At 69.1% G+C, this 57150-nt stretch carries 46 protein-coding genes and 1 tRNA gene (2 of these 47 cut by a window edge); 31 read left to right on the top strand and 16 right to left on the bottom strand.

Annotated features, from left to right (window positions below):
- Positions 1–1195, top strand: partial view of a hemolysin family protein gene (locus PKE75_RS12030; protein WP_271168966.1) — the 3' portion only. Its footprint begins 137 nt before the window's first position; 1195 of the gene's 1332 nt are visible here — the last part of the coding sequence; the start codon falls outside the window, past its left edge; the stop codon is at positions 1193–1195.
- Positions 1196–1206: 11 nt separating this feature from the next.
- Positions 1207–2622 (top strand): pyridoxal phosphate-dependent decarboxylase family protein, encoded by a 1416-nt coding sequence (locus tag PKE75_RS12025; protein ID WP_271168965.1) that lies wholly within the window; start codon positions 1207–1209, stop codon positions 2620–2622.
- Between the two features lie 13 nt (positions 2623–2635).
- Here the strand turns inward: PKE75_RS12025 and pbpC are convergent, their stop codons facing one another.
- Positions 2636–4702 (bottom strand): penicillin-binding protein 1C, encoded by a 2067-nt coding sequence (gene pbpC / locus PKE75_RS12020; protein WP_271168964.1) that lies wholly within the window; start codon positions 4700–4702, stop codon positions 2636–2638.
- A 16-nt stretch (positions 4703–4718) separates the two neighbouring features.
- Positions 4719–9926, bottom strand: coding sequence for an alpha-2-macroglobulin family protein (locus tag PKE75_RS12015; protein ID WP_271168963.1), 5208 nt, complete (start codon positions 9924–9926; stop codon positions 4719–4721).
- A 162-nt stretch (positions 9927–10088) separates the two neighbouring features.
- Between PKE75_RS12015 and PKE75_RS12010 the strand changes: the two genes are divergently transcribed.
- From PKE75_RS12010 to PKE75_RS11955, 12 genes are all read left to right on the top strand, one after another.
- Positions 10089–11885 carry a hypothetical protein gene (locus PKE75_RS12010; protein ID WP_271168962.1) on the top strand — a complete coding sequence of 599 codons (1797 nt, stop codon included), beginning with the start codon at positions 10089–10091 and terminating at the stop codon, positions 11883–11885.
- Between the two features lie 57 nt (positions 11886–11942).
- Positions 11943–12116 (top strand): hypothetical protein, encoded by a 174-nt coding sequence (locus tag PKE75_RS12005; protein WP_271168961.1) that lies wholly within the window; start codon positions 11943–11945, stop codon positions 12114–12116.
- A gap of 114 nt (positions 12117–12230) precedes the next feature.
- Positions 12231–13523: a UDP-N-acetylglucosamine 1-carboxyvinyltransferase gene (murA, locus tag PKE75_RS12000; RefSeq protein WP_271168960.1), complete on the top strand. Its 1293-nt coding sequence runs from the start codon at positions 12231–12233 to the stop codon at positions 13521–13523.
- A 138-nt stretch (positions 13524–13661) separates the two neighbouring features.
- Entirely contained in the window at positions 13662–14102 is a 441-nt protein-coding gene (locus PKE75_RS11995; protein ID WP_271168959.1) for a DUF2948 family protein, read from the top strand.
- Between the two features lies 1 nt (position 14103).
- A complete protein-coding gene (gene hisD, locus PKE75_RS11990) occupies positions 14104–15402 on the top strand; it encodes a histidinol dehydrogenase (protein ID WP_271168958.1) in 1299 nt (432 codons plus the stop codon).
- 19 nt (positions 15403–15421) lie between these two features.
- Positions 15422–15910: a UPF0262 family protein gene (locus tag PKE75_RS11985; RefSeq protein ID WP_271168957.1), complete on the top strand. Its 489-nt coding sequence runs from the start codon at positions 15422–15424 to the stop codon at positions 15908–15910.
- A gap of 7 nt (positions 15911–15917) precedes the next feature.
- Positions 15918–16385: an arsenate-mycothiol transferase ArsC gene (locus PKE75_RS11980; RefSeq protein WP_271168956.1), complete on the top strand. Its 468-nt coding sequence runs from the start codon at positions 15918–15920 to the stop codon at positions 16383–16385.
- A gap of 71 nt (positions 16386–16456) precedes the next feature.
- Positions 16457–17644: a hypothetical protein gene (locus PKE75_RS11975; RefSeq protein WP_271168955.1), complete on the top strand. Its 1188-nt coding sequence runs from the start codon at positions 16457–16459 to the stop codon at positions 17642–17644.
- A 100-nt stretch (positions 17645–17744) separates the two neighbouring features.
- On the top strand, positions 17745–17963 hold the full coding sequence (gene infA / locus PKE75_RS11970) for a translation initiation factor IF-1 (RefSeq protein WP_128777136.1): 219 nt from the start codon (positions 17745–17747) through the stop codon (positions 17961–17963).
- 43 nt (positions 17964–18006) lie between these two features.
- Positions 18007–18627, top strand: a complete 621-nt coding sequence (locus PKE75_RS11965; RefSeq protein ID WP_271168954.1) for a Maf family nucleotide pyrophosphatase — start codon at positions 18007–18009, stop codon at positions 18625–18627.
- Positions 18624–18833, top strand: coding sequence for a DNA gyrase inhibitor YacG (gene yacG / locus PKE75_RS11960; RefSeq protein ID WP_271168953.1), 210 nt, complete (start codon positions 18624–18626; stop codon positions 18831–18833). Before PKE75_RS11965 ends, yacG begins: the two co-directional genes overlap by 4 nt.
- 139 nt (positions 18834–18972) lie before the next feature.
- Positions 18973–19048 (top strand) — tRNA-Phe (locus tag PKE75_RS11955).
- A gap of 130 nt (positions 19049–19178) precedes the next feature.
- Here the strand turns inward: PKE75_RS11955 and PKE75_RS11950 are convergent.
- Positions 19179–27665: a glycoside hydrolase family 94 protein gene (locus tag PKE75_RS11950; protein WP_271168952.1), complete on the bottom strand. Its 8487-nt coding sequence runs from the start codon at positions 27663–27665 to the stop codon at positions 19179–19181.
- A 454-nt stretch (positions 27666–28119) separates the two neighbouring features.
- Between PKE75_RS11950 and PKE75_RS11945 the strand changes: the two genes are divergently transcribed.
- Positions 28120–29931, top strand: coding sequence for a cation:proton antiporter domain-containing protein (locus PKE75_RS11945; RefSeq protein WP_271168951.1), 1812 nt, complete (start codon positions 28120–28122; stop codon positions 29929–29931).
- A gap of 12 nt (positions 29932–29943) precedes the next feature.
- Here PKE75_RS11945 and PKE75_RS11940 read toward each other — a convergent pair whose 3' ends face one another.
- Complete coding sequence (locus tag PKE75_RS11940) at positions 29944–30999, bottom strand: GGDEF domain-containing protein (RefSeq protein ID WP_271168950.1); 1056 nt, start codon at positions 30997–30999, stop codon at positions 29944–29946.
- Between the two features lie 1026 nt (positions 31000–32025).
- Here PKE75_RS11940 and PKE75_RS11935 point away from each other — a divergent pair.
- Together PKE75_RS11935 and PKE75_RS11930 are read left to right on the top strand one after the other, a co-directional pair.
- Positions 32026–33183, top strand: coding sequence for a GGDEF domain-containing protein (locus PKE75_RS11935; RefSeq protein WP_271168949.1), 1158 nt, complete (start codon positions 32026–32028; stop codon positions 33181–33183).
- Between the two features lie 109 nt (positions 33184–33292).
- A complete protein-coding gene (locus PKE75_RS11930; RefSeq protein ID WP_271168948.1) occupies positions 33293–35356 on the top strand; it encodes an ATP-dependent helicase in 2064 nt (687 codons plus the stop codon).
- A gap of 16 nt (positions 35357–35372) precedes the next feature.
- On the opposite strand, the gene PKE75_RS11925 is transcribed toward PKE75_RS11930, so the two are convergent.
- Positions 35373–36242, bottom strand: coding sequence for a glucose 1-dehydrogenase (locus PKE75_RS11925; protein ID WP_271168947.1), 870 nt, complete (start codon positions 36240–36242; stop codon positions 35373–35375).
- A 223-nt stretch (positions 36243–36465) separates the two neighbouring features.
- Between PKE75_RS11925 and PKE75_RS11920 the strand changes: the two genes are divergently transcribed.
- Positions 36466–36777: a plasmid stabilization protein gene (locus PKE75_RS11920; protein ID WP_271168946.1), complete on the top strand. Its 312-nt coding sequence runs from the start codon at positions 36466–36468 to the stop codon at positions 36775–36777.
- 85 nt (positions 36778–36862) lie between these two features.
- On the opposite strand, the gene PKE75_RS11915 is transcribed toward PKE75_RS11920, so the two are convergent.
- From PKE75_RS11915 to PKE75_RS11905, 3 genes are all read right to left on the bottom strand, one after another.
- The gene (locus PKE75_RS11915) at positions 36863–37057 is read right to left on the bottom strand and encodes a hypothetical protein (RefSeq protein WP_271168945.1); all 195 of its coding nucleotides are present in this window, start codon (positions 37055–37057) and stop codon (positions 36863–36865) included.
- 73 nt (positions 37058–37130) lie between these two features.
- A complete protein-coding gene (locus tag PKE75_RS11910) occupies positions 37131–38252 on the bottom strand; it encodes a carboxylate-amine ligase (RefSeq protein ID WP_271168944.1) in 1122 nt (373 codons plus the stop codon).
- 32 nt (positions 38253–38284) lie between these two features.
- A complete protein-coding gene (locus tag PKE75_RS11905) occupies positions 38285–38551 on the bottom strand; it encodes a hypothetical protein (protein ID WP_271168943.1) in 267 nt (88 codons plus the stop codon).
- Positions 38552–38808: 257 nt separating this feature from the next.
- On the opposite strand from PKE75_RS11905, the gene PKE75_RS11900 reads away from it, so the two are divergent.
- A complete protein-coding gene (locus tag PKE75_RS11900; RefSeq protein WP_271168942.1) occupies positions 38809–38946 on the top strand; it encodes a hypothetical protein in 138 nt (45 codons plus the stop codon).
- Positions 38947–39393: 447 nt separating this feature from the next.
- Positions 39394–40263, top strand: coding sequence for a phytanoyl-CoA dioxygenase family protein (locus tag PKE75_RS11895; protein ID WP_271168941.1), 870 nt, complete (start codon positions 39394–39396; stop codon positions 40261–40263).
- On the opposite strand, the gene PKE75_RS11890 is transcribed toward PKE75_RS11895, so the two are convergent.
- On the bottom strand, positions 40235–40864 hold the full coding sequence (locus PKE75_RS11890) for an alpha-ketoglutarate-dependent dioxygenase AlkB (RefSeq protein ID WP_271168940.1): 630 nt from the start codon (positions 40862–40864) through the stop codon (positions 40235–40237). The two genes, PKE75_RS11895 and PKE75_RS11890, sit on opposite strands and share 29 nt — an antisense overlap.
- Positions 40865–41098: 234 nt before the next feature.
- Between PKE75_RS11890 and dnaK the strand changes: the two genes are divergently transcribed.
- The 7 genes from dnaK (at position 41099) to PKE75_RS11855 (ending at position 47828) form a co-directional block, all read left to right on the top strand.
- Positions 41099–43012 (top strand): molecular chaperone DnaK, encoded by a 1914-nt coding sequence (dnaK, locus tag PKE75_RS11885; RefSeq protein WP_271168939.1) that lies wholly within the window; start codon positions 41099–41101, stop codon positions 43010–43012.
- Positions 43013–43126: 114 nt separating this feature from the next.
- Positions 43127–44254: a molecular chaperone DnaJ gene (gene dnaJ, locus PKE75_RS11880; protein ID WP_271168938.1), complete on the top strand. Its 1128-nt coding sequence runs from the start codon at positions 43127–43129 to the stop codon at positions 44252–44254.
- Between the two features lie 101 nt (positions 44255–44355).
- On the top strand, positions 44356–44979 hold the full coding sequence (locus PKE75_RS11875) for a class I SAM-dependent methyltransferase (protein ID WP_271168937.1): 624 nt from the start codon (positions 44356–44358) through the stop codon (positions 44977–44979).
- 30 nt (positions 44980–45009) lie between these two features.
- On the top strand, positions 45010–45585 hold the full coding sequence (locus tag PKE75_RS11870) for an NADPH-dependent FMN reductase (protein ID WP_271168936.1): 576 nt from the start codon (positions 45010–45012) through the stop codon (positions 45583–45585).
- On the top strand, positions 45582–46304 hold the full coding sequence (pyrF, locus tag PKE75_RS11865; RefSeq protein ID WP_271168935.1) for an orotidine-5'-phosphate decarboxylase: 723 nt from the start codon (positions 45582–45584) through the stop codon (positions 46302–46304). Before PKE75_RS11870 ends, pyrF begins: the two co-directional genes overlap by 4 nt.
- Positions 46305–46538: 234 nt before the next feature.
- Positions 46539–47162 (top strand): response regulator transcription factor, encoded by a 624-nt coding sequence (locus tag PKE75_RS11860; protein WP_271168934.1) that lies wholly within the window; start codon positions 46539–46541, stop codon positions 47160–47162.
- 57 nt (positions 47163–47219) lie between these two features.
- Positions 47220–47828: a pyridoxamine 5'-phosphate oxidase family protein gene (locus PKE75_RS11855; protein WP_271168933.1), complete on the top strand. Its 609-nt coding sequence runs from the start codon at positions 47220–47222 to the stop codon at positions 47826–47828.
- 9 nt (positions 47829–47837) lie between these two features.
- On the opposite strand, the gene PKE75_RS11850 is transcribed toward PKE75_RS11855, so the two are convergent.
- Positions 47838–48965 (bottom strand): calcium:cation antiporter, encoded by a 1128-nt coding sequence (locus PKE75_RS11850; RefSeq protein WP_271168932.1) that lies wholly within the window; start codon positions 48963–48965, stop codon positions 47838–47840.
- Between the two features lie 148 nt (positions 48966–49113).
- Between PKE75_RS11850 and metW the strand changes: the two genes are divergently transcribed.
- Positions 49114–49767, top strand: coding sequence for a methionine biosynthesis protein MetW (metW, locus tag PKE75_RS11845; protein ID WP_271168931.1), 654 nt, complete (start codon positions 49114–49116; stop codon positions 49765–49767).
- Here metW and PKE75_RS11840 read toward each other — a convergent pair.
- Positions 49754–50509: a methyltransferase domain-containing protein gene (locus PKE75_RS11840; RefSeq protein WP_271168930.1), complete on the bottom strand. Its 756-nt coding sequence runs from the start codon at positions 50507–50509 to the stop codon at positions 49754–49756. The genes metW and PKE75_RS11840 overlap by 14 nt on opposite strands.
- A 35-nt stretch (positions 50510–50544) precedes the next feature.
- On the bottom strand, positions 50545–51702 hold the full coding sequence (locus PKE75_RS11835; protein WP_271168929.1) for an AAA family ATPase: 1158 nt from the start codon (positions 51700–51702) through the stop codon (positions 50545–50547).
- A 111-nt stretch (positions 51703–51813) separates the two neighbouring features.
- Between PKE75_RS11835 and gloB the strand changes: the two genes are divergently transcribed.
- Complete coding sequence (gloB, locus tag PKE75_RS11830) at positions 51814–52581, top strand: hydroxyacylglutathione hydrolase (protein WP_271168928.1); 768 nt, start codon at positions 51814–51816, stop codon at positions 52579–52581.
- On the top strand, positions 52578–53039 hold the full coding sequence (locus tag PKE75_RS11825) for a cupin domain-containing protein (RefSeq protein ID WP_271168927.1): 462 nt from the start codon (positions 52578–52580) through the stop codon (positions 53037–53039). Before gloB ends, PKE75_RS11825 begins: the two co-directional genes overlap by 4 nt.
- On the opposite strand, the gene yddG is transcribed toward PKE75_RS11825, so the two are convergent.
- The 4 genes from yddG to PKE75_RS11805 form a co-directional block, all read right to left on the bottom strand.
- Positions 53025–53915 (bottom strand): aromatic amino acid exporter YddG, encoded by an 891-nt coding sequence (gene yddG, locus PKE75_RS11820; RefSeq protein WP_271168926.1) that lies wholly within the window; start codon positions 53913–53915, stop codon positions 53025–53027. The genes PKE75_RS11825 and yddG overlap by 15 nt on opposite strands.
- A gap of 93 nt (positions 53916–54008) precedes the next feature.
- Positions 54009–54731: an acetoacetyl-CoA reductase gene (gene phbB, locus PKE75_RS11815; RefSeq protein ID WP_271168925.1), complete on the bottom strand. Its 723-nt coding sequence runs from the start codon at positions 54729–54731 to the stop codon at positions 54009–54011.
- A 97-nt stretch (positions 54732–54828) separates the two neighbouring features.
- On the bottom strand, positions 54829–56010 hold the full coding sequence (locus PKE75_RS11810; RefSeq protein WP_271168924.1) for an acetyl-CoA C-acetyltransferase: 1182 nt from the start codon (positions 56008–56010) through the stop codon (positions 54829–54831).
- A 155-nt stretch (positions 56011–56165) separates the two neighbouring features.
- Positions 56166–56705, bottom strand: coding sequence for a hypothetical protein (locus tag PKE75_RS11805; protein ID WP_271168923.1), 540 nt, complete (start codon positions 56703–56705; stop codon positions 56166–56168).
- A gap of 190 nt (positions 56706–56895) precedes the next feature.
- On the opposite strand from PKE75_RS11805, the gene phaR reads away from it, so the two are divergent.
- On the top strand, positions 56896–57150 hold the 5' end (the start) of the coding sequence (phaR, locus tag PKE75_RS11800; RefSeq protein WP_271168922.1) for a polyhydroxyalkanoate synthesis repressor PhaR. 333 nt of this gene lie beyond the right edge of the window; only the first 255 of its 588 coding nucleotides appear in the window; its start codon is at positions 56896–56898; the stop codon falls past the right edge of the window.

Here is a 57150-nt window from a genome sequence, read left to right as displayed (position 1 = left end):
GCGCGCCATGCGCCTGGCCGACGACCCGTCGAGCTTCCTCTCCTCCGTCCAGATCGGCATCACGCTGATCGCGATCCTGACCGGCGTCGTCGGCGAGGCCGCGCTCGCCGAGCCGGTCGCGGACCTTCTCGCCCGCCTCACGCCCCTCGACGACTACGTCCGTCCGGTCGCGAGCGCGCTCGTGGTGATCTCGATCGGCAGCCTGTCGCTAATTCTCGGCGAACTTGTGCCGAAGCGCGTCGCGCTGTCGAACCCCGAGCCGATCGCGGCCTTCGTCTCCGGGCCGCTGCGGGCGATCGCGATCGGCGGTCGGCCGGTCGTCGTCGCGCTCAACGTCATCTCCAACCTCATCCTCAGGATCCTCCACGTAAAGGAGCAGGACGGCTCGAACGTCACTGAGGAGGAGGTCCGTTCGGTCATCGCCGAGGGCGTCGCCGCGGGCTCGATCGAACCGGTCGAGCGCCGCATGATCGAGGGCGTTCTCGGCCTCGCCGACCGGCCGGTGCGATCGATCATGACGCCGCGGCGCGAGGTGTTCTGGGTCGACATCACCGACGACCTCGAGACCATCAAGACCGAGCTCGCCGAAAGCCCGTTCTCCCGGATCGTCGTCGGCAAGGACGGCTCCGTCGACGACCCCGTCGGCATCTTGCACAAGAAGGACGTTCTGGCCTCGATGATCGCCGGCGGCGCCTTCGACGTCGCCTCGACCGTGAAGGACCCTCTCTACGTGCCGGAGGGGGCGTCGGCGCTCAGCCTGCTCGAGCTGTTCAAGTCGCAGCCGTCCTCCACCGCCTTCGTGGTCGACGAGTTCGGCGGCTTCGAGGGAATCGTAACGTCGCACGACGTGCTGGGCGCGATAGCGGGCGCGCTGCCCGAAGAGCACGACACGCCGGAGGACCAGGACATCCGCCGCCGCGAGGATGGCAGCTACATGGTCGACGGCCGCGCGTCGCTCGACGTCGTGACCGAGACCTTCGCCTTCAACATCCCCCAGCACGCGCAGGGCGAGTTCCACACCGCGGCTGGCCTCGTGATCGCAGCCCTCGGCCGCATCCCGAGCGAGGGCGATACGATCGACGTCGGCGCCTGGACCGTCGAGGTGATCGACATGGACGGGCCGCGAGTCGACAAGCTGATGTTCCGGCCGCAGGGAGCCGAAGCCGGAACGACGCCCGCCGGCGCCGGGATCTGACGCCGGCCGCTTTGAGCGACTTCTCCCTCCTTCGCGCCGAAGATCGGGCGACTTTCACGCAGGCCTTCGAGTCGCTGGCCGCGGCGATCGCAGCCGGGCCGACCGGCCCTGGACCCGCGCTTGCTGGGCGGCCGGAAGGGCTCTTCGTCCGCGCGACGCCGACCCCTCTTGCCGAAGCTGTCGAGGAACTCCTCTCCGAAATCCTGCCGCGCGCGGCTCGCGCCGATCACCCCCGCGCCTTCGGCTTCGTGCCGGCGCCGGCGAGCCCGATCTCGCGGCTGGGCGATCTGCTGACCTCCGCCTTCAATCCGCATGCCGGCGCCTGGCCGCAGGCCGCAGGCCCGCTCAGCGTGGAGCGCGCGTTGATCCGCTGGATGGCGTCCGCGGCGGGGCTGCCCGTGACCGCCGGCGGACTGTTCGTCTCCGGCGGGTCGTCCGCGAACCTCACAGCTCTGGTTGCAGCGCGCGAAGACAAGCTGCCCGAAGGCCGGCTCCGCGACGGCGTGGCCTACGTCTCCGGCGAAACCCACGCCTCCGTACAGAAGGCGCTGCGCGTCATCGGCGTCGCCGCGGACCGCGTCCGGGTGGTCGCGACCGACGACCGCCTTGCGATGGACGTGGGGGAACTCGCTCGCGCGATCGCCGCCGACCGCGCCGCGGGTCTTATCCCCTTCGTGGCGGTGGCGACCGCGGGTTCGACGCGGGCCGGCGCCGTCGACCCGCTGCCCGAGATCGCCGACATCTGCGCGCGAGAAAACGTCTGGATGCATGTCGACGGCGCGTTCGGCGCCTCGGCGCTACTGTCGCCGGCGCATCGCGGGCTGCTCGAGGGGATTGGCCGCGCCGACAGCCTCGCCTGGGACGCCCACAAATGGCTGTTCCAGACCTATGGCTGCGGCGCGCTGCTGGTGCGCGACGAGGCGGCGCTGAGGCGCGCCTTCGTGATCGGTCCCGATTATCTGCAGGATGCGGAGCCGGACGAGGGCGACGTCAACTTTTGGGACCTCGGCCCGGAAATGACGCGGCCCGCCCGCGCGCTGAAGCTGTGGCTGACGCTGCGTACGATGGGCGCCGACGCCATGGGCGAGGCGGTTGCGCACGGCTTTCGGCTCGCCGAATGGGCCGAGGACGAGATTTCGGGGACCCCGGGCTGGCGCGTCCTCTCGCCGGCTCGGATGGCGATCGTGACGTTCCGTTTCGAGGAGGACGGTCTCGACGCCGAGACGCTCGACGCCGTCAACCGGGCGGCGGCGCGAAGACTTTTGGAGGACGGCTTCGCGATGGTCGGGACCACGTGGATTTCGGGCGTGCTGGGCCTCAGGATCTGCGCGCTGCACCCGGAGGCGACCGAGCGGGACATGCGCGAGACGGTGCGCAGGCTCGACCGCTTCGCGCGGAATGCGGCGGGCCTTTCCGCTCCGAGGTAAAGCTGGCGGCTTGTCACGAGCCGCGCTCCAGCCTGACGGCCGCCGACGCCGTCGCGCCGGTCGCGTCCATCACGGTCACGCGCGAGAAGCCGGGGCCGGCGACGGGCCACAGCGTCTCGCGGCGACGCTCCGGCGGCAGCGGGCGGCCGTCGACCAGCCAGCGGAACGGCGCGACGCCGCCCGCCGCCTTCAGCGCGAGCTCCGCGCCGTCCTCAACCTCGACCCGCGCGCCGTCCGGCGGGTAGGCGACGACCAGCGGCGCGGTTTCACGCGCGCCGAGCACAGGGGCTGGAGCGCCGGACGGCCGGAAGCGCTGGAGCGGGGCTGGCAGGTCGCCGAAGGCGACCGCCGCGCTGTCATGGGGCAGGTTCAGCGGCGTCAGCGGTTCGCCGGTGCGGGCGAAGGCGTCGAACAGGATCGGGGCCGCCGCCTCGCGCCCGACGAGCCCCGCGCTCGACGCGCCGTCGGGGCGCCCGGCCCAGACCGCGATCACGCTGCGGCCGTCGAAGCCGATCGCCCAGGCGTCGCGGTAGCCGTAGGAGGTGCCGGTCTTGAAGGCGAGCCGGCCGCCGAGGGCGGCCTCCGGCGGCGGGCTCTTCAGCAGCGCGGCGGCGACCTGGGCGGCCGCGGTCGGGTCCGCCAGCCGCCGACCGGGCGCGTCAGGGCCGGAGAGCATGGCGGGATCGTCGGTCAACGGCACGGTCGCGCCGCCGCGGGCGAGGCCGGCGTAGAGCGTCGCGAGGTCGACCAGCCGCACGCCGACGCCGCCCAGCGCGACCGCGAGCCCGGGCGTTTCGCCGGCCGGCAGCGACGCCTGCGCGCCGGCCGCCTTCAACCGCGCCACGAAGCGCGCCGGGCCGACGGCGTCGAGCAAAGCGACGGCCGGGATGTTGAGCGACAGCGCCAGCGCCTCGCTTGCGCTGACGGTGCCATGAAAACTCTGGTCGAAATTGCGCGGGGCGTAGTCGCCGAAGCGCGCGGGGCGGTCCTCGATCAGCGTCGCGGGCACCGCGATCCCGTTCTCGAAGGCGAGCGCATAGATGAAGGGTTTCAGCGCCGATCCCGGCGAGCGCACGGCGCGGGTCTGGTCGAGCGAGCCGGCCCGGGTCGCGTCGAAATAATCGGCTGAGCCGACCGAGGCCTCGATCGCGCCGGTGGCGTGGTCCGCGACCACGATCGCGACCGAGAGCCCCGGCCCAAGCGCCCGCGCCCGATCGCGGGCGAGGTCTTCCAGCGACCGCTGCATGTCGCGGCGGATGGTGAGGCGCGCGACCCCGCCTGGACCTGCGCGTCGCGCGGCGTCCTCCGCCAGATGGGCCGCCAGGTTCGGGAACGCGCGGCGCCCGTCCGGCACGGGCTCGTCGCGGGCGTAAATGGCTTCCGCCGTGGGGATCGCGCCGGCCTCCGCCAGACGGTCGAGCACACGGTCGCGCGCGGTTTTGGCCGCGCACCGGTCGCGGTCGGGCCGCCGGGCCTCCGGCGATTGCGGGATCGCGACCAGCAGCGCGGCCTCGGCCGTCGAAAGCCGCGCCGGCTCCTTGCCGAAGAAGGCGAGGCTCGCCGCCCGCACGCCTTCCAGATTGCCGCCATAGGGCGCGAGCCGGAGATAGAGATCGAGCACGCCTGATTTGCCGACCTTGCGCTCCAGCGCCATCGCCGCGCCCGCCTCGCGCCATTTGCGGACGAGGGTGCGGGAGCGGTCGGGGGTCAGCAGCCGCACCACCTGCATGGTGAGCGTCGAGCCGCCCGAGACGATCCCGCCGTTTCGCGCCGCCTGAAGGCCCGCGCGCAGCGCCGCGACCGGATCGACGCCGGGATGGGTGAAGAAGCGCTTGTCCTCGTAGGCCAGCAGGAATTTGAGGAAACGCGGATCGACCTCGCTCTGCGCGACCGGCAGGCGCCAGGCGCCGTCGCCGGCCGCGAACGGGCGCAGCAGCCGACCGTCGCGGTCGAGCACGAGGGTGGAGAGCGCAGCCGACCGGCCGGGCGTCGGCGCGGGGATAGACGCGAGGCTGATCGCTGCGAGCGAGCCGCCGAACAGCGCGATCAGGGCCGCGGCTGCTGCGAGACGCTTCAGCATGGCGTCGCGGGTCTCATCACTTCGCCGCCGTCACCTCGACCGTTCCGGCGCCGGTGCGCGCGAAGCGGTCGGCGCGGTACATGTCCTCGACGGAGGCCGCGGGCTGCGCGTAGCGGCCGGGCGCCACCGCCCGCACGACATAGGCCGCAGAGTAGATCGCCGGGCCGTCCGCCGACCGGTCGAACGCTGCGACGAAGCGGTCGTCGCGGAATTCGGAATGGACGGGCTGCGGGGCGTCGTCGCCGCCGAGGAAGGCGAAGGCCTGCGTCTTGGCGCTGGTCACGAGCTCCGGATTGTCGATCTCGAAGCCCGCCGGCAGGCGGTCGACCACCAGCACGCGGCCCGGCCGCGGCTCGGGCTCGGTGACGGTGAGCGCCACGACCAGCCGCGTGTTCTGCGCGACCTTCGACGGGTCGGTCTCGACGCCGGCCGAGGTGTAGTAGCGCCGCTCCAGCCGGAAGCCGTTCTCGGCGGGAGACTCCGGCGCGATCGGAGAGCCTGTCACGGTCACGACGGCCTCGATCGGGGTTTGGCCGGCGTTCGTGACCGTCGAGGGCTTCTGCGCCAGCCGCTCCGGCGGGAAGGTCTCGTCGAGCGCCCCCTTGCGGGCCTCGCCGTCGACTGTGAGCGCGAGATCCGCGGACTGCGCCTTCAGCCCGCGGGCGGCGAGCAGCAGCCAGGCGTTCTCCTGCGTGGTCAGATAGGACCGGTCGCGCCGGGCCGTCCCGATACGGCGGAGGACGCCGGGAGCGATCGCCGTGCGGGATTCGGACGCGAGCGCCACGATCGCGGCCTGGTCGCGCAGCGGCGAGCCGAAATCGGTGCGGTCGGCGTCGTCCGGCGGGGTGATCTCGGCCGCGGCGAAGGCTTTCGCCGCCCGCGTCGCATCGCCGGCCTGCGCGAGCGCCGCGCCGATCTGGGCGCGGGCGAGCGGGCTTGCGAACTCCTCGATCTTGACGTCGGCGAGGTAGCGCAGGTCGCCGAGCAGCGGACGGCCGGATTTCGCCAGCACGTAATGGGCGTAGGCGATGTCGCTCTCGGTCGAGTCGTTCCGGAGGCCGATCGTGTTGCGGAGGTTGTCGAGCGCCTGTGAGAACGCCGTGTCCGGCACCGCGAAGCCCGCGGCGCGGGCGCGGCCGAACACGTCGGCGACGTAGGAATCGAGCCAGAGATCGCCGCCTTCCGCCGACCACAGGCCGAACGAGCCGTTCGAGTCCTGCCGCGAGAGGATGCGGGCGATCATGTCGCCGGCCTTCGCCTTGACGTCGTCCGGCGTGGCCCCGGCGGTCTGCGAGGAAAGGCCCTGCTGATCGCCATAGATCACGGCGAGCAGGCGGCTCGAGAGCTGTTCGGAGCAGGCGTAAGGGTAGCCGTCGAGCGCGAGCTTGAAGGTCGCGCCGTCGAGCATGCCGGGCTTGTTGACGGTGAGCGCGACCGATCCCGTGCCCTGCACGATGTCGGCCAGCATGTCCGTCGAGACCGTGACGCTCGCGCCCTTGGCGAGCGCGATGACGTTGCGGCGGGTGACCGGCGCCGTCGCGGGCTTCACATCGAGCGCGAGCGCCTGGGCGAAGGTCTTGCCGTCCGGGCCCTTCAGCGTGACCTCGACGCGGCCGGCGCCGATGCCGGCGGCGATGACCGGAACGTCGATCGCCGCGCGCGCCTTCGCCGCCAGCGTCAGCTTGCGCGAGCCGCCTGAGGCCTGCAGCGGGCCTGAGGCTGCGACGTCGAGCTGGTAGTCGCCGGCGGGGCCGGAGACGTTGTCGAGGTCGATGTGGAGGCGCGACTTGTCGCCGTCCGCGAGGAAACGCGGCAGGGCGGCCGTCACCACCACGGGGTCGGCGACCACGAGGTCCTTCGAGGCGTGGCCTAGCTTCGCCCCGCTCCAGGCGACCGCCATCAGCTTCACCGTGCCGTTGAAGGCGGGAAGCTCGACCGGGATGACGACGGTTCCGTCCGGACCGACGGTCACGATTCCCGAGAACAGCGCGAGCGGTGCCTGGGTCGGGGTGTCCTGCAGGCCGCCGGAGCCGCTGTCGTCGCCGCCGGAGCGGATCCGGCCGGCCTTGGCGTTCATGCCGTCGATCAACTGTCCGTAGAGGTCACGGATCTCCGAGGCGAGCCGGCGCTGGCCGTAGACAGCCTCGTCAGGAGCCGGGGCTTTGTAGCCGGTGAGGTTCAGGATGCCGACGTCGACGGCTGCGAGCGTCACATAGGCCTTCTCGCCGGATGCGAGGTTCGCAAGTCGGATGGGGACGTCCAGCGAGCGGCGCGGCTCGCTGCTGGCGGGCGCGTCGATCGAAACGCCGATGGTGCGGTCGGCGGCGTCGATCTGGGCGTGCGCCACGCCGACGGCGCGGCCCGGCATGCGGCTCGCCTTGGCGTCGAGCGGGCGGTGCACGAAAGCGACGACATAGGCCCCCGGCCGCCAGTCCTCGGTGACGGGGAAGCTCGTTGTCGCGCCCGTGTCGGAGACGTCGAGGGTCTTCTGCGCGACGACGCCGGCGCCGACCACCATCACCGTCGCCTTGCCGGCGAAGCGCGAGCCCAGCGTGACCGTCGCGGTCTCGCCCGGCCTGAAGCTCGGCTTGTCGAGCGCGACGTCGAGCATGTCGGGCGTGTCGGCGGATGCGGCTGCGAAGAAACCGCTGTCGAACGAGACGCTGGTCGCAGGGCCTTGAGGATCCGCGCTCGTCACCTCCAACCGGTAGCGGCCGTAGCTCACCTTCGCTTCAATCTTCGCCGCGGCGTCGGCCGCCACGTCGAGCTTGCCGTCGGCGACGCGTCGGGTGCGGTTCACCACCTCGAAGTTCCAGCGCCCGTTGGTCGCATACCACTGGTAGCTGCTCTCGATCCGCACGAGCTGCCATGTCAGCCCGGAAACCGCCGCGCCCTTTCCGGACGGCGCCACGACGCGGACGTCGAAGCGCGCGCTCTCGCCGTCGCCGACGCGGTCCTTGAACAGCGGCTTCACCCCGATGCGGTCGCCCTTGGCCGCGACCGGCAGGATCAGCTTGCGCTCAAGCGTGCGCCCCGAGGGCTCGGCGAGGCGGAGCGCGATCTCGGCCTCCAGCGGGCGGGTGGCGTCGGGAAGCGCGGGCTCAGAGATCCGGACGCTCGCCTTGCCAGAGGCGTCGGTGCGGCCGAGACCGTCGAGCGGGGTGCGGACCGGCGCGACCACCTCGTCGGACAGGCCGAAGCGATAGCCCTCGAAGCCGGCGAGGCCGCCATCCGCGGCGCGCAGCTTGACGTCGCCCTCGATCGCGAGGTCGGCCGCCGGCGCGCCGTAGAGCCAGCGCCCGTCGACGGTAACCGTCGCCCCGGCCGCGTCGAGGCTCGGCGACGAGCTTGAGATCTTGAGGTCGAGCCGTTCGGGGACGTAGTCGGCGACAAGGAAGCTGGTCTCGCCGATCGCCGCGCCCTTGGCGTCGGCCAGCGCCTCGACCCGCCACGTGCCTTCCTGCGCCTGGTCGATCAGCGCGACGTCGAGCGTGCGGCCGCCGGCGCCGGAATCGGTCGTCACCACCCGCCGGTCCTCGACGCCGTCGGGCCGCTTCACCACAAGGGTCAGCGGCAGGCCGTGGACGCCCTTGCCGCGGTCGTCGCGCAGCAGCGCGGTGAGGTGAACGGTCTCCCTCGGCCGGTAGACGCCGCGCTCGGCGAACACCTGCGCGTCGAGCGGGCCCGGGGCCGCGCGGCCGCCGACGCCGCGGTCGGACAGGTCGAAGCCGGGCTTGGTTAGGTCGAGGAAGCCGTAGTCGCCCTGTTTCGCCGACGCCACGAGCACGGCCGGCGCCTGTCCGCCTTCACCGCGGGTCAGGCCCGGCTCGAAGGCCGCGAAGCCTTCCTCGTCGGTCGTCTTGGTCGCCAGAACCTCATTGTCCCGGGCGATCAGCTTCAGCTCGACGCCGGAAAGCGGGCCGGCGCTCGCAAGCGAACGCGCGAAGGCGCGCACGCCGTCCGCGCCGGAAACCGCAGTCAGGCCGAGATCGGACACCACGAACCATTGCGTCGCGCGGCTCTCCCAAGGGTCCGCCTCGATCGCGTTTTTCGCCCGCGCCGCCATCACATAGACGCCGGGCTTCAGGTCTGGCACGGCTTCCGAGATCGGGAAGGCGGTGGTCACGTCGGCGTTTTGCTGCCGCTCGACGGCGAGTTCGCCCTTGTAGACCGAAGCCGCCGTGTCGCTCCTCAGCTTGTCGAGGTCGTCGCCGCTCAGCTGCTTCTGGAAGTCGCCGGAGACGACCGCCTGCGCGAGGCTGCGGTCGCCGATGCGGAACACCTCGACCACAGCCGCGTCGACATTGGTGGAGACGACAGGAAGGCCCTGCTGGCCGGTCGATGGCAGCACGTAGTTCCGACCCGTGAAGCGCACCGAGGGCGAGCGGTCGCGGACGTAGATGTGGAAGTCCTTGGAGGACGGCAGCGGCTCGTCGACGTTGGAGGGCAGGCCGGCGCGGATCGTGAGGTCGTAGGTCTCGCCGTGCTTCAGCCCGTCGACGCAGAGTTGCTGGTCGTTCGCGGTGACCGCGGGCGAGTCGAATCCCTTGAGCATGACGTACGGCGCGAAGTCGACGCGGCCCTTGGCGAGCTCTTCGGAGAACTGCACGCAGGCGCGGGGCGCCGCCGCGTCGCTGTCGACGGAATAGTCGAGCGCGCGGAAGCCATGCTCGGCGCGCATCGCCTCGTAGGCGTTCTTGACCTCGACGCTGTCGACCTGGGCGAGGCTCGCCTTGTAGGCGTCGAGCGCCGGGCGCCAGTCCTCCTTGGTCGCAAAGGCGTTGGCGAGCACAGCGAGCGCGCGGGCGCGGGTCTTGGCGTCGGTCGAAAGCTCGTAGGCGCGCCATCCGGCGCCGATCGCCTGGTCGCGCAGGCTCTCCTTCTCGGAATAGTCGTCGGTCTCGACGCGGGTGAGCGCGACCGAGAGGTTGCGCCAGGCCTGCTCGCTGTTCGGGTCCTTGCCGGCCGCGAGCGCCATGGTGACGGCGGCCTCGCGCCAGCTGCCCGCGCGGATCTGGACGACGCCCTGCTTGATGAGGTCGGCGGCGTTCCGAGCCTCCGACTGCGCCTCGCGATTCACCCGCGCCTCGAGCTTCAGCGCGCTTTCGGTCGCCTCCTGATTCTGGAAGCCGCCCTTGGGCGCTTCGGCTGTCGCCGGAGCCGCGAACAGAGCGAGCGCCAGAACAGCCGCCGCGACCCCGAAACCGAGACCCTTCGCCGCCATTCGGCCCCCCGCAATTTGTTGTGTTGTTGGCCCGCGCATCCGGCGCGAGCGGTCGAGGATAGTACCACCCGTGCGACGTGAACAGACGCGGCCCGATTCACCGCTTCCTAACCTTAGTCGTGCGAGACCTTCTCAAGGTTTGCGAGCGGCGGGACGGCGGACATGGCGATGTCTCATGCGGCGGGGGGCGCCGTGGCGCCAGGCCACGCGCGCGGAGCGCTGTTCGAAGGCGCAGGCTCCGGCCTGATCGTCTTCATCTGGGCGGTCTATGCGTTCGCCATGGCCTATGGCGCTTTCGGCGGCGCGATCGAAGCGCTCTCGACCGACGACGCCGCGCGCCTCGCCGAGGTGAACGATCTGCTGGCCGGCCAGAGCTGGTTCGACCTCACGCAATACCGTCTGAACCCGCCGGACGGCGTGGTGATGCACTGGTCGCGGGTCATCGACCTGCCGATCGCGCTGATCCTTCTCGCGGCGGAGCGGCTGTTCGCGCAGGACGTCGCGCTCCGGCTGACGCTGACGTTGTGGCCGCTTCTGCTCCTGCTCCCCGCGCTGTTTGCGGTCGCCTCGGCAAGCCGGACGCTGGCCGGGCCGAGCGCCGGGGTGATCGGCGCGTTCATGCTGGTGATGTCGCCCGGCGTGACGCAGCGCTTCGCGCCTTCGGCGATCGACCATCATGGCGCGCAGGTCGCGCTCGCGCTCACCCTGCTCGCCTGCGCCCTGCGGATCGAGACCTCGGCGCGAGCCGCGGTCGGCGCCGGCGTCTGCGCCGCGCTGATGACCGCGATCGGCATGGAGACGGCGCCGCACGTCGCGGTCTGCGCCGCCGTCATCGCGCTGCGCTGGGCGGTCACGGGGGACGCGATGGCCCGCGGCGCCCGTCTGTTCGGGCTGACTTTCGCGGCCGGGACCAGCGCCGTCGCGCTCGCCACCCTGTCGCCGGACAGCTGGAGCGCGCCGGTGTGCGACACGCTCGGCGTCGGGCATCTGGCGATCGCGATCGTCGGCGGCCTCGGCCTCGCCGCGGCGACGTCGTTTGCGCGCGGCGACGTCGTCTCCCGTTTCTTCGGCCTCGCGCAGGTCGGCGTCGCAAGCCTCGCCGCGCTCGCGATCGCTTCGCCCAACTGCTTCTCCTCGCCTTACGCCGCGCTGCCGGAGCGGCTCCAGACCGGCTGGCTGGCGCGGGTTCAGGAGGCGCAGACCTTCGTCTCCTCGGCGATCAACGAGCCGACCGCGTCGGTCGCGATCGGCCTGCCGCTGCTCGCCGTGCTCGGCGTCGCGATATGGGCGATGGCGACCGCGAAGCCCGAGGCGCGATGGCGGGTCGGCGTCGCTGTCGCCATGTTCGCGGCGGCGCTCGGCGTGACGGCCTGGCAGGTCCGCGGCGTCAGCCTCGCCTTCGCGATGGCGGCGCCGCTGCTGCCGATGGCGGTGCTCGCGATCGGGCGGACCGGAGACGCGCTCCGCACGGTGCTCGCCGTGATCGCCCTGTCGCCGGCGACGCTTGCGCTGGTCGGTTTGGGGGTTGCGGACGCCGCGGGGCTCGAGCCGATCGCCGCCGGCGGCGCGGCGAAGCGTTGCCCGTCCGCCGACTACCTGGCGCTCGGCGCGCTGCCGCTCGGACTTGCGCTCAACACCATCGACACCGGACCGTACATCCTCGCATTGTCGCCGCTCGCCGCGGTCGCGGCGCCGTATCATCGCAACGTCGATGGGCTGACGGCGGCGATAGACGCCTTCCAGGGGAGCGAGGAGGCGGCGCGCGCCGTCGCCGTGTCCCGCAACGCCACCTATGTCGTGGTCTGTCCGCTCGACGGCGGCGTGACGCCGGAGGCTTTAGCCCATCCCGGCGGCTTCTCCGACATACTGGTCTCGGGCAAGGCGCCGGCCTGGCTCGAGCCCATTCCGCTCGGGCCCCACGCCAAGCTGCTCGCTTTCCGCGTGCTCGCGGGGCGCTGAGACGCTGGGCGGAGCGGGCGCTTCCGCCCGACGTGAACCCCGCGCTAACCTGCGGCTATGGTCCCGCCCGATTCGTCCGATCCGAAGCGCGCATCCGGCCGTGCGTCCGAGGTCGCGGCGCGCGAGGCCGAGCGGCGGGAGCGGCTGGCGGCGGCGCTTCGCGAAAACCTCCGGAAGCGCAAGGCGAAACCCCGCGAGAAGCGCGATCCCGCCGAGCCGAAGCCGGAGTGAGCGCCGGTCTCTTCGTTGTGCGAGAGTACCGCTTGAGCTAGACCGCGCGTTTCGCGTCGGCCGAGCCGGCGATCCCCCAAGGGCGCTTCATCGGCGCCGTCTCCCGGAGGTCCCATGGACCGCATCCGCATCGTTGGCGGCGCGCCGCTCAACGGCCGCATCCCGATCTCCGGCGCGAAGAACGCGGCGCTGCCGCTGATGATCGCGAGCCTGCTGACGGCCGAGACGCTGACGCTCGAGAACGTGCCGAGGCTCGCCGACGTGATCCTGCTGAAGCGCATCCTCGGCAATCACGGCGCCGAGGTCACCGTCGAGGGCAAGCGGCCTTCGCAGGACCCCTTCGCAGGCGACACTGTGCGGCTCACCGCTGGCGAGATCGTCGACACCACCGCGCCTTACGATCTCGTCTCCAAGATGCGGGCGAGCTTCTGGGTGATCGGGCCGCTGCTGGCGCGCATGGGCGAGGCCAAGGTCTCGCTGCCCGGCGGCTGCGCCATCGGCACCCGGCCGGTCGACTTCTTCCTGACAGGCCTCGCCTCGCTCGGCGCCTCGATTGAGATCGAGGCGGGCTACGTCATCGCCAAGGCGCCGGCGGGCGGCCTCGTCGGCGGCCGCGTGGTGTTTCCCAAGGTATCCGTCGGCGCGACGCACACCGTGCTGATGGCGGCGGCCCTCGCCCGCGGGGAGACCGTTATCGAGAACGCGGCCCGCGAGCCGGAGATCGTCGACCTCGCCGACTGCCTCGTGAAGATGGGCGCTGAGATCGAGGGGGCGGGAACCTCCGAGATCCGCGTCCAGGGCGTCTCCTCGCTCCACGCCGCGCGCCACCGCGTGCTGCCGGACCGGATCGAGACCGGGACCTATGCGATCGCGGTCGCCATGGCCGGCGGCGACGTGCTGCTGGAAGGCGCGCGCTACGACCTGCTGGAGTCGGCCTTCGACGTCCTTGTCGAGGCCGGCGCCGAGGTCTCGACCACCAATGAGGGCGTCCGCGTCGCGCGGAACGGCCATGGGATCGGTCCGGTGCGCGTCACCACCGCGCCGTTTCCGGGCTTCCCGACCGATCTGCAGGCGCAGCTGATGGCGCTGACCGCCAAGGCGAAAGGCACGTCGTCGATCACCGAGACGATCTTCGAGAACCGCTTCATGCACGTGCAGGAGCTCGCCCGTCTCGGCGCCAGGATCCACCTCGACGGCGACACCGCGACCATCGAGGGCGTCGAGAAGCTGACCGGCGCGCCTGTCATGGCGACGGACCTGCGCGCCTCGGTGTCTCTGGTCATCGCCGGTCTGGCGGCGGAAGGCGAGACGGTGGTGAACCGCGTCTACCATCTCGACCGGGGCTTCGAGCGCCTGGAGGCCAAGCTCTCGCAGTGCGGCGCCACGATCGAGCGCGTCTCGGACTGACCCGTCAGCTCCGGGGGCGGGCTACCGCTGCATACGCTTCCGTCGCGCGGGCCAAACGGTTGCCGTTGGCGCTCGGCGCCGCTACCTGTGCGCAAGAGTAAGCCATTCGTGACTTGCGCCCCCCGAACGCCCGAGCCCATGACCGATTCCGTCGATGCGCCGCTCAGACTTGTCGCCCTCGACGCGGAAGACCTCGAGGTCCTGTCCGCGCATCTGCAGGATTTCGTGACGAAGGTCGGCGACCTCGTCTTCCTGCCGCGCGAGAAGCGCTTCGCGCTGGTCGGCAACCGCGCCGACCGCCGGGTCGCGGGCGAAACGCGCCGTCGCCGGACCGCCGCGCATTTCGACCGGGTGCTGCGCGTCAGCGCCATCGGGATCGACCGGGAGGCGCCGGAAACCGTGCTGAACCTGCTCGCGGTCGGCTTTGCGCCGGGCGAAGAGCCGGGCGGCGCAGTCGAACTGCTGTTCTCGGGCGGCGCCGTGCTGAAGCTCGATGTGGAATGCATCGAGGCGCAGGTCGCCGATCTCGGGCCGGTCTGGGCGGCCCGCGCCGCGCCGGCGCATGAGGGGGAGGCCTGAGATGGTCCAGCGCCTGTCAGCCGCCGAGCCCGATTTCGCCGAGCGCTTCGACGCCCTGCTGTCGATGAAGCGAGAGGTCTCGGAGGACGTCGACCAGGCCGTCGCCGCCATCCTCGCCGACGTGCGCAAACGCGGCGACGAGGCGCTGATCGACTACTCCCATCGCTTCGACCGGGTCGATCTCGGCATTCTCGGCATCCAGGTGACCGCCGAGGAGATCGCTGCCGCGCGCGCGGAGTGCGACAGGACGGCGCTCGACGCGCTGACGCTCGCCCGGGACCGCATCGAGGCCCATCACGCCAAGCAGCTGCCGCGCGACGAGACCTATGTCGATCCGATCGGCGTCGAGCTCGGCTCGCGCTGGACGGCGGTCGACTCGGTGGGCCTCTATGTTCCGGGCGGGACGGCGTCCTATCCGTCCTCCGTGCTGATGAACGCCGTGCCGGCCAAGGTGGCCGGCGTGAAGCGCCTCGCCATGGTGGTGCCGGCTCCGGGCGGCGAGATCTCGCCGCTGGTGCTCGCCGCCGCCGAACTGGCGGGCGTCGACGAGGTGTTCCGCGTCGGCGGCGCGCAGGCGGTCGCGGCGCTCGCCTTTGGCACCGAGACGATCCGCCCGGTCGCCAAGATCGTCGGGCCCGGCAACGCCTATGTCGCCGCCGCCAAGCGCCGGGTCTTCGGCACGGTCGGCATCGACATGATCGCAGGGCCGTCCGAAGTGCTGGTGATCGCCGACGGCACGGCCAATCCGGACTGGATCGCTGCGGACCTTCTGGCGCAGGCCGAGCACGACGCGTCCGCCCAATCGATCCTGATCACGGACGACGCGGCGCTTGGCGACGCCGTCGCGGAGGCCGTCGAGCGCCAGCTCACGACCTTGCCGCGCAAGGACATCGCCTCCGCGAGCTGGCGCGACTATGGCGCGATCATCGTCGTCGAGGACATCCGCGCGGCGGTCCCGCTTTCTGATCGGATCGCGCCCGAGCATCTCGAAATCGTCACCGAGGATCCCGACGCGCTGTCGCGCGAGATCCGCCACGCGGGCGCGATCTTCATCGGCGGGCACACGCCCGAGGCGATCGGCGACTATGTCGGAGGCTCCAACCACGTGCTCCCGACTGCGCGCACCGCGCGCTTCGCCTCCGGGCTCGGCGTGCTGGATTTCGTCAAGCGCACCTCGATCCTGCGCTGCGGGCCGGAGCAGCTTCGCGCCATCGGTCCGGCGGCGATCGCGCTCGGCGAGGCGGAGGGCCTGCACGCCCACGCCCGCTCCGTCGCGATCCGCATGAATCCCGGCGCCTGAGGCGGAAGGCGGCGCGCCGATGGCCGAGGCCGCTCGCGACCCGACGCGCCGCCTCGTCGCGATCACTATCGACGAGAACTCGATCGGCCGCGCCGGCCCCGACGTCGAGCACGAGCGGCGGGTCGCGATCTATGACCTGATCGAGGACAACACCTTCGCGCCGGAAGGCTGCGGGGCGGGTCCGTTCACGCTGCATATCGGGCTGGTCGACCGCAAACTCGGCCTGCAGATCCGGCGCGAGGACGGCGAGGAGGTGATGACCCACCTGCTGTCGCTGACGCCGTTCCTTAAGATCCTCAAGGATTACTTCTTCATCTGCGACAGCTACCGCTCGGCGATCCGCAGCGCGAGCCCGAGCCAGATCGAGGCGATCGACATGGGCCGGCGCGGGCTGCACAACGAGGGCGCCGAGCTGCTCGGCGAACGCCTCAAGGGCAAGATCGTCTGCGATCACGACACCGCGCGCCGCCTGTTCACGCTGATCGCCGCGCTGAGCTGGAAGGGCTAAGCCGTCCATGGCGGAGGGCGGCGAAAAGGCTCCGTCGCGCCCGCAGTCCGTGCTGTTCATGTGCGGGCAGAACGTCATTCGGTCGCCGATCGCGGAGGTTCTTGCTCGGCACTATTTCGGCCGGTCGCTCTACGTCGCCTCCGCCGGCGTCCGGCCGGGCGACCCGGACCCGTTCGTCGCGACCGTTCTCGACGAAATCGGCCTCGACCTCGGCAAGCACCGGCCGCACACGCTCGAAGATCTCGAAGACCTCAATTTCGATCTGATCGTCACGCTCGCCCCGGAGGCCCACCACGCCGCGCTCGACTTGACGGGACGTCTGCCGGTGGAGGTCGAATACTGGCCGACGATGGACCCGACGCTCGCGGCCGGCGGCTCCCGCGAGCAGACGCTCGACGCCTATCGCGCGATGCGCGACACCCTCTCCAATCGCATCCGCGACCGCTTCCGCTTCGCGGGCAAGGCGCGGGTGTGAAGGGCTAACCGTCCATCAAGGTCTCGGCGCTACGCTCTGGCGGCCGCATGAAGCGAGAGAGGGCGTGGCGGATGGCTGGGACCGTGGGCGTCCTCAGACGGGACGTCGACAAATGGGAGCTCTCGGCGGCCGCGCTGTTCGTCGCGACGATGACGGTCCTTAGCGTCCTCGTCCTCGCGAAAGTCCCGTTCCCCTTTCGGGGCGCAGACGAGCAGGGCCACCTCTCCTACGTCATCCATCTCGCGAACACTGATCGTTGGTGGCCGGATCTCGCCGCCATGCCGCTCTACGATCGCAACGGCGCGCCGCTGGCGGGCGCCAACTTCATCAACCATCCGCCGCTGTTTTACTGGCTGTCGCTCCCAGTCTACGAAGCGGCGACGGCGCTGCGGGCCGATCTGTCGTGGATGCGCGCGTTTTCGCTCGCCCTGTCGGTCGGCGCCTTCATGACGCTCGGCGGCTTCGGCGTCCGGATGCAGTTCGGAATCCTCGGCTTTGTCGCCCTGCTTGCCGGCATGGTCTTCCTCGATGTGCCGACCTTCGCAGGCTCCTTCAACAATGATCAGATGGCCGCGCTTGGCGGAGCCGCCGCCTGCCTCGGCGCCGCCAAGCGCATCTCGCCCGGGAATGATCGTTCGGGGCTGCCGCTCGTTCTCGCCGGCGTCGTCTTGTGCTCCGTCAAGCTGACGGCGTTTCTGCTGGTCGGCGCTTTCGCCGCCTTCGCGCTGGCCGGCGCTCCGAAGCCGCGGGCCGATCTGCGCGGCCTCGCCGCGCTCGGCCTCACGGGGGCGGTCGCCGCGACGCCGTATCTCGTCCTGTGGGCCGTTTATGGCAGCCCTGCGCCGAACACGCCCGGCCAGGAGTTGATGCTGAAAGCCTACATCGCCGAATTCGGCTGGCAAAACGTCCCGAAGGTCGACGCGCTCGAGTACCTGACCAACGTTCCCTCCCTATTCGCCGTGCAACTCGGAAAAAGCGCGCTGCCTCTCCTCGTGCTCGCGGCCATGTTCGGCGCACTGTTCGTGGGGTTCATGCCGTCTGCGAGGAAGGACCGGCCGGTCGCGGCGGCGCTCGTCCGCGCGGCGTTCGCCGCGACCCTCGTCGTGCTCTGCATCCATATAGCCTTCGCATACCGACGCTACGTCGCTTACGGATGGCTTGGAGATCTCTATCCGCGTTACTATTTTCCGCTTCTCGGCGCGTATGGACTGGGATGGGCGCTTTGCGTCCGCAGAGCCGTCGCGGTCGTCGAGTTGTAGGCGCGGGCTCGATCGGCTATCACGCCTCACTTTTCCAATTATCGCCGAGTTTGAGCCGGGCGTTCGATCGGCGGCGGACGCAACACAACATCGAGACCACATGTCTAAAGAAGAGCTGCTCGAGTTCCCGGGCACGGTGATCGAGCTTCTGCCCAACGCCACCTTCCGGGTGAAGCTCGAAAACGACCACGAGATCATCGCCCACACCGCCGGCCGGATGCGCAAGAACCGCATCCGCGTGCTGGCGGGCGACAAGATTCTGGTCGAGATGACGCCCTACGACCTCACCAAGGGCCGCATCACCTACCGATTCAAGTGAGGCCACGCCGGCTCCGCGCCGCGCTTATGGTCCGGTGCAAGGCATGACGAAGGACCCTCCGAAGCTCGTCCTCGCCTCCGCGAGCCCGCGCAGGCTCGCGCTGCTGGAGCAGATCGGCGTCGCGCCCGACGCGCTGCTTCCGGCCTCCATCGACGAGACCCCTCACCGCAACGAACGGCCTCGGACGCTCGCGCTCAGGCTGGCTGAGGAGAAAGCGCGCGCTGGCGTCCGGCTCGCAGCGCAGGATCCGATGCTCGCCAACGCGCTGGTGCTGGCGGCTGACACCGTCGTCGCGGTGGGCCGGCGCATCCTGCCGAAGGCCGAGACCGAGGAAGAGGCCGCCGACTGCCTGCGCCTGCTCTCGGGCCGCGCGCACCGGGTGTCGACCGCGATCTGCCTTGTCTCGCGCAAAGGCGCGCTGAGAAGCCGGCTTGTGGAGACCCGCGTCCGGTTCAAGCGGCTTTCCGGGGCTGAGATCGACAGCTACCTCGCAAGCGGCGAATGGAGCGGCAAGGCGGGGGCCTACGCCATCCAGGGGCTCGCCGGCTGCTTCGTCGCCAAGCTCACCGGCTCCTACGGCGCGGTGGTCGGATTGCCGTTGTACGAGACCGCCAGCCTGCTCGCGGGCGAGGGCTATCCGCTGCGGGACGGCTGGAAGCCGTGAGCGGGTCAGCCGACGGCGCGCCCGTCAAACCTCCGCGGCCCTGCCCGATCTGCAAGAAGACGTCCGTCGCGGCGTTTTACCCGTTCTGCTCGAAGCGCTGCGCCGATATCGACCTGTCGCGCTGGTTCGGCGGTGTCTACGCCGTCCCCGCAAAGGAGAGCGAGGAGGACGCCTCGTCGCCTCCGGCCGACGACGGCGACGAATGACGTTTCGCTGGCGGGGGCCGCGAGCGTCTGGACACCCTTCCGCCCGCACCCTATAAGGCGGCGCGCTTCACGCGGGGCCGGCGCTCCTCGTCAGGCCAAGCCCCTCGATCAGCCCCGCCAAGACGGAGCCGGTCGGCGCGCCCGGGTAGCTCAGTTGGTAGAGCAGCGGACTGAAAATCCGCGTGTCGGTGGTTCGAATCCGCCCCCGGGCACCATTCCTTCAAAGGCCTCCGATGTCAGGTCTTTCGGGATAACTCCCCCCAAGCGCGTCTCGGCTTCCCGCGTATAGATCGTGAACTGACGGCCGGAGCGCGATCCGAAGGATCGTCACGGCCCGCATCCCCCTCAAGCGCCGTCGGCGAACACGGTGAGTTCGTGCCGCCCTCCGTCGAGAGCGACGCGGATCGGGTCGGGTTCGAGAATAGGCGTTCCGTCGAGCAGAGCCGCTCGCGCCTCGTCAGGGGTTTTCGCGGTGACGCGGATGACGATCTCGGCGCCTGCGACCGTGATCGTCGCCTCGAAGCCGGGCCAGCCCACGGGAAGCCGGGGGTCGAGGACGACGAATCCGCCTTCGCGGCGGACGCCGAGAACGCCCTCGATTCCGGCGCGATACATCCATGAGGCCGAGCCGGTGTACCAGGTCCAGCCGCCCCGGCCGACATGGGGCGCGACCGAGTAGACGTCGGCGGCCAGCACGTAGGGCTCGACCTTGTAACGGTCGACCGCGTCTGGCGTGAGGCCGTGATTGATCGGGTTGAGCAGGGCGAACAGGTCGTGCGCCCTGGTCGTCTCGCCGAGCCCGGCGAAGGCCAGGATCGCCCACATGGCGGCGTGGCTGTACTGGCCGCCGTTTTCGCGCAGGCCTGGCGGATAGCCCTTGATGTAGCCGGGGTCGTGCGAGGTCTTCGAGAAAGGCGGCGTGAACAGGACGGCGATCCCGTCGGCGGGCCGGATCAGGTGGGTCCGCAGCGACTCCATCGCCTGCGCGGCCCGCGCGGGGTCGGCAGCCTCCGAAAGCACGGCCCAGGACTGCGCGATCGAGTCGATCCGGCACTCGTCGCCCATCGCCGAACCCAGCCATGTCCCGTCGTCGAAGGTGGCTCGTCGATACCAGGCTCCATCCCACGCCTCGCGCTCGATCGCTTCGGCGACGGCTGCGGCATGCGCGCGCCACCGCGCCGCCCGCTCGGGCGCGCGGCTCTCGGCGTGAGGAGCGAACAGCGCGATGGTCCGGATCAGCAGCCAGCCGAGCCAGACGCTTTCACCCTGGCCGCCCTCGCCGACCCGGTTCATGCCGTCGTTCCAGTCGCCGGTTCCCATCAGCGGAAGACCGCGGGCCCCGGTGAGGTCGAGGCACTGGTCGAGCCCGCGCGCGCAATGCTCGAACAGCGAGGCGGTTTCGTCGGCCGCCATCGGCTGGAAGAACGCGTCGTGTTCGCCGGGCCCGAGCGACGGCCCTTCGAGGAAAGGCACGCTTTCGTCGAGCACGGCCGCATCGCCGGAGGACGCCACATAGGTCGCGGCCGCGAACGCCAGCCAGACCCGATCGTCGGAAATCCGCGTGCGCACGCCCTGTCCGGAATGCGGCAGCCACCAATGCTGGACGTCGCCTTCCGGAAATTGCCGTGACGCCACCCGCAGCAGATGGCGGCGCGTCTCCGACGGCAGCGCGAAGGACAGCGCCATGCCGTCCTGCAACTGGTCGCGAAACCCATAGGCGCCGCTCGCCTGATAGAAGGCCGAACGGGCGCGGATGCGGCAGCCGAGCGCCTGATAGAGCAGCCAGCCGTTCAGCATGATGTCCATCGCCCGGTCCGGAGTCTTGACCTGAACGGCGCCGAGGATCGCGTCCCAGTCCTCGGTGACCGCGGCGAGGGCGGCGTCGATGTCGGCCGAGCGGGTGCGCTCGATCAGCGCGCGCGCGGCCTCCACCGACGCGGACTGCCCGAGAAGCCAGACGATTTCGACGGATTCGCCCGCGCCGATCTCGACGACGGTCTGCAGCGCCGCGCAGGGGTCGAGCGCGGCGCCCGTCGCGCCGGACAGCCGCGCCTTGCCGACGAGGGCCGCAGGCGCCGCCGGACCGCCGTTCCGGCCGAGAAATTCCGTCCGGTCGGCGGTCCAGCTCGTCGGGCGAGGGGCGAGGGCGGAGAACGCGACCCGGTTCGGGAACGCGACGCCCCACGGGTTCTGCGCGAGCATCGCGCCGGTCGGCCCGTCGATCTCGGTCGTGAGAAACGGGGCGGATACGCTGCGCGACGCGCCAAGCACCCATTCGGCGTAGGCCGTAACCGTCAGACGACGCGGCCTGCCGGAGGTGTTGCGGAGCGTCAGCCGGGAGATCTTCACGGGATCGGCGAGCGGAACGAACTGCAGCAGTTCGGCGGCAATGCCGTGCGCCTCATGCTCGAAGCGGCTGTATCCGAAGCCGTGGCGCGCGACATAGGTCCCGCCGGTTCGGATCGGCTGCGCCGTCGGGCTCCAGAGATCGCCGGCGGCCTCGTCGAGAATATAGAGCGCTTCGCCGACGGGATCGGTGACGGGGTCGTTCGACCACGCCGTGATCTGGTTCTCGCGGCTGTTCTCCGACCACGTATAGCCCGCGCCGGTCGCGGAAGTCTGAAAGCCGAAGCTCGCGTTGGAGACGACATTGATCCAGGGCGCGGGCGTCGTGGCGGCGCCATCGAGGATCGTCACATATTCGCGGCCGTCCTTCGCGAAGCCGCCAAGTCCGTTGAAGAACTCGAGACCGGAGTCCACGCGGACCGTCGCAGGCGCGACCGCAGCGGCCGGCGATCTCCGCGCCGCCGCCGGCGCTGCGACGGCGGGCGGCGCCAGGCGCGCGAACTGGTCGGCGATCGGTCCTCGGCGGGCGACAAGCGCCACGCGGGCGACAGAGGCCAGCAGTGCGCGGGCCTCCGCCGACATGAGATCGGCGCGCAACGCGTAGGCGGACCCTTTCGCCGGCTCCTCGCCGAGTCGCGGACGCGACTGGCTGCTGCGAACCGCGGTCTCGATCGCTATCTGAAGATCCTGGACGTAGGACGACGCCCGCTCGTTGACGATCACGAGGTCGACCGCGAGCCGCTTGATCCGCCAGTACTCATGCGCGCGCAACAGCTGGCGGACCTGCTCGATGTCCTCGATGTCGTCGATGCGAAGCAGGACGATCGGCAGATCGCCGGAAACGCCCTGGGACCAGAGGCTGGACTGTGGCCCTGCACCGCGCAGGATCGCCTCGGGCGACGAACGGAATCGCCGGTCCGCGTAAAGGATCGGTGCGGCCAGTCTCTGGAAGTCCGCCGCCTCCTCGACGCCGATGTCGAGGTGGCGGAGCTGCACCTGTCCCTGCGTCCAGGCGAGCGTTCGTGCCCGATCGAAGGCGCTGCGGTCGTGGTGGTTGTCGATCAGGTCGAGCAGTTCCTCGTGGGACGCCGCGACCAGAGTCCAGAACGCTACCCGGGCTATCTTACCCGGCGGGATCCTGACGCGCTGCCGTAGCGAGAAGATCGGGTCGAGCACCGTGCCGACAGTGTTCGACAGCGGCTTGCCGCCGAACATGGCGGCCGCGGCGCCGATTTCGTTGCCACGGCCGAGGAAACGGGCCCTGTCGGTCTCATGCTGCGGGTCGGCTGCGATCTCGCCTTCGACGACGGCGAAATGCGCGGCCCAGATCTCTGGCTCTCCGGGCGAGCGCGGACGCCGCGTCGCGAGCAGAGCGCCGAACTCCGGAAGGTGCTCGGTCTCGACGAACATCTTCGCGAAGGCCGGATGGGCGATGTCGGTCGCCGGCGGCGCGAGCGCCAGCTCCGCGTAGGAGGTGAGCTCGATCTCGCGGACCGTCCGGCCGGCGTTCGTCAGCGTCACGCGCCGGACTTCACCGTCGCTCTCGCCCGACACGATGATCTCGGTCGTCGTCGTGAGCGAGCCCGCATGGTGGATGAACGTGGCGTGGTCCTCGCCGAAGACGATGTCGTCCTGTTCTCCCGCCACGCCAGACGGTTGCGCGCCGACGGACCAGATCGCGCCGCTCGCGGCGTCCCTGAGGAAGATGAACGATCCCCAGTCGTCACGGGTGACGTCCTCGCGCCAGCGGGTCACGGCGATGTCGCGCCAACGGCTATAGCCGGCGCCGCCTGCGGTCAGCATCACCGCATAGCGCCCGTTCGAAAGAATGTGCGTCACCGGCGCGCCCGGCGTCGCGCCCGAAAGACGACGCAAGGCCGGCGCGGCGGCGCCGGAGTCGACGGCCGTCGTCTTGACCTCCTCCGCCCGCGGCTGAGCGGTCGCGACGCTGCGGGGCATGCGCTCCTGCAGCAGCAGTTCGCAGGCTTTGATCATCGGCTCGCGATGGAAACGGGCGCGCATCCGCCCGTCCTGAAGCGCGTTCGCGATCGCGACGATCGTCATGCCCTGATGATGCGCCATGAAGGCGCGCACGATCGCGAACGCTTCGCCCTCCGGAAGCCGGGAGCGCGTGAAGTCGACCGCCTCGTAGAAGCCGTACCGGGCCGACGCGCCCATGGCGGCGAGGCGCGCGTAGTTTTCGAGCGCGCCGTGCGGGTCCGCCATGGTCGCGAGCCCGGTCGCATAGGGCGCGATGACCACATTCTCGGACAGTCCGCGTTTCAGGCCGAGGCCGGGCACGCCGAAATTCGAGTACTGGTAGGTGAATTCGAGGTCGCGGGCGTTGTAGGCGGATTCCGAGACGCCCCAGGGAGAGCCCAGGCTCCGGCCATAGGCTTTCTGCCGCTCGACGACGAGCCGGTTGGTCTGTTCGAGCAGGCTGCCGGCGGGCGCCCGCATCACGAGCGACGGCATCAGGTACTCGAACATCGAGCCCGACCACGAGATCAACGCCGATCCCGCGCCAAGCGGCGTCGCGGTGCGGCCGAGCCGGAACCAATGCCGGGTCGAGACGTCGCCTTTGGCGATCGCGAACAGGCTGGCGAGCCGCGCCTCAGACGCCAGCAGGTCGTAGCAGCTCGGATCGAGACGGTTGTCGGGAACGGAGAAGCCGATCGACAACAGCTTGCGCTCGGGGTCGATGAGGAACGCGAAGTCCATCGTGAGCGCAATGTCGCGTGCGGCCCGGGCGACGCTGCGGAAGCGGTGGCCCAGGTCTGCCGGCGCGGCGGCCGCTTCAAGCCGGTCGCGCTCGTCGGCGAGGATCCCACGGCGGAGCGCGTCCACCCAGAAAAGGAGATCCAAGGCGCCGTCGTCGCCTGCGGGCGCGGTCTCTCCCGCAAGCTTGGCGGCCCGGTCGGCGAGCCGGATCAAGGTCGGCGCTACGGCGCCAATTTCCTGCGCGCCGGTCAGGAGAGCCTCGATCTCGTCGAAGGTCGCGCCGAGCCGCCGCTCCTGGCCGCCGCCGTCGACGGTCGCGGCCTTTGACGCGATCCGGGCGAGATCGAGATTGTCCTTCAAGCCTTCCCGGATCGAAGAGTCCGGAGGCGTCTCGGTCCATTCCTCGCACGCATTGGCGAGAGCGATCAGATGCCCTGCAAGGTTCCCGCTGTCGACGGAGGACACGTAGGCGGGCTCTAGGACGGCGAGGTCGGCGGTGCCGTACCAATTGAAGAAGTGACCGCGGAACCGCGGCAGCTGCCGCAGCGTGTGGATCGTGTCTTCCAGCCGCTCCGCGGTCTCGACCGCGCCTGCCCAGCCGAAATCGCGGGCGGCGACAGCCGACAGGAGGTAAAGGCCGATATTGGTGGGCGACGTCCGGCGCGCGACGACCGGCTTCGGGCTCTCCTGGAAATTGTCGGGCGGCAGGGCGTTTTCGGAGGGCGTCACGAAGGTCTCGAAGAACCGCCAGGTGCGCCGCGCGATCAGGCGCAGGTCACGGGCTTCGCCGTCCGAGAGCGTCAACCGCGGCGCGGTCGAGGGCGAGCGGCTCGCCCACAGCGCGAACGCCGGAGCGCAGAACCACAGTGCGGCGAACGGCAGGATCAGCGGCCATGAGCCCGGCGCGAATGTGAGCGCCGCAGCTGCAAGGGCGAGCGCCAACGCGATGCCGCCGGCCATGGTCCGGGCGAAGCCGAAAAGGTCGAGCCGGGTGCTCGCGGTCATCGCCGCGGCCGTCGTCCATTCGAGCAGCCGCCGACGCGTGACGTAGACGCGGGAAAGGGTCCGCACGACGGCGTCGCCCATCCTCCAGGCCTGGTCGGGCAGGAAGGCGACGGTGAGGAACGTCTGGACCGCGGCGATACGGATATCGGCTCCGAGCGCTGCGGCATGGCTCCGGAGCCGGACGCCCGCTCGGCGTGGAATGAGATCGAACAGGATCGGCAGCAGCGCCGGCGTCGTCATGAGGCCGACCACGAGAAAAGCGCCCCGGACGCCGAACTCGGGCGGCGCGAGCCAGCAGACCGCGAAGGCGGCGAGCGTCGCGGGGGCCAGCATCGAACGGCGCAGATTGTCGAGCATCTTGGCGCGGCCGACTGCGGGCACGGCCGAGCGCCCGGCAACCCGACCGAACAGCCAGGGCAGCAGCTGCCAGTCGCCCCGCGTCCAGCGATGCTGGCGTCGCCCGACGACATCGTAGCGCGAGGGGAAGTCTTCCACGACCTCGACGTCGGTGGCGAGGCCTGCGCGCGCGAACACGCCCTCGAACAGGTCGTGACTCAGCATCGCGTCGTCGGGCACCCGGCCAGCCAGCGCCGCCTCGAAGGCGTCGACGTCGTAGATCCCCTTGCCGGTATAGGTGCCCTCTCCGAACAGGTCCTGGTAGACGTCGGAGACGGCCGCGGCATAGGGATCGATCCCGCCGGGCGACGAGAACGCCCTCTGGTAGAGCGAACCCTCGCGCCCGATCGGCAGCGAAGGCGTCACGCGCGGTTGCAGGATGGCGTAGCCGTCGATCACGCGCTGGTCGGCGGCGTCGAGGGTCGGGCGGTTGAGCGGATGGGCCATCTTGCCGATCAGCTTCAGCGCGGCGTCGCGCGGCAGCCTCGTGTCGGCGTCGAGGGTGATCACGAAGCGGACGTCCTGCGGCAGGGTGTTCGCGTGGCCGGCGACCGCTATGAAGGTCGTATCGGTCGCGCCGCGCAGCAGCCGGTTCAGCTCATGCAGCTTGCCGCGCTTGCGCTCCCAGCCCATCCAGCGGCCCTCGGATGCGTCGAACACGCGACGACGGTGCAGCAGGTGGAACCTGTCGCCGCTCGGCGCGGGCCCGTGACGCCGGTTCAGCCGTGCAATCGACCGGGCCGCGAGGTCGAGCAGGACCCCGTCGCCCTCCGCCTGCTCGGCGTCGGCGTCCATCCCGTCCGTCACCAGCGCGAACACGATGTCGCCGCCGGCGCCCGAGAGATGATGGACCTCGAGCCTCTCGATCTGCTCCAGCAGATCGTCCGCGCCGGTCAGCAGCGTCGGCACCGCGACCAGCGTCCGCAACTCCCGGGGAACGCCGGCCGCGAGTTCGAGTCCCGGCAGTATGGTCGGGCCGAAGCTCCAGGTGATGACGCGGTTGACGAGCGCGGTCGCGGCGTCTGTAGCGGGCAGGAAGGCCACGACCGCGAACAGCGCGAGCCAGCCCGCGCCTGCGCCCGCGAGCGCCCAGAGAGCGAGCGCGATCAGTCCCGCCGCGACCGCGAGCACGCCGCCCACATAGCCCCCGACCCCGAGCCGGACGCCCAACCGGTTGAACCGGAGGCGCGGCGTCGGCCGGAAGCCGATCGAAGCCTCGAACGCCAGTCGTCCTCCGGCTATCAGGTGGTGGCCGGCGTCGGCGGCGCGCGCATCGCCCATCGATGCGCCCGCGGTCACGATCGCCCTGTCGGCGATCTCGAGCTCGGAGAGGTCTGATCCGCGCGCCAATTGCTCGATCGCGCTGCGATAGAGATTGCGGGTCGGGAAATCCATCGCGGGGAACGCCCCGCCTACGCCGAGACGGTCGTCGACGAGACTCACGCTCTCGAACAGCTCCGCCCAGTCGATGTCGGAGATCAGCCGCATGCTGGTGATGACGTTGCGGATCGAGACGTTCGACGCACCCTGCCGCTGCTGGGCGTGCTCCACCGCCTCGCCAACCGACGAGCCTTGCGCCCGCAGCCGATCGTCGAGCCAATCGAGGGCCGGGTTCGTCCGCGGATCCTGGTCGCGCAGCCCCTTTGCGAGATGGGCTGCGAACAGTTCGGAAAGCGGGCCGGACGATCGCGAGGCGAGTTCGGCCTGGAGCGCGGACCGCTCCGCCCCATGGCGGAGCAGCCGCTCGACGAACCGTTGCGCGTCGGCGCGCGCCGCGCGGCCGGCGGTGATCTGGTCGGCGAGCCGTCTCAGGTTCTCGACGAGGACGATCCGCAGCGTGATCGCGACCGCCCACAGTTCGCCGATCGTCAGCGGCTGGACGCGCTGGTAGGCCCGGATGAACTTGCGCAGGATATCCGGATCGAAGTGGCTGTCGGTGTGCGCGACATAGGCCCAGGCGATGCCGAACACGCGCGGGTAGCCCGCAAAGGGACCCTCCGCGAGCTTCGGCAACTGGCGATAATAGCCGGGCGGAAGATCGTCACGGATCTCGCGGATCTGCTCCTCGACGAGGTGGTAGTTGTCCAGCAGCCAATCCGCCGCCGGCACCACGCCCTGACCGCTCTCGAGCTCGGCCGCGCTTGCGCGGTAGGCCGCGAGCAGCGCGGTCGCGTTGGCGTTGAGCCTTGCGCGGAGCGAGAGAACCGTAGGCGGGCGGTCCGTCACAGGTTGCGCGGCGGCCAGGCTCTCGGCGTGCTGCTCGAGCCGCTCGACCCCGAACAGCTCTTCGCGAACGGGAGCCTTGTCGCTCCAGGCCGGCGTCGCGTCGACGCCTCCGAAGAGATGACTGATGGTCGATATCATGTGCGCCTTTCCGGCCGGCGGCGGCTCTCGGCAGGCGATTTGGCTCAAAGAAAAGCCGGTTCATTCTGGTCGACGGATGGCCGTGCGATCAGCGAAGCAAAGGCGGCGTTCGGCGCGTGCGCTCCGTGCGACGGAGACCAGGGCGACCCGCACTCAACAGGAAGGCGCTCTCACGCGGACTGGTTCTCCGCGGCTGTCCGGAGCGCTCGTCAAAGCCGACACAATTGTGCGTCGAGAGTATCGCAGCTTTAGCGCGTCGACGCGATGTCCGTCGCAGTCCGCGGGGCGTGATCGACGGCGGCCGTCACTCAGCCGCCCGGCGGGGCGGCTCCGGGCTTGCCGCTTGGCGGGCTCGTCACGGAGCTTTGCGCCGATTTATCGGCCTCAAGCTGGAATGGCGGGCCGCCGCGGTCATTATGGGAGCGGTTTCCCCCAACAGCGGAAAAAACGCCTCATGCATCACGACACGCCGCTCATTTCCATCCTCGTCGCGGGGTTCGTGCTGGCTTTCATCCTCGGCGCGATCGCGCATCGCTTCAGGCTGCCGCCGCTGGTCGGCTATCTGGTGGCCGGCATTCTCGTCGGCCCTCATACGCCGGGCTATGTCGCCGACCAGGCACTTGCTCCCGAACTCGCCGAGATCGGCGTCATACTGCTGATGTTCGGCGTCGGCCTGCATTTTTCGGTAAAGGAACTCTGGTCGGTGCGCGCCGTCGCGCTGCCGGGCGCAATCGTGCAGATGGCGGTGGCGACCGGGCTTGGCTGGGGCCTCGCCGCGCTGATGGGGTGGAGCCTCGGCGGCGGAATCGTCTTCGGCCTCGCGCTTTCGGTCGCCTCGACCGTGGTTCTGCTGAAAGCGCTGCAGGAGCGCAGGCTTGTCGAAAGCGAGCGCGGTCGTATCGCGGTCGGCTGGCTGATCGTCGAGGACCTCGCGATGGTGCTCGCGCTCGTGCTGCTGCCGGCGGTCGCGAGCGCGAAGGCCGGCCATTCGGTCGGCGGCGATCCGCTCGCGGTCTTCATCGGCGCGATGCTGGGCGTCGAGCTCGGGATCGACGGGCTCGTATTCGTCACGCTGTCCAAGGTCGGACTGTTCGTCGCTCTGATGCTCGTGGTCGGGCGGCGTCTGGTGCCGGCGATCCTGCATCGCATCGCGCATTCCGGCTCGCGCGAGCTGTTTCGCCTCGGCGTTCTGGCGATCGCGCTTGGCATCGCTTTCGGTGCGTCGAAGCTGTTCGGCGTGTCGCTGGCGCTCGGGGCGTTTTTCGCAGGGATGGTGCTTTCGGAAAGCCCGCTCAGCCAGGCCGCCGCCAATGAGAGCCTGCCGCTGCGCGACGCCTTCGCCGTGCTGTTCTTCGTCTCGGCCGGCATGCTGTTCGATCCGTCGATTGTGGTGCGCGACCCGCTGCCTGTGATCGCGACCGTCGCGGTCATCGTCGTCGGCAAGTCGATAGCCGCGTTCCTTATCGTGCTGGCCTTTCGCCGGCCGATCGGCACGGCGCTGACCATTTCGGCCAGCCTCGCCCAGATCGGCGAGTTCTCGTTCATCCTGGCGGAGCTCGGACTGAATCTGAACCTGCTGCCGCCCGAGGGCCGCGACCTGATCATCGCAGGCGCGATCGTTTCGATCGTGCTGAACCCGTTTATTTTCTTCCTCGCCGAGCGCGCGCGGCCCCGGCTCGAGGCGCGGCTTGCGCGCAGGCAGGAGGCTCCCGACGAAGCGCCGGCGGCAGCGCCCGCCGAGAGGGCGGCGGACGAAGAGGAGGACGTGGTCGCAGTTCCGACGATGCTGCAGGCGCACACCGTCCTCATCGGCGCCGGCCGGGTCGGCGGGCTGATCGCGGAGCGGCTTCGCGCCTCCCATGCGCCCTTTCTGGTCATTGAGGACGCCGAGACGCGGATCGCGGCGTTACGCGAGGCGGGCATCGAGCTCATCATAGGCAACGCGGCGAGCTCCGACACCCTGGGGCTCGCCAACCTCGTGGGGGCGAAGGTGCTGGTGGTCGCGATCCCCAATGCGTTCGAGGCCGGCCAGGTGGTTCAGCAGGCGCGCCGACAGAATCCTGGATTGCACATCATCGCCCGCGCGCATTCGGACGCGGAGGCGGATCACCTTCGCTCCCTTGGAGCCGATGCGGTGATCATGGGCGAGCGCGAGATCGCCCGCGCGATGCTCAAGCTTCTTAGCGAACGCGGCCTGGCCGCGACTCCGGATGGCGCCGGGCCGCCGCGACTGAGGCCTGCGCCGGCTCCGGTCACGCCTCAATAGATGCGCGGATGATCATCCGGACGTTCTCCGCAGCGCCCGGCTCGTCAATTTCGCGCCGGCAGCGCCGCCGCCCGCCCGCTTCATGCTGTACAGCGCTGCGTCGGCGTCATGGAGCAGATGGTCGAGGCCTCGGATGACGGGCTTCGAGACGGCGTAGCCCACGCTTACCCCAATCTCGATCGTCTCGTCTCCGACCCGGTAAGGTTCGATGATCAGATCCGAAAGCTTCTCCGCGTAGCTCTCCGCCTCCTTCGGATTGTCCACGGGGGCCTGAAGGACGACGAATTCATCGCCTCCGATCCGGGCGGCCAGATCGCCTTCCCTCAGAGCGGCTTTCAACCGAGATGCGACGAGCCGCAGCACCTCGTCGCCGATCGCGTGACCATGACGATCATTTACCGGCTTGAAATCGTCGAGATCCAAGTAGTGGATCGCAACCATCGAATTTATGCTGATGGCTCCGGCGACCTCCCGGAAGGTTTCCCGCAGGCCCAACCGGTTCGAAAGGCCCGTCAAGGGATCGTTTCGGGCAAGCGTCGCCATGTCGAGCCGCATGCCGATTTCTCGTAGCGCCGTGGAGTGGATGTACCGGACGGTCTCTGCGCTTCCGACAAGGAAGACGAAGAAGATGGTCGCGATCATCCAGTGCGAAGCATCCCCGTAGAGCGCCGCCGACACGATCACGGGCGCCGCTGCGATCGCCATCGTCGGCAAAGCGATGAACGGCCGGATCGACAGTCGGCAGACGATTCCGGAGCAATAGCCAAACAGCAGCGCGGTCGCGAGCATCTGGAGCGTCAGGTCCGGCGCCGCGAATGTCGTGGCGCTAACCGCGCCGACCGTCGCTGCAAAGCCGATCGTCGTAACCGCATGGGCCCGTTCCCAAAGGGCGGTCGTCGATCGAGATTCTTTGCCTAACTGATTTCGCTTGCTGTGCATCAGCATCAGCACGATCTTTGCGACTGCGATCAGGCCTCCGAGGACAGTGACCGCCGTCAAAATCGGCATGGCGAGCGAAATCGATACAAAGGCTCCTATGACGATGAAGGTGCCGCCCATGATCGTCATCGGGACGATGCTGGATGCAAGCTGAGCGACGAGAACTTCTTTAACGTCGTCTGTCTCGTCACGAAAATACATCGATATCGACCGTTCGGCGGCGAAGCCGAACTACTATATGCCAAGAGTTATGACCGGATGGTTAGGCGCGATCCTTACGCGCGTCGACTTCGGCCCTTTGAGGCCAATTTTAGCGAACCCTTGGAATGGCGCCGTGCTGATCGGCATGCCCGAGGCGTATGGGACGCCGAGGCCGAGACTCCCGTTCCGGCCGAGAGGCGCGCTTCCAGGTCATTCGAAGGGCGGCCTGTTTCGGCTCACCAGCAACGGCTGCCGAAGGTCCCCATTCCGGTGACGTAGGGCCGGCATCGACGATGGCGGCGGTAGTCGTGACGTTCGCCGCCGCGTCTCCAGCCGCCTCCGCGTCGACCGCGACCTTGGGCGCGCGGGCTGCGACGGCCGCCGCCCCGGTGATCCCGCACCGTCTCAGCCGGCGTCCCGTCGGGCGCCGACGGGCCCCCCGCATCCAGGGCGCGCCCGCCATCGGTCTTGGGCCTCTGCGTCGGCATGGCTTGGGCTGCGGAGACTCCGAGCCGAGCGGCCAGCGTCGCTCCCGCGAGGCCGAACACGCCGAAGATAAACGAACGTCGATCCATTTTCCGCTCCTGTTCCTGCGCCTCGCACCATCACAGGGCCGCCGGTGGAGAGTCTATGCGCGCCGCAAACACCCGTGTTTCGCGATGCGCGAATGGCGTCCGGGCTCAATTGGAGAAGTCGTTTCGGACGGAACCTCGCTGGATCCCGGTCCGCCCCGGCGGGACGCCGGGCGCCCAAGACCGCCACTGTTTGCGACGAGGACTTTGGCGGCTTCGTCGACCTCCGGGAGCTTGGAGCCATACAGTTCTTGGCGTTGCAAGCATGAAACGAAACGATATCCAATAAACTGGATTTGTTAATCTTACCGGGTGTTGGCGCCGTTCGATAAGCGATCTTCAGGGGTTCTGGTGTAAATCAGGGCGAGGAGTGTCCGACCCGATGCCATCGCGCAAACTTCTGTACGCTTCGCCGGTCTCCGGCCCCGTGTTCGTCGAGCTCGTCGCCTTGCTCTATTCGGCGCTCGTTCCCGTTGTGGCGATGGGAATCGCGATCGTCTGGGTCGGGGCGATCTCGGTCAGCAACACCGGCGATCGGGCGATGGCCGCGCTGGCGTGGTTGGCGGCCGTCCTGACCTGCGCCCGCGTCGTATTGATCATGATGTTCCGACGGCGACTGGCGAAAGCGCCGCTCGATGTGGCTGCGGCCCGCCGCTGGGAGCGACGTTACGCTCTCGGAACCCTGGCCATTGGCGGCTGCATCGGCGCGATGGGCGCCCGGACATTCAGCTTTCCCGAATACCCGCAACTGCACATGATGGCGATCGCTCTGCTGTTCGGCTACTGCGCGGGCCAGGTCACGCGCGTCTCCGGCAGGCCCTTGATCTGCATCTCGAGCCTTGTCATCGCTTCGACCCCGATCATGGCGGCGCTCGCCCTAGGCGGCGTGAACGACCTCGTTCTTGCGGGGTTCATTTTTTTCTTTCTGCTCGCAAGCTTCGAGACGGTGTCCCACGCCTACCGGTCCGTGACGACGCAGTTCGCGACCCGTTTCCAGCTCGCGACGCTCGCGCGTCACGATCCCATGACGCGACTCCCCAACCGGCTGGCGCTCTGGGAACGATTTGCCGAGGTCGCCACAGCCGCCCGGGATGGCGCGCTCATCGCCGTGCTGTATGTCGACCTCGACGGCTTCAAGTCGGTGAATGACCGCTATGGCCACCCGATCGGCGATGAACTTCTCAGGATGGTGGCCGGTCGCCTGACCGGCGTCCTGAGGGAGGGCGACAGCGCGGTTCGTCTCGGAGGGGACGAGTTCATCGTCCTCCAGGCGAACATTCCAGACGCGCAGGCCGCAAAGCGGCTCGCCCGACGGATCATCCGCGTGATCAGCGCGCCCTGCGGAATCGGGGACCACGAGATCGCGATCGGCGCGAGCATAGGCATCGCCCTCGCGCCCGCCGACGGAACCAGCCTTGATGAGCTCACAGCCTGCGCGGACCGCGCGCTCTACGCAGCCAAGGCCGCGGGGCGGGGCACGTTCCGCTTTGTCGGCGAACGCGACGACGTGGGTCGCCGGTCTATCGTTATGGCCGCCTAAAAGCCTGCAACACAGCGACGGCAATCGCTCATTCGGCGGCGGCGCTTAAGGCGCTTGCGAACAAAACGTGATTGGCGCCTCCTGAGACTTTCTCCTGGAGTGACGATTCGTGGTCGCCGCCGCCTATCTCGACGCCCTCAATCCTGAACAGCGGAGGGCCGTGGAGCACGGCGTCGGTCCGCGCGGCGCCCCCGGGACGCCCTTGCTGGTGATCGCCGGCGCCGGCTCCGGCAAGACCAACACGCTCGCGCACCGCGTCGCCCATCTGGTGGCGCAAGGGGCCGATCCCCGCCGCATCCTGCTGCTGACGTTCTCGCGGCGCGCGGCCGCCGAGATGACGCGCCGCGTCGAGCGGATCGCGGCCCAGGCGCTCGGCTTGAAGGGCGCGATGGCCGACGCCCTGCCGTGGGCCGGGACGTTCCATGCGATCGGCGCCCGGCTGATCCGGGATTACGCGGAGACCATCGGTCTCGATCCGCAGTTCACGATCCACGACCGTGAGGATTCCGCGGACCTCATGAATCTCGCCCGGCACGAGGCGGGCCTGTCGAAGACCGCCAAGCGCTTTCCGACTAAGGGGACCTGCGTCGCGATCTATTCGCGCGCGGTCAACGCCGAGGCGCCGCTGGAGCAGGTGCTCGGCCAGTCCTTTCCATGGTGCGCGGGCTGGACCACCGAGCTTCGGGCGCTGTTCGCAGCCTATGTCGAGGCGAAGCAGCGCCAGAACGTGCTCGATTACGACGACCTGCTGCTCTACTGGGCGCAGATGGCCGCGGAGCCCGCGATCGCGTCCGACCTCACCGCCCGCTTCGACCATGTGCTGGTCGACGAATATCAGGACACCAACCGGCTGCAGGCGTCGATCCTGCTCGCGCTGAAGCCGGACGGCCGCGGCGTCACCGTGGTCGGGGACGATGCGCAGTCGATCTATTCGTTCCGCGCGGCGACGGTGCGCAACATCCTCGACTTCCCCAGGAGCTTCTCGCCGCCGGCGGAGATGGTGACGCTCGATCGCAACTATCGCTCGACGCAAGCCGTGCTCGCCGCCGCCAACGCGGTGATCGAGCTCTCGGAGGAGCGTTTCACCAAGAATCTGAGGTCGGAGCGGACGGAGGGCTTCAGGCCGCGGCTGGTCAGCGTCCGAGACGAGGCCGATCAGGCCCGCTATGTCGCCGACGCCGTGCTCGAGAACCGCGAGGCGGGCGACCTGCTGAAGTCGCAGGCCGTGCTGTTCCGCACATCGAGCCACAGTGCGCCGCTGGAGCTCGAGCTTGCACGCCGCAATATTCCGTTCGTGAAGTTCGGCGGACTGAAGTTTCTCGACGCGGCCCATGTGAAGGACCTGCTGGCGCTGCTTCGCTTTGCGGAGAATCCACGCGACCGCGTCGCGGGTTTCCGGGCGATGCAGCTGATCGCGGGGGTCGGCCCGTCCTCGGCCTCGAAGACGCTCGACGCGATCGGAGCCGCCGCACAGCCGATCGCCGCCCTCGCCGAGACCGCTGCGCCGCCCCGCAGCGCCGCCGACTGGTCCGGATTCGTTGAGACGATGACGGCGATCGCCGGCGGGGCTGCGGGGTGGCCGGCCGAGCTCGGTCTCGCGCGGCGCTGGTACCAGCCGCATCTCGAGCGCATCCATGATGACGCGGCGGTCCGCGCGATCGATCTTGTCCAGCTCGAGCAGATCGCGTCGGGCTACCCGTCCCGCGAGCGCTTTCTGACCGAACTGACGCTCGACCCGCCGGACTCGACCAGCGACAGGTCGGGGCCGCCTCAACTCGACGAGGACTATCTGATCCTGTCGACCATCCATTCCGCAAAGGGCCAGGAGTGGCGATCGGTGTTCGTGCTGAACGGCGTCGACGGCTGCATGCCGTCCGACCTCGGCGTCGGCTCATCCGCCGAGATCGAGGAGGAGCGGCGGCTGCTCTATGTGGCGATGACGCGTGCGAAGGACGATCTGCGCATCATCCTGCCGCAGCGCTTCTTCACGCATCAGCAGTCGGCCTATGGCGATCGGCATGTCTACGCCGCGCGGACCCGCTTCATCACCGCCGCGATGCTGGACAGGTTCGAGCTCTGCTCGTGGCCGCCGGCCGTCGCCGGCGCGCAGCGGGCCGCTGCGCCGGCCGCGCGCGTCGATATCGGCGCACGGATGCGTGCGATGTGGCGCTGAGGCCTTCGCGGCCCGGCTAAAGCATCGGGCGACCGCCCGTGACGGGGATCAGCGCGCCGGTGATGTAGCTCGCCTTGTCGGACGCGAGCAGCACATAGGCGCCGGCGAGCTCGGCGGGCTGGCCCGCACGACCGATCGGCGTGTTCGATCCGAATTTCTCGACGGCTTCGGGCGGCATCGTCGAGGGGATCAGCGGGGTCCAGATCGGGCCCGGCGCCACGGCGTTGACGCGCACGCCGTCCTTCGCGACCAACTGTGCAAGCCCGGCCGTGAAGTTCGCGATCGCGCCCTTGGTCGTGGCGTAGGCGAGGAGGGTCGGTGATGGGCTCTTGGCGTTGATCGAACTGGTGTTGATGATCGCCGAGCCCGCCTTCATGTGCTTCAGCGCGGCTTTCGAGAGATAGAACATAGCGTGGATGTTGGTGCGGAACGTCACGTCCCACTCCTCCGCGCTGATGTCCTGGATGCTTTCGAAGCTCGCCTGATGGGCGGCGTTGTTGACGAGGATGTCGAGACGCCCGAATTCCGAGACCGCGCGATCGACAAGCGCCGCGCAATGAGCTTCGTCCTTGACGTCGCCCGCGACGAGGATCGCCTTGCGGCCGGCCTCCTCGATCCAGCGGGCGGTTTCGCGCGCGTCGTCGTGCTCGTCGTAATAGCTGACCAGCACGTCGGCGCCCTCGCGGGCGTAGGCGATAGCGACTGCGCGGCCAATCCCGGAATCGCCGCCCGTAATGATGGCGGCGCGGCCCTCGAGTTCGCCAGATCCTTTGTAGCTCGCCTCGCCGTGATCGGCCTTCGGGTTCATCTGCGCCTCATGGCCCGGCATGTCCTGCTGCTGGGCCGGCTGGGGAGGCGTCGGATGTACGGTTCGCGGGTCGTTCATCAGGATGCTCCGATTGCGCGAAGGGCGGCTGGCGCGTCCGAGGCGGCGTGCCGCAGCCTCGCCCTCCGGGAGGTTCGAGGTGAAAGCGCGATGGATTTCCGATCGTTCCCTGCGGCCTCGCAGAATGGAGAGGTGGCGTGCCTTTGAGGCCCAGTCTCGCCGTCCGCCGGGAACCTGGAACTCTGCGCCGGGGCCGCCGTTTCGTCGAAAACAGGAGGCTCGAATGCCAAAAGGCGACAAGTCGGCCTACACCGACAAGCAGGAGCGCAAGGCGGATCACATCGCTGAGAGCTATGAGAACCACGGCGTGCCCGAGAAGGAAGCCGAGCGCCGCGCCTGGGCGACGGTCAACAAGGACGACGGCGGCGGCAAGCAGTCGGGGGCCGGCCGGGGCGCGACGACTGGAAACCCCGCGGCGCACCTAGGCGGCAAGCTTGGCGGCGAAGCCGCCGCACACCGCTCCGCCGCAGACCGGTCGGCGTCAGCGAAGAAAGCGGCCGAGACCCGTAAAAAGAATGCAGCCGGCGGCCGCTAAGGGCTCCGGACGCGCGAGAACCTTTGGGCGGCGGCTGTCATTGGGCGCGCGCGCTCAGAGGTGAGCGGCGCGTGGGACGGCCGTTCTAGACGACCTCGATTTCGTCTTCCTTGACCATGCGCTCATGACCTTCCGTCGCCGATTTGACGCGGTAGGCCGGCGGGAGATCCTCCCGGTCGCCTGGCACGAGACGCACGATGGTGAAGACGCCGGTGGTGCGACGTTCGGCCTGCAGCGTGAGCCGAACGCGGTCTCCGACGGTGAACTGATGTTTTGCCATGGCAGGTCGTACCACGACGTCGGCCGCGACGCCTCAGGATTGCGCCGAAAAATTGCGACATGACCGTCACCGGTCAGCTCGCGGTTTCCTCTGCGAGCGACCGGACGACCTCGCGGAGCGCGTCGTCGTCCGCCGCGCCTTCGGCTTTTGCGTTGCGGTACGCGGCGAGTTGTCGGTCCGCGCTCGTTCCGCGCTTCAGGATGTCGCGGGTGCGGCCCACCCATTCGGACGAGCCGAGGGCTTCGGCGTCCTGCTCCACGAGCTCGAGCGCGACGTCGAGATGTGCGGCCACGGGCCTCGCGGCGGCAAGGGCGACGTCGATCAGTTCGGCCTCGACGCCGTGCTGCTGGGCCTGCCAGATGTTCGACGCGCAGACGCCCCGGTCCACCGGACCCATATCCGCGTTGAGCTCCGGGCGCCGCAAGACGCACCGGAACAGCGCCTGGTAGAGCGCGGCGATGGCGATCGCATCGTCCAGCCGCGGACAGCTGTCGCAGACCCGGAGCTCGATCGTTGGAAAGCGCGTCGACGGCCGGATGTGCCACCACACGAAGGTTGCGTCCTCGACCACCCCGGCGGCCACGAGCAGATCGATGAAGCGCTGATACTCATGCTGGTCGCGGAAGAGCTCCGGCAGCCCCGTGCGTGGCCACTCCGCGAACGCCGTGAGGCGATATCCCTTCAGGCGGGTGTCCCGCCCCTGCCAGAACGGCGAGGAGACGGACAGCGCAAGGAGGAGCGGAAGGAATGGCAGCAACCGGTTCATGACCCCGATACGGCCGTCGGCCTCGGGCGCCTCCACGTGGATGTGCGTCGCGCAGATCATCGTGCGCGAGGCGATCAGCCCGAGTTCCGCCTCAAGGCGCCTGTAGCGCGCCTTTTCCGTCGTGTCCTGCTCACGGGACTTCGCGAGCGGGTGGCTGCCGGCCGCGAACACAAGCAATCCGTGCTCGGCGGCGACTTTAGCCAAGTCGCGGCGCATCTCCCGGAGCTGGTCGCGCGCGGCGTCGAAGTTGACTCCCGGTTCTGTCTGGACCTCGATCTGCCCTTTCAGGAGCTCGTGGGAGGCGGGTTTGACGACGCTCGCCGCGGCCTTGTGAAAGCGGTCGGCGGCGGCGCTGTCCGGGCTGGCTCCGGTCGTCGCGTCAGCCAGGAAATATTCTTCCTCGACGCCGAAGCGAAATGCCCCGTCCATCGCGACCGCTTCTCCTCCAGCGCCTGGTACGCTCAGTAACGGCCATCGTAATCGCGGCGGTCGCCGCGCGGATCCCTATGGTCACCGCGGGGATCCCTGCGGTCGTCGCGATGGTCCCGCCGTCTGTCGTAACGGTCGTCCCGATTGTTGACGCGGCCATGGTCGTAGCGCCGGTCTCGATCGCGATAGTCGCCTTCGACGAACTGCCTGTCGTGGCGGCCATAGCCCCGGCCGTCGCTCATGCAACCAGCCAGGAGCATGGCGCAGGCGCCGGCGGCGAGCAGTGGGACGATTTTCATTATGTCGAAAGCTCCTGCATGCGCCGAGATCCAAACCCGCCACTGAGCAGGTCGTCTCTCCAACGATTGGACTGGTGGAACTAGGGCGCGGCTCGCGTATCGGAAGGAGCGTGAGGCGCGCTAAAGCGGACCTCAGACCAAAGTAGAAAATACTTCGCCTGAGGAGGAATGAAATGGCTTGAACCAAGCCGGCTCCGGGACGTTTCTAAAGCCTCGTGTGCGCGCCGTCCGAGCGCGCCGTATTGAGAGGCCCCGCCATGATCCGACTGCTCGCCGCCATCGCCCTCATCGCCTCCACGCTCAGCGTGAGCGCTTGCACAAACACCGTGCGAGGCGTCGGACGGGACGTCCAGAACAATGGCCAGGCGACCAAGAAGGCCGTCAGGGGTTACTGATCAAAGCCCTGAGTGAAGCTTCGGGCGGGGCTCGTCCCGCCCGAAGCGTGAAGGTGACGTGCGTTTGAGCCGAGCGGAACGCCGCGCCGGATCTTGGCCGGAGCAGCGCGCAAGAATTCGAGCGCCGTGATTGGCGGGTCCAATTATCAAGACAAGCGTCGACAGCCCAGTCGGTCAATAGACCGAGTGGACGCGCCGTCGCGGCTCGGCTCCTCTATTCCGGAGGCTTTATGCAGTTGCGAGTACTCCGCCCGAGCACGACGGGCCGCCGAGCAGTTCAGATAAGAGCTAAGTTTCTGTTTGATATACATTAATTGCAGATCGCGCCCGTGAAAGCAGTTAATATTAAACATAGAGAGAATTATTTGATTTTACAGAATTTTTGAAAGGAACGGTGAGCGGTGTTGTGGCATGCTTCAGGGCGTGAACAGTCGAGCGAGAGTCGCCATGACCGCTGCGCATGCACAACCGATCTCCGCGGAGCAACCGACGGAGCCGTCGCTTCGCGCCGCACTGTTGGACAGAGGGTTCCTGTCGATCCAGCGGATCACCGACGACGATGACGTCGCGCACATCCGGCGTATCTGCGACGCTCTACTGGACCGTAAGGCCGGCTACGAGGAGGGCCAGCATTTCAACCTCGTGGGCGCAAATGACGAGGACGGGCCGCAGCTCACCCAATTGCTCAATCCGCGAACCTATGCGCCGGAACTCGTGCGCACGCGGTTCTACGCCAACGCGCTGGCGCTCGCCCGCGATCTTCTGGGACCCGAGGCGCGGCTCGAGTTCGACCATATCATCCGCAAGCCCGCTTTCGACGGCGCAGTGACGCCCTGGCATCAGGATGAGGCCTTCCGCGATCCGGCGTTCGACTACGCCAACGTCAGCATCTGGATGCCGCTGCAAGCGGTCGACGAGAACAATGGCTGCATGGCCTTCATCCCCGGGACGGGGGACGGCGAGATTCTGCCCCATCGCTCTCCGAACGGCGACGGTTCGGTCCACGCGCTCGAATGTTACGCGGGCTTCGATCCCGCCGCCGCCGTCGCCTGTCCTATCCCGGCCGGCGGTTGCACCGTCCATACCGGTCGCACTGTGCATGGGGCGGGCGCCAACAGCTCGGCCGTGCCTCGCTACGCCTACATTCTCGTCTTCGATCTCCCGAAGCAGGCGCGGACCACGTCGCGGGCGTTTCCCTGGCTCGAGGCCAAGCAGACGCCGCAGATGGTGCGCCAGCGCGCCTGGAGCCGCTCGGCGACCGGCCTCGCGGTCCGGGCCGCCCGCAAGATCAGGCGGATGATTCATCCCGACCTGTGACGTCGCCTTGCGCCGGCGTCACCCGCCGCAGCGTGAGGTTGACGCGCCCTCCCGCCGGGAGAAGCGCGGAGGTGCCCGGGATAATGCGATCGACGCCGTGAAAGGCCAGTCGCGTCGCTCCGCAGAGCGCCATCGCGTCGCCCGACGCGAGCCGGAAGGAGCGCGTCGGGTCCGTGCGCCTGAGGCCGCCGATCCTGAACAGCGCGGTGTCGCCGAGCGACAGCGAGACGACCGGGGCCGCGATATCCTGCTCGTCCCGGTCCTGGTGAAGGCCCATCCGCGCGCCCGGCTCGTACCAGTTCACGAGGCAGGCTTCCGGCGGGTCGGGATAATCGCCGATCTCGCGCCATGCCCTCAGCAGGATTTCTGGCATGGCCGGCCATGGGAGGCCCGTCTCCGGATGGGTCTGCTGATAGCGGTAACCGCCGTCCCTGTCCGACACCCAGCCGAGCGGGCCGAGATTGGTCATGCGCACCGAGAACGGCTTTCCCGTCCGCGGCATGGTCGGCGTGAACAGCGGGGCCTCCCTGAGCGCGGCGCGTAGCGCCTCAAGCAGCGCCGACTGGGCGTAGGAGGATAGGTATCCGGGTCTGAGCTTCATGCGAGGAAGCGCGTTCTCTGCGGCGCCCGCCGCAGGGCGGCGAGGCCCGTCGCGCTCACGCGCCTGTCATCGTCCGCCTTGCGGCCAGAAAACGTCATCCTTATATACCCGCCGACCCGCGAAACCGCGGATTTATCAAGGGACCGAAGGGTTGCGGCCGCCTCATCCGGCGTCACCGCAAGGCCGCTTCGGGGCCATCCGGTCCGCTTAAATAGAGATGAGGAAGTGACAGTCATGGGCAAGGTCATCGGGATCGATCTCGGAACCACGAACTCCTGCGTCGCCGTAATGGACGGGGCCCAGCCGCGCGTGATCGAGAACGCGGAGGGCGCCCGAACCACGCCGTCCATCGTCGCCTTCGTCGATGGCGGCGAGCGTCTCGTCGGCCAGCCGGCCAAGCGCCAGGCGGTGACGAACCCGGACAAGACGTTCTTCGCGGTGAAGCGCTTGATCGGCCGCCGCTTCGACGACCCGACGGTCGAGAAGGACAAGAAGCTCGTCCCCTACAAGATCGTAAAGGGCGACAATGGCGACGCTTGGGTCGAGGCGGACGGCAAGGCCTATTCCCCTGCGCAGATCTCGGCCTTCACCCTTCAGAAGATGAAGGAGACCGCGGAGGCTCATCTCGGCCAGAAGGTCGACCAGGCCGTCATCACCGTCCCCGCATACTTCAACGACTCCCAGCGCCAGGCGACCAAGGACGCCGGCCGCATCGCGGGTCTTGAGGTGCTGCGCATTATCAACGAGCCGACCGCGGCGGCGCTCGCCTATGGTCTCGACAAGAAGTCCTCCGGCACGATCGCGGTCTATGACCTCGGCGGCGGCACCTTCGACATCTCGGTGCTCGAGATCGGCGACGGCGTGTTCGAGGTGAAGTCGACCAACGGCGACACCTTCCTCGGCGGCGAAGACTTCGACATGCGCCTCGTCAGCTACCTCGCGGACGAGTTCAAGCGCGAGCAGGGCATCGATCTCCGGAACGACAAGCTCGCTCTGCAGCGTCTGAAGGAGGCGGCCGAAAAGGCCAAGATCGAGCTGTCCTCGGCGAGCCAGACCGACATCAACCTGCCCTACATCACGGCCGACGCCTCAGGACCGAAGCATCTCGCGCTCAAGCTGACGCGCGCGAAATTCGAGAGCCTGGTCGACGACCTGATCCAGCGGACGGTGGAGCCGCTCAAGGCCGCCCTCAAGGACGCTGGCGTGACGGCGGGCCAGATCGACGAGGTCGTTATGGTCGGCGGCATGACGCGCATGCCGAAGGTCCATGAGGTCGTGAAGCAGTTCTTCGGCAAGGAGCCCCACAAGGGCGTCAACCCGGACGAAGTCGTCGCCATCGGCGCCGCGATCCAGGCCGGCGTGCTTCAGGGCGACGTCAAGGACGTTCTGCTGCTCGACGTCACCCCGCTGTCGCTCGGCATCGAGACGCTCGGCGGCGTGTTCACGCGCCTGATCGACCGGAACACCACGATCCCGACGAAGAAGAGCCAGACTTTCTCCACCGCCGAGGACGGGCAGAACGCGGTGACGATCCGCGTCTTCCAGGGCGAGCGCGAGATGGCGGCCGACAACAAGATGCTCGGCCAGTTTGACCTCGTCGGCATTCCGCCCGCACCGCGCGGCGTGCCGCAGGTCGAGGTGACCTTCGACATCGACGCGAACGGCATCGTCAACGTGTCCGCAAAGGACAAGGCGACGAACAAGGAGCAGCAGATCCGGATCCAGGCGTCCGGCGGCCTCTCTGACGCCGACATCGAGAAGATGGTGAAGGAAGCCGAGGCCAACGCCGAGGAGGACAAGAAGCGCCGGGCGGTCGTCGAGGCCAGGAATCAGGCCGAAGCGCTGATCCACTCGACGGAGAAGACGCTGAGCGAACTCGGCGACAAGGCTCCTGCGGGCGACAAGGAGGCGATCGAGGCGGTCGTCGCCGATCTCCAGAGCGCCCTGTCGGCCGAGGACGTCGAGGCCATCAGGGCCAAGACCAATGCCTTGGCGCAGGTCTCGATGAAGCTCGGCGAGGCGATGTACGCGCAGGGCCAGGGCGGCGATGAAGGCGCGGACGCTGGTGAAGCGCCCGGCTCGGCTCCGAAGGACGACGTCGTCGACGCCGACTTCGAGGAGGTCGACGACAAGAAGAAGTCCGCCTGACGGACTGGTCCTTGACCCGATCCCCGCCGCCGTCCACTGACGGGCGGCGGGGATCGTCTTCGTTCGACGCCCTCACCGTTCCCGACTGCTCAAGCGAAGCGACCTCCGACGACGATGTCCCGACGCGATTTCTACGAGATTCTTGAAGTCGAGCGCACCGCGGACGATGCGGAGCTCAAGGTCGCCTATCGTAAGGCGGCGATGCGCTGGCACCCCGACCGCAACCCCGGCGACGACGCCGCAGAGGCTCGATTCAAAGAGCTGAACGCGGCCTATGACTGCCTGAAGGATCCCCAGAAGCGGGCGGCGTACGACCGGTTCGGTCACGCGGCTTTCGAGCAGGGCGGGTTCGGCGCGGCGGGCCAGCGCGGCGGCCCCGAAATGTCCGACTTTATGTCCGACATCTTCGAGAGCTTCTTCGGGGACGGCCGGCAGCGCGGGCGCTCCTCCGGCGGCCGCGAGCGCGGCGCCGATCTCCGCTACAACATGGAGATCACCCTCGAGGACGCCTATTCCGGCAAGACCGCGCAGATTCGTATCCCGACCAGCGTCGCCTGCGAGCCGTGCTCGGGCACAGGCGCGAAACCGGGCTCCAAGCCGCGCGCCTGCGCCGCATGCGGCGGCTCCGGCAAGATCCGGTCGAGCCAGGGCTTCTTCCTGATGGAGCGCACCTGCCCGACCTGCCAAGGGCGCGGCCAGACCATCGACGACCCGTGCGCCGCCTGCAACGGGGCCGGCCGCACGACGCGGGAGCGCACCCTTGAGGTCGCGATCCCCGCCGGCGTCGAGGACGGCACGCGCATCCGCCTGTCGGGCGAGGGCGAGGCGGGCTTGCGCGGCGGTCCCCCCGGCGACCTCTATATCTTCCTGTCGCTGGAGGCCCACTCGCTGTTCCAGCGCGACGGCGCCGACCTCTATTGCCGTGTGCCGATCGCCATGACGACCGCCGCACTCGGCGGCTCGTTCGAGGCCCCGACGATCGACGGCGGCCGCACGCGGGTGAAGATTCCGGAAGGGACTCAATCGGGCGCTCAATTCCGTCTGCGCGGAAAAGGCATGCCGGTGCTGCGCTCGAAGGAATTCGGCGATATGTACATTCAGGCGACGGTCGAGATTCCGCAGCGGCTCACCCGACGGCAGCGCGAGCTGCTCGAGGAGTTCGAAACCGAGGCTTCGGAAGCCAACCATCCGGAATCGACCGGCTTCCTCAGCCGGGTTAAGGAGTTTTTCGGCGGCGCGTGACTTAGCTGCGCTTGTCGAATGTCGGACTTGCCGGCCATCTTAGCGACGCAGTCGAGTCGCCAGAACTCGAAGTCTCGCCTCCATCGGAGCGTTTCCCGTCCATGCTTGAGCCCGCAAGACCGCTCTCACGCCGTCGGACGCCCCGCGGGAAAGGCATCGATTTCGCGGATGAAGCCCGCTTTCTTCGATCCTGGCTCGACAAGCCGCTCGTAACCGGCGCGGTCAGTCCGTCCGGCAAAGCGCTCGCGCGGATGATGGCGCGCTACGTCGATCCCAAAGAGCCGGGTCTCGTCTTGGAGATCGGACCGGGCACCGGCCCCGTCACCGAAGCGCTGATCGAGCGCGGCGTCTCGCCCGAGCGTCTTGTTCTGATCGAATACAACGCGGAGTTCGTGCCGCTTCTGGAGCGCCGGTTTCCCGGCGTCACCATCGTGCGCGGCGACGCCTACAACGCGAGCGAGACGCTCGCCGGTCGCATCGGCCAGTCGCTGACGGCGACCGTCTCCAGCCTGCCCCTGCTGACCAAGCCCGTGCGTCAGCGCGTGAAGCTGCTTGAGCAGTGCTTCGAGATGTCCCGTCCCGGCGCGCCGTTCATCCAGTTCACCTACGGGCTGACCCCGCCGATCCCGCGCGAGGCGATCGGCCTGACGACCGCTTTGGGCTCGCCGCGCGTGTGGCTGAACCTGCCGCCGGCCCGTGTGTGGATCTACCGCCGGCCCGCCTGAGCGGGCGTTTCAGCCTTGCCCGGGACAACCATGCCAAAGATCGTCGTCTTCGCAGGCTCGGTCCGCGCCGGCTCGATCAACGAGAAGCTCGCGGCCGCAGCCGCCGTCGCGCTTGGCGCCGCCGGCGCCGAGGTCGCGCATATCTCGCTGAAGGACTACCCGCTGCCGCTCTATGACGCCGACCTTCAGGCGCGCGAGGGCGTTCCGGGCGCCGCCGATCGGCTGGTCGATCTGTTTCTTGGCGCGGAGGGCGTGTTCGTCGCCAGCCCGGAGTACAACGCCAGCTTCTCGCCGCTGTTGAAGAACACGTTCGACTGGATGTCCCGCGTCAACCGGGAGGGCCTCCCGCCGCTGCCCGCCTTTAAAAAGCGCGTCTTCGCGCTGGGCGCGGTCTCGAACGGCGCGATGGGCGGCTATCGCGGACTGACGCAGCTTCGCACCATGATGGAGCTCGGCCTGGGCGCTCTGGTGCTGCCTGACATGGCCGCCGTCGGCAATTCGGCGGAGGCGTTCGACGCCGGGGGCCGGCTCGCCAACCCGCGGACCGCGGCTTTCTTCGACACGGTGATTGCGAAGCTCCTCGATCACGCCGGGCGCCTCGCATGAGCGGCTCGGCGACCGTCGAAGCGCGCGAGCGCCTGATCGTCGGACTCGACGTCGCGAGCCTTGAGGAGGCCGAAGCTCTGGTCCTCCGGTTGGGCGATTCCGTCGTGTTCTACAAGATCGGCTTCGAACTGGCGGTCGCGGGCGGCCTTCTGCTCGCCGAACGGCTCGTGGGCTCCGGCAAGAAAGTGTTCGTCGACCTCAAGCTCCACGACATCGGCGCGACGGTCGAGAAGGCGACGCGCAACGTCGCGCGGCTTGGCGCGACATTCCTCACCGTGCACGCCTATCCGCAGACGTTGCGCGCGGCGGCCGCAGGCCGCGGAGACAGCGGCCTCAAGGTTCTCGGCGTCACGGTGCTGACCTCATGGGATGCGGGCGACGTCGCCGAAGCCGGCTTCATCGACGGGCCTGAGGCGTTGGTCGCCCGACGCGTCGCTCAGACGCGCGACGCCGGAGCGGACGGCGTGATCTGCGCGCCGACAGACCTGTCCGCTGTCCGCGCGATCGCCCCCCGGCCGTTTCTGGCGGTGACCCCGGGCGTGCGGCCCGCCGGCGCGGCGCTGGGCGACCAGAAGCGCGTGGCGACGCCGGCCGAGGCGATCCGGGCGGGCGCCGACCGTCTGGTGGTGGCGCGGCCGGTCATCGGCGCGGCCGACCCGCGCGCCGCAGCCGAGGCGATAGTTGACGAGATCGCGCGCGCGCTTATCGCCGCGGGCTGAGAAGTCGCCCGTCATCGTCGTCGTCGAACACAGTGGAGCGCGACGCTCGGGTTCTGTTGCGCCGGGCCGGATTTGCCTCGCGGTCGGGCGCGCTGTTTCTCTCCGAGGGTGGGTCGAATTAACGTTTGAACGATGATCTGCTTGCAAGGGATGCGGCCTTCGCGCAGTAGTTGAGGCGGCGTATGCGTGATTTCACGTATAGGCGACGAACGCGTGGGGACGCGGGTGCCCGGAATGGCGGACTGGAGTCGCATCGTCTGCGTTGTCGACGACGACGAGACCATTCGGGACGTGCTGGCGTCAGTGTTCGGGTCCGAAGGTCTTGCAGTGGAGAGCTTTGAGGACGGCTCACGGTTCCTTGCGTTCGATTTCGACGAGCCGCCGGCCTGCGTGTTGCTCGACGTGCTGATGCCCGGCAAGTCCGGCCTCGACGTTCTGAAGGAGCTGAACGCCCGCGGGGCTGCGGCGCCGGTGATCATGATCTCCGGCTCGGCGGACATCCCGATGGCCGTAGAAGCGATCCGGCACGGCGCGCTCGACTTCATCGAGAAGCCGTTCGATCCACAGACGATCGTCCGCCGGGTGCGGGAGGTGTTGGGGGCGTCCGGCGCCCGCGCCGAAGCGCGCGCCAGATCGGGGCGCGCCGATCAGGTCGTCGGCGCCGAGACGTTGACCCCGCGCGAGCGGGAAGTGCTGCTCCTGATCGCCCGTGGGCAATCGAACAAGGAGGCCGGGCGCGCGCTCGGCATCAGCCCGCGCACGATCGAGGTTCATCGCGCCCGCCTCATGGAGAAGCTCGGCGCGAAGAACGCCGCCGACCTCGTGCGCATCATAATGTCGGGGAGCGAAAGCCGCTAAGGCCCGGCGAAGGACTGGATTGAGCATGCAGGCGCCTCGGCGTAAGAAGCCGCCGCCATGGACATCACCAGCATCGAAGCGCTCGAGGCGCTCTACGGCCGCCCGAAAGCGCCCTCCATCGTCAAGGAGGTCGCCGAGATCACACCCGACTACGCCCGGATCATCGAGACCTCGCCGTTCGCCGCGCTCGCGACCGTCGGGCCGGAAGGTCTCGACTGCTCGCCGCGCGGCGACGAGCCCGGCTTCGTGCGTATCGTCGACCGCAAGACGCTCGTCATGCCCGACCGGCGCGGCAACGACCGCATCGATTCGCTGCGCAACATCGTGCGCGACCCTCGCATGGCTCTGCTGTTCCTCATCCCAGGCGTCGGCACGACGCTGCGCGTCAACGGCCGCGCGAAAATCTCCGCCGAACCGGAACTGCTCGCCTCCTTCGCCGTACGGGCCGCGTCGCCGCGGAGCGCGATCGTCGTCACGGTGGAGGCCGTCTATTTCCAGTGCGCACGGGCGATCGTCCGCTCCAAGCTGTGGGACGCCGCGAGCCAGATCGATCCCGACAGCCTGCCGACGCCGGGCCGCATTCTCGCCCGCCTGAGCGACGGCGCGGTCGGCGGCGAGGCCTACGACCGCGAATGGCCCGGGCGAGCCGCGAAGACGCTGTGGTGAAGGCGCGCCCTAGGGCGCCAGGATCAGAAATCCGTAGGTCGCAAACAGCACGAGGTGGATGAAGCCATAGAGGATGTTCGTTCGCCCCGTGCCGAAGGTCAGCAGCGCTACCGCGACGGTGACAAGCAGGATGACGGTGTCCTTCTCGTCGATCCCGAGCTCCAGCCGTGCGCCGTAGATGATCGACAGGATGGCGACCGCCGGAATCGTCAATCCGATGGTGGCGCAGGCCGATCCGAGCGCGAGGTTCAGGCTTTTCTGAAGCTTGTCGTCGCGCGCCGCCCTGAGCGCCGCGGTGAACTCCGGCAGCAGGATCAGCAGGGCGACGACGACGCCCGCAAGCGCGCTCGGAGCGCCCATTCCGTCGAGCGAGAACTCGACGACCGCGGTGAAGGTCTTCGATAGCAGGATGACGGCGGCAAGCGCGACGATCAGGAACACGAGCGAGAACAGCGTCGCCCGTCCGCTCGGCACATGCGCCTTGTCGGCGACCTCGTCGCCTTCGATCACGACCGCGAAATATTCGCGGTTGCCGACGGTCTGCGTATAGAGGAACGAGGCGTAGATCGCGATCGTCGCCGCCGCGACATAGCCGAGCTGCGTCGGAGAATAGGCGCCGCCCGGCGCGGTGTTGGTGTGGTTCGGCAGCACGAGCGACAGCGCAGCCAGCGTGATCAGAACGGCGAGATAGGCGTTGGCGCCCTTCACTCGAAAGCTCTGCTCGCGGTGGCGCAGACCGCCGAGCAGGATGCAGAGACCGACGAGACCGTTCACGACGATCATCACCACGGCGAAGATGGTGTCGCGGGCGAGCGTGGGATTGGGATCGTCCGCGAGCAGCGCCGATCCGATCAGCGCCACCTCCATGACGGTGACCGCCATGGTCAGCACGAGCGTTCCGTAAGGCTCGCCGGTGCGATGGGCGATCACCTCGGCGTGGTAGACCGCGGCGAACACCGCCCCGAACAGCACCGGGATGAGCGCCACCGCGACGATGATGTCCGCCGCCGTCCCCGAAAAGGTCTTGCCGAGGCCGAGCGCCGTAACCGCTCCGAAGAATGCGACCCCGAGGATCGGGAACGCCCAGCTGGTCGCCGGCGCCCGAGGGTCGCTACGGACATGGGTTTCGGCGTTCAACAGACGCTCCTTCCGCCGGCGTTCGGGCCTATCGCGGCGCGGCCGGTCTTTGCGGTTGTGACGGAATGGCTTATCGGGGGCTAAGTGTAGCGCAGGCCAAGCCGCGGAACAGCTGCGAAAGGCCTGAAGATCGTGTGAATTGAGCGTCATGACCGTATTGGACGCCGCCTCGCCCGTCGCCCCCGCGACCCTCGCCGCCGCCCCAAGGCCCGACCATCTGCTCGTCGCGGAAATGGTTCAGCCGGGCTCGCGGGTTCTGGACGTCGGCTGCGGCGACGGGGCGCTGCTCCGCCTGTTGATCGAGCGGCGCGGCGTAGACGGCCGCGGCATCGAGCTGTCGCAGTCCGGCGTCAACGCATGCGTGGCGCACGGCTTGTCGGTCGTCCAGGGCGACGCCGACGCGGATCTCGCGCATTATCCCGACGACGCGTTCGATTACGTCATCCTGTCCCAGACGCTGCAGGCGACTCGCCGGCCGAAGGCGGTCGTCGAGGATCTGCTGCGGATCGGCCGGCGGGCGGTGGTGTCGTTCCCGAACTTCGGCCACTGGCGCACGCGGCTGCAGTTCCTCGCGGAGGGCCGCATGCCGCAGAACGCCAACCTTCCGGATCCCTGGTACGAAACCCCGAACATCCACCTGTGCACGATCGGCGACTTCGTTGACCTCGTCGGCATGCTCGGCGCGCGGATGGACCGCGCCGTCGCGCTGGACGCCACGGGGCGGCCGGTGCGCGTCAACGCGCCGTGGTGGTTCTGGAACCTGTTCGGCGCGCAGGGGGTGTTCCTGCTCAGCCGGGAGTGATCTGCGGCGCAGGCGCGGGCACGCCGATGGCGGCGGGCCTCAGCGCCGGCGCCGGGACGATCCGCCTGGCGGAGCGCGCCGTCTGCGGGCGCATCGCCTGCTTCGTGGCCTCGACGATGTGGACCCCTGCGAACGGCGCCCACAGCCACGCGCCGACCCGTTCCAGCGCGCTCGCCGAGCGGATCACCAGATAGCTTTCGACCGGCGGCATGAACAGCGCCTCATCCCATCCCTCGGGCGCGAATTGCGCCTGCCGCAGAAGGTCGGTGAGCTGACTGCGGCTGAACGGCCGGCCGTGGCCGAAGGGCGTGGCGTCCATGCGCGCCCAGGGCCCGCGGCGGTTGGGCACGATCGCGATCAGCCGACCGCCCGGCGCCAGGCAGCGCCACGCCTCGCGCAGGAACTCCACCGCGCTTTCCGAGGTTTCGAGCGCATGCGCCGCGACGATGCGGTCGACGGCCGCGTCGGGAAGCGGCCACATTCCGTCCTCGACCAGCGCCGCGGCGTTCCGCCGGTCGACGGGCCATCCGGCGACGCCCTGCTGCGCCGGGGCGAAGGCGAGCAGGCGCTCGGCGTCGTCGCGGAACACGCCGAGGTATGGCGTCGCGAAGCCGACGCCCAGCATCCGCAGGCCGCGGACATCCGGCCAGCGCGAGCGCAGCTTGGCGCGCAGGATGCGGCGCGACAGCTGGCCAAGCGGTCTGGCGTAGAAATCACGGAGATCGACGACGTCGAGCGGCATGCCCCGTTGTAGCCGGGAACCGCGCGCGCGACGACTCAGCGGGCGGGCCACTCCCAGCGAACAGGGCCGTCGATGTCCGCGACGGTCTCGCCGAGCGACTTCTCCAGCACGATCTCCTGCGCGCCGACCTCCGCCAGCGCGCGTACGAGCGGCTGCGCGTGCGACACGACGAGGATTTGCGAACGCTCCGCGCCCTGCGCGATCAGCCGCGCGAGCGGGGCCAGCAGGTCGGGATGGAGGCTGGTCTCCGGCTCGTTCAGGATCATCAGGGCCGGCGGCCGCGGCGACATCATTGCGGCGACCAGCAACAGGTAGCGCAGCGTGCCGTCGGAGAGTTCGGCGGTCTTGAGGGAGCGCAGCAGCCCGTGCTGGCGCATCTCGAGCTCGAACTGCCCGTGCGCGGCCGACACCTCGATCGCGGCCCCGGCGAAAGCGTCGGCGATCGCGGCGTCGAGGCCCCGGTCGTCGCCGATTTCGCGGATCGTCTGAACGGCGGCGGCAAGGTCCGAACCGTCGCTCGCGAGCACCGGCGTGTAGGTGCCGATCTGCGGCCGGCGAGCGGGGGCGTCGCGGTCGGTGCGCAGGTGATCGTAGAACCGCCAGTCCTTCATCCGCTCGCGCAGCACGAGCAGTTCGACCGCCCCTCTCGGATCCGCGCAGTGCGTCATCATGCTGTCGAAGGACGCGAGCGTGGTGAAGGCTTGCTCCCACGCGCCCGACTCGTTGCGGACGCGGACTCCGGGGCCGTTGCGCAATGCAAAAGCGTTCGACCGGCCGAGGATCTCGCCGGTCCACACCGCTTCGGCCTTGATCTCGGGATCGAGGCTGAACATCGACCGGGGAATTGGCGGCGGCAGCCCCAGGTCGATGGCGTAGCCGTAGTCCTCGCCCAAAAAGCCAAGCTTGAGAGCGACTGGATTCTTCCGTTCGCCGAGCCCCTCCACCGGATGTTCGCCGCGCTTCACGGACGCCGCGAAAACCTCGGGGCCCGCCCACAGCGTGGACTGGATGCCGCCTTCGCCGGCGAGCGACTGCACCACCCGGCCCTGCGCGACGTCGGCGAGCAGCCGGAGCGCGCGGTAGAGGCTGGACTTGCCGCTGCCGTTCGCGCCGGTGACGACGGTAAGGCGGGCGAGCGGTAGGCGGATGTCGCGCAACGAGCGATAGCCCGAGACGCAGAGGCGGGTGATCATGCGCAATTCATAGCGCGCCCGCTCCCGCCCTCCATCCCCGACGAAGGCGGCGCGCCCTTGACCCGCCGAGCGTCGCCGCTAGCCTTGCGCGCCGTCCGAGCCGGAGACCCCATGCCCGCCGAAATCGTCCTGATCCCCTGCCTGTCCGACAATTACGCCGTGCTGCTGCGCGACGCCGAAAGCGAAACCGTGCTGCTTGTCGACGCCCCCGAGGCGCAGCCCATTCTCGAGGCGCTCGACGCGCGCGGCTGGTCGCTCAGCCACATCCTGATCACCCACAAGCACGCCGACCACATCGACGGGCTGCCGGACCTCAAGAAGCGCTTCGGCGCGAAGGTCTTCGGCCCGAAGGCGGAGGCCGCGTCCATCCCCGGCCTCGACGCGACGCTCGCTGAGGGCGACGTCGCCAGGATCGGGCCATGGGCGTTCGAGACGATCGCGACGCCGGGCCACACCAGGGGGCACGTCGTGTTCCACGAGGCCAAGGAGAAATGGCTGTTCTCCGGCGACACGCTGTTCGTGATGGGCTGCGGACGGCTGTTCGAGGACACGCCGGAGGCGATGTGGGCCTCGCTCTCCAAGATCGCGCGGCTGCCGAACGAGACGCAGGTCTGGTGCGGGCACGAATACACCGCGTCGAACGCCAGTTTCTGCGCGTCGATCCTGCCGGAGGATCCGGCGATCGGCGAGCGGCTGAAAAAAGTCCAGGCGACGCGCGTTGCCGGGCGGCCGACGGTGCCGACGACGATCGGCGCGGAGAAGGCGACCAACATCTTCCTTCGTTCGGGAGAGGACAAGGTCGCCGCGGCGGTCGGCCTGCCGTCCGGCGATCCGGTCGCGGTGTTCGCCGAACTGCGCGAGAGGAAGAACCGGGGATGACGGAGCTCGACGAACTCCCGGCCGACGCGATCGTCGCTCGCCTCGGCCTCGCCCCGCACCCCGAGGGCGGCCATTTCCGCGAGACCTTCCGCGACCCGGCGACCGATGCAAGCGGGCGTTCGCGTTCGACCGCGATCTACTTCATGCTCGCGGCCGGCGAAGTCTCGCACTGGCACCGCGTCGACGCCGTCGAGGTCTGGCACCACTACGCCGGCGCACCGCTTGCCCTGACCCTGTCGCCGGACGGACATGACGCCGAAGCCCATCGGCTGGGCGCAGATCTACTGGGCGGGGAGGCGCCGCAGGTCGTCGTGCCCGCCGGCTGGTGGCAGGCGGCGGAGTCGCTCGGACGCTGGACGCTGGTCGGCTGCACCGTCGCGCCGGGCTTCGACTTCGCGCACTTCGAGCTGGCGCCGCCCGACTGGCGGCCCACCCCGCGCGTCTCAGGCGGCGGGTGAGGCGGAGGTCCCGCGCCGCCCGCCCAGGGCCGCGACCACCGCTCCGCCGACGATAAGCCCGCAGCCGCCAAGCAGCATGGCGTTGGCTTCGGTGAAGCCCGCGGCGATCAGCAGGATGATCGAGATCATCGGGCAGGCGTAGGAGGCGACGCCGAGCAGGGCGACGTCGCCGCGCTTCATGCCGACGTCCCAGGCGAAGAAGGCGGCGCCGACCGGTCCGATCCCGAGCCCGGCGACCGCGAGCCATTCGGTCGCGCCCGAAGGCCAGACCGCGGGCTCGAAGGCGATGTGGCAGGCGGCTGCGAGCGCCGAGGTGGCGAGGCAGAAGCCGGCGACGGCTTCCGTCGGCACGGCGCGGAACCAGCGGGACCCGACGGAATATGCGCCCCAGACGACGGCGCTCGCCAGCGCTGCTGCGTAGCCCGGCGCATGGGAGGCGTCGAAGCCGAGCCCGCCGGATCGCCCGGCGATCAGCATGGCGGTGCCGCCAAGGCCGAGGGTCGCTCCGGCGAGGTGTCGCGGCGAGAGGCCGCCGCCGGGCAGCGCGGCCGAAAACAGCACGATCAGCAGCGGCCAGAGATAGCAGATCGAGGCGGCTTCCGCCGGCGGCGCGAGCTTGAGCGCGGTGAAGTAGAGCAGGTGATAGCCGAACAGTCCGCCCACGCCGTGCAGCCACACAGGCCAAGGCTGGCGCAGCGATCCAAGGCCTCCCGGGCGGAAGGCCGCGACGGCGAGGCCGAGCGCCCCGCCTATTCCAAAGGTCAGCGCGGTTAGCAGGAAGGGCGGCGTCCTGCCGGTCGCCGAGGTCAGCAGCGCGAGCGCCGACCACAGCAAAATGGCGATAAGGCCGACGGCGGTGGCGTGGGAGGAGGGCATCGGCCGGCTCTATAGGCCGACCGACGCCTATCGTCATCTTGCAAGGTCGCCTATTTGGCCTCCGCTATGCGGCGACCAAAGGACGCCGGTTCTTCAGGCGAGATACTGGCCGCCGTTGATGGTCAGGGTCGAGCCGGTGATGAAGCCCGCGTTGTCGCCGGCCAGGAACAGCACGGAGGCGGCGATCTCCTCGGCGGTGCCGAGGCGGCCGACAGGAATGCCGGCGACGATGCTCTCCAGCACCTTTTCCGGCACAGCCTGCACCATCTCGGTGCCGATATAGCCAGGCGCGATCGCGTTCACGGTCACGCCCTTCCTGGCGTTCTCCTGCGCGAGCGCCTTGGTGAAGCCGATCACGCCGGCCTTGGCGGCCGAGTAGTTCGACTGCCCCATCTGGCCCTTCTGGCCGTTGATGGAGGTGATGTTGATGATCCGCCCGAAGTTGCGCTCGCGCATTCCCTCGATGACGGGACGCGTCATGGTGAACATGCTGTCGAGGTTGGTGCGGATGACCTCCTGCCACTTCTCGAAGGTGAGCTTGTGGAACATGGCGTCGCGGGTGATGCCGGCGTTGTTCACCAGCACGTCCACAGGGCCGACCTCGGCCTCGACCTTGGCGACGCCCGCTTCGCAGGCCTTCGGATCGCCGACGTCCCATTTGAACACCGCGATGCCGTGGGCCTCCCTGAAGGCGGCCGCCTTGTCGTCATTGCCGGCGTAGGTCGCGGCCACGTTGTAGCCGGCGAGCTTGAGGGCGATCGAGATCGCCTCGCCGATGCCGCGAGTCCCGCCCGAGACGAGCGCCGTGCGCGCCATGAGTTCCTCCCGTGAAAGTTGTTGACGCGCCGGACTTGAACCCTGCCGGCCCTTTAGCCCGCAGCGAACCGCGGGCCCTTGCATTCGAAGCTGTCGATCAGTCGCGGGCGATGCACATGGCGATGCCCATGCCGCCGCCGATGCAGAGCGTCGCGAGACCCTTCTTCGCGTCGCGACGGATCATCTCGTGGATCAGCGTAGTCAGGACGCGTGCGCCCGAGGCGCCGATCGGATGGCCGATCGCGATCGCGCCGCCGTTGACGTTCACCCTGTCGGTGTCCCAGCCGAGATCCTTGTTGACCGCGCAGGCCTGCGCGGCGAAGGCCTCGTTGGCTTCGATCAGGTCGAGGTCGCCGACGGACCAGCCGGCCTTCTCCAGCGCCTTGCGCGAGGCCGGGATCGGACCCGACCCCATCACCGAGGGGTCGACGCCGGCCTGCGCCCAGCTGACGATGCGAACGAGCGGCTTCAGGCCCTTCGACGCCGCGCGGGACGCGGAGGTCACCACCAGGGCCGCGGCGCCGTCATTGATGCCCGAGGCGTTGCCTGCGGTCACCGTGCCGTCCTTGGAGAAGGCCGGGCGAAGCTTCGTCATGGCGTCGATCGTCGCGCCGGCGCGGATGTATTCGTCCTGATCGACGACTGTGTCGCCCTTTTTGGTCGTGATCGTGACGGGCGCGATCTCGTCCTTGAAACGTCCCGCCTTCTGCGCCGCCTCGGCCTTGTTCTGGGAGGCCACCGCAAACTGGTCCTGCTGCTCCCGGGTGATCTGCCACTTGGTCGCGACGTTCTCGGCGGTGGTGCCCATGTGGTAGCCGTTGAAGGCGTCCCACAGCCCGTCCTTGATCATCGTGTCGATGAACTTGACGTCGCCCATCTTGGTCCCTGAGCGCATATGGGCGGCGTGCGCCGACATGCTCATGCTCTCCTGACCGCCGGCGACGACGATGTCGCTGTCGCCGTTCAGGATGGCCTGGCTAGCGAGCGCGACGGCGCGGAGTCCCGAGCCGCAGACCTGGTTGATGCCCCAGGCCGCGGCCTCGATCGGCACGCCGGCTGCGATCGACGCCTGACGGGCGGGGTTCTGGCCCTGGGCGGCCGTCAGCACCTGGCCCAGAATGACCTCCGACACCTCGCCGGGCTCGACGCCGGCGCGCTCCAGCGCGGCCTTGATCGCGACCTTGCCGAGCTCGTGCGCCGGCAGCGTCGAGAGGCCGCCGTTGAAGGCGCCGACGGCCGTGCGCGCGGCGCCAACGATGACGACGTCGGTGTCTGCCATGAGAAATCTCCTCAGTCGGCGGCCGTCCGCATCGTCGGCCGCTGTCTCGTTCGGTTAAACGGCGCCCGTCCGAACAGCGTCAACACGACCTTCGGCGGTGGAGCGTTCAGCGAGGAGATGGCGCTGCGAAGGCGCGGCCCGCCGGGGGAGGGCGTTCAGCCGTCCCGCCGGCGGCTCGAGCCGCAGCGGAAGGACGCCGCGTCGGCGTCGACCGCGTCGCGCGCTTTCTGACTGGCGCGCGGCTCCCGGATCACCGCCATGACGCAGGACGCCCCCGCCGGCTCGAGCCGGTAGATCACCACCCGGCTCTCCTTGAGCGCGCCGACCGACTGACCCACGCGGTAACGCACGACCGCAGCGACGGGGCGGCCGGTAGACTTGTCGAGCCGCCACTCGATCGTCTCGTCCGGCTCGTAGAACGAGCCGAGATCAATGCTCTCCTTGAGGGGCCGGCGGCCGAACCATACGGCCGCGGAATCGTCGTCCGCAGTCCAGAACACCTCGACGCTCCCAACGCCCAGACAGGCGCGTCGCGTGACGCCGCCCTCGGCCGCGCCGCGCGACGGACAGCGGTCGTACTTGTGACGTGTGTATATGCTCTCCCGGACCGGAAACGGCTTTTCCGCATGCGCGGCAAGCGGCGCCAGAGCGCTCAGCACGGTCGCAGTCAGCAGTACCCCGGCAGTCTGTCTCATTCGCCTGTTCCGTCGAAAACGCCTGCGGGTTTTGTGCAGCGCATCAGCCGAAGGTTCTAGTGGGCGCTGCACAAAAATCTGGCCGCCGCCTCGTTTTCGCCTTAACGTTCAACGCCTCGGCCGCGTGGCTGCTGTCCTGCCGCGGAACGAACGATCGACCAGACCCACGAAGGGCAGAGATCAGAGCGTCATGTCGAGCACCACCGATCCCATCACGATCAAGAAATACGCCAATCGCCGGCTCTACAACACCGGCACCAGCACCTACGTGACCCTCGAAGACCTGGCGGCCATGGTCAAGAAGGGCGACGACTTCCACGTCGTCGACGCCAAGACCAATGACGACATCACCCATCAGGTGCTGACCCAGATCATCTTCGAGCAGGAGCACAAGGGCCAGAACCTGCTGCCGATCACCTTCCTGCGGCAGCTCATCCGGTTCTAT

The sequence above is a fragment of the Hansschlegelia plantiphila genome, from assembly GCF_027922265.1.
Taxonomy (GTDB): Bacteria; Pseudomonadota; Alphaproteobacteria; order Rhizobiales; family Methylopilaceae; genus Methylopila; species Methylopila plantiphila.
This window is presented reverse-complemented; position numbering and strand designations above follow the sequence as displayed.

Excerpts from the sequence above, each read along its gene's own strand:
- PKE75_RS12015 (WP_271168963.1), bottom strand. The coding sequence starts at position 9,926 with ATGGCGGCGAAGGGTCTCGGTTTCGGGGTCGCGGCGGCTGTTCTGGCG.
- PKE75_RS11870 (WP_271168936.1), top strand. The coding sequence starts at position 45,010 with ATGCCAAAGATCGTCGTCTTCGCAGGCTCGGTCCGCGCCGGCTCGATC.
- PKE75_RS11980 (WP_271168956.1), top strand. The coding sequence starts at position 15,918 with ATGGCGGAGGGCGGCGAAAAGGCTCCGTCGCGCCCGCAGTCCGTGCTG.
- PKE75_RS11890 (WP_271168940.1), bottom strand. The coding sequence starts at position 40,864 with ATGAAGCTCAGACCCGGATACCTATCCTCCTACGCCCAGTCGGCGCTG.
- infA (WP_128777136.1), top strand. The coding sequence starts at position 17,745 with ATGTCTAAAGAAGAGCTGCTCGAGTTCCCGGGCACGGTGATCGAGCTT.
- PKE75_RS12010 (WP_271168962.1), top strand. The coding sequence starts at position 10,089 with ATGGCGATGTCTCATGCGGCGGGGGGCGCCGTGGCGCCAGGCCACGCG.
- pyrF (WP_271168935.1), top strand. The coding sequence starts at position 45,582 with ATGAGCGGCTCGGCGACCGTCGAAGCGCGCGAGCGCCTGATCGTCGGA.
- PKE75_RS11860 (WP_271168934.1), top strand. The coding sequence starts at position 46,539 with ATGGCGGACTGGAGTCGCATCGTCTGCGTTGTCGACGACGACGAGACC.
- dnaJ (WP_271168938.1), top strand. The coding sequence starts at position 43,127 with ATGTCCCGACGCGATTTCTACGAGATTCTTGAAGTCGAGCGCACCGCG.
- PKE75_RS11920 (WP_271168946.1), top strand. The coding sequence starts at position 36,466 with ATGCCAAAAGGCGACAAGTCGGCCTACACCGACAAGCAGGAGCGCAAG.
- PKE75_RS11925 (WP_271168947.1), bottom strand. The coding sequence starts at position 36,242 with ATGAACGACCCGCGAACCGTACATCCGACGCCTCCCCAGCCGGCCCAG.
- PKE75_RS12005 (WP_271168961.1), top strand. The coding sequence starts at position 11,943 with ATGGTCCCGCCCGATTCGTCCGATCCGAAGCGCGCATCCGGCCGTGCG.
- PKE75_RS11975 (WP_271168955.1), top strand. The coding sequence starts at position 16,457 with ATGGCTGGGACCGTGGGCGTCCTCAGACGGGACGTCGACAAATGGGAG.
- PKE75_RS11905 (WP_271168943.1), bottom strand. The coding sequence starts at position 38,551 with ATGAAAATCGTCCCACTGCTCGCCGCCGGCGCCTGCGCCATGCTCCTG.
- PKE75_RS11950 (WP_271168952.1), bottom strand. The coding sequence starts at position 27,665 with ATGATATCGACCATCAGTCATCTCTTCGGAGGCGTCGACGCGACGCCG.
- PKE75_RS11840 (WP_271168930.1), bottom strand. The coding sequence starts at position 50,509 with ATGCCGCTCGACGTCGTCGATCTCCGTGATTTCTACGCCAGACCGCTT.
- PKE75_RS11910 (WP_271168944.1), bottom strand. The coding sequence starts at position 38,252 with ATGGACGGGGCATTTCGCTTCGGCGTCGAGGAAGAATATTTCCTGGCT.
- PKE75_RS11875 (WP_271168937.1), top strand. The coding sequence starts at position 44,356 with ATGCTTGAGCCCGCAAGACCGCTCTCACGCCGTCGGACGCCCCGCGGG.
- pbpC (WP_271168964.1), bottom strand. The coding sequence starts at position 4,702 with ATGCTGAAGCGTCTCGCAGCAGCCGCGGCCCTGATCGCGCTGTTCGGC.
- PKE75_RS11810 (WP_271168924.1), bottom strand. The coding sequence starts at position 56,010 with ATGGCAGACACCGACGTCGTCATCGTTGGCGCCGCGCGCACGGCCGTC.
- PKE75_RS11915 (WP_271168945.1), bottom strand. The coding sequence starts at position 37,057 with ATGGCAAAACATCAGTTCACCGTCGGAGACCGCGTTCGGCTCACGCTG.
- PKE75_RS11995 (WP_271168959.1), top strand. The coding sequence starts at position 13,662 with ATGACCGATTCCGTCGATGCGCCGCTCAGACTTGTCGCCCTCGACGCG.
- yddG (WP_271168926.1), bottom strand. The coding sequence starts at position 53,915 with ATGCCCTCCTCCCACGCCACCGCCGTCGGCCTTATCGCCATTTTGCTG.
- PKE75_RS11900 (WP_271168942.1), top strand. The coding sequence starts at position 38,809 with ATGATCCGACTGCTCGCCGCCATCGCCCTCATCGCCTCCACGCTCAGC.
- murA (WP_271168960.1), top strand. The coding sequence starts at position 12,231 with ATGGACCGCATCCGCATCGTTGGCGGCGCGCCGCTCAACGGCCGCATC.
- PKE75_RS11835 (WP_271168929.1), bottom strand. The coding sequence starts at position 51,702 with ATGATCACCCGCCTCTGCGTCTCGGGCTATCGCTCGTTGCGCGACATC.
- hisD (WP_271168958.1), top strand. The coding sequence starts at position 14,104 with ATGGTCCAGCGCCTGTCAGCCGCCGAGCCCGATTTCGCCGAGCGCTTC.
- PKE75_RS11945 (WP_271168951.1), top strand. The coding sequence starts at position 28,120 with ATGCATCACGACACGCCGCTCATTTCCATCCTCGTCGCGGGGTTCGTG.
- PKE75_RS11825 (WP_271168927.1), top strand. The coding sequence starts at position 52,578 with ATGACGGAGCTCGACGAACTCCCGGCCGACGCGATCGTCGCTCGCCTC.
- metW (WP_271168931.1), top strand. The coding sequence starts at position 49,114 with ATGACCGTATTGGACGCCGCCTCGCCCGTCGCCCCCGCGACCCTCGCC.
- gloB (WP_271168928.1), top strand. The coding sequence starts at position 51,814 with ATGCCCGCCGAAATCGTCCTGATCCCCTGCCTGTCCGACAATTACGCC.
- PKE75_RS11965 (WP_271168954.1), top strand. The coding sequence starts at position 18,007 with ATGACGAAGGACCCTCCGAAGCTCGTCCTCGCCTCCGCGAGCCCGCGC.
- PKE75_RS11895 (WP_271168941.1), top strand. The coding sequence starts at position 39,394 with ATGACCGCTGCGCATGCACAACCGATCTCCGCGGAGCAACCGACGGAG.
- PKE75_RS11940 (WP_271168950.1), bottom strand. The coding sequence starts at position 30,999 with ATGACGATCATGGGCGGCACCTTCATCGTCATAGGAGCCTTTGTATCG.
- PKE75_RS11855 (WP_271168933.1), top strand. The coding sequence starts at position 47,220 with ATGGACATCACCAGCATCGAAGCGCTCGAGGCGCTCTACGGCCGCCCG.
- dnaK (WP_271168939.1), top strand. The coding sequence starts at position 41,099 with ATGGGCAAGGTCATCGGGATCGATCTCGGAACCACGAACTCCTGCGTC.
- PKE75_RS11935 (WP_271168949.1), top strand. The coding sequence starts at position 32,026 with ATGCCATCGCGCAAACTTCTGTACGCTTCGCCGGTCTCCGGCCCCGTG.
- phbB (WP_271168925.1), bottom strand. The coding sequence starts at position 54,731 with ATGGCGCGCACGGCGCTCGTCTCGGGCGGGACTCGCGGCATCGGCGAG.
- PKE75_RS11805 (WP_271168923.1), bottom strand. The coding sequence starts at position 56,705 with ATGAGACAGACTGCCGGGGTACTGCTGACTGCGACCGTGCTGAGCGCT.
- PKE75_RS11985 (WP_271168957.1), top strand. The coding sequence starts at position 15,422 with ATGGCCGAGGCCGCTCGCGACCCGACGCGCCGCCTCGTCGCGATCACT.